We start from the raw sequence: 56,062 nt of genomic DNA, 5'->3' as shown, positions 1-56,062 counted from the left end.
CACGCGACCTCCAGGTCGGCACGCCCGGCAACCTCGACTACAGCCTCAAGGCGGGGGTGGACCACCCGATCGCGCCCAACCCGAACCTGCTCACGGTCAACACCGGATCGGTCAACAGCGTGCCGAGCATGCTCAACGCGCTCAACGACGCCACCGCCCTGGTCTCGTGCAACAACCAGATGCCGAACATCTACGACAACGGCGGCGTGCACCCGGAGCCGAACTGCGTGATGCCCGAGCAGGGTGCGAACACCTACAAGGAGTTCACCGACGGGATGATCGGCCCGTCGGAGACCATCCCGGCCAACAACTCGACGCACAGCAGTTCCTACACGGCCGCGGGCCGGCTGGTCTGCACGAGCTCTTCGCCCTGCAGCCGCTCCTTCACGCTTCCGGGCTTCCCCGGAGAGCAGATCAACGACGACCACTTCACCGACTTCGTGAAGCCGGACCGGGTGAACCTGCTCACCGAGCCGATGTTCTTCAACCTGAGCACCTACCTCACCCCAGGAGTTCCCGCGGTGACGCCCGACAGCGCGTTGCTGCCGGGTCTCTACAGGTCCGCGCGGTTCATGTGGGTGCCGGTCATCTCCAGCCCGGTGGCGCCGAACAGCGCGAACTACTACCCGGTGCTGACCTACCGTCCGATCTTCATCACCCAGGACGCGCCGCACTACCTCGACCAGGTCGACATGGTGCTCGACATCGTCGACGCCTGGGTGAAGGCGCTGCTCGGGATCAGCCCGGACGACGACCACGGACTGCTGATGAACGCGGCCGGCGACACCCTGCGTGCACTGCGCTTCATGACCATCGAGCCGACGGCACTGCCGGCGCCACCCGACAACTACGACGGACCGATGACCGACTACCTCGGGACCGGGCCGAAGGTCGTCCGGCTGGTGCGGTGACCTGACCGACGTCTTCCGCGCCCGCCGGGCCGGCGGCTGAGCTCGGGCCTGGGGCCGTTTCGCGTGTACAGACCCGTTCTGCGGGGCAGGTCTGCACAGGCGAGGCGGTTCCGGGTGCGCCCGGGTCGCGGCCTGCGGAAGCCTCCGGTGCGGAGGTGGTCCGGTGAGCACAGGCAGGCAGAACGGCGCACTCGGTGCGTACGGCGAACGGGTGGCTGCGCGCTACCTCGCCGATCTCGGGATGAGGGTGGTCGACCGCAACTGGCGGTGCGACGCGGGCGAGCTCGATCTCGTGCTCCGCGACGGTGACGCGCTCGTGTTCTGCGAGGTGAAGACGCGCACCGGCACGGCGTACGGGCACCCGCTGGCGGCGGTCGACGCGACCAAGACCGAGCGGCTCGTCCGGCTGGCCGACCGGTGGATGCAGGAGCGGGGCGTGGTCGCCGCCGACGTGAGGTTCGACGTGGTGGCCGTCGTCCGGTCGCTGCGCGGCGCCGCCGAGGTCGAGCACCTGCGAGGACTGGGCTGATGCGGGGGCGCGGCTGATGTGGGCGAGCACGCGCACGGTGTCGTTGCAGGGTGCCGTCGGCCACGTGATCGACGTGCAGGTCGACGTCACCCAGGGGCAGATCGCCACGAACCTCGTCGGGCGGCCGGACGCGTCGATCAACGAGGCCCGCGACCGTTGCCGGGCAGCGATCGAGAACAGCGACTACAGGTGGCCGACCAGCCGGCGGATCACGATCCTCCTCTCGCCGGCCGACCTGCCCAAGCGGGGGCCGCACTTCGACCTCGCGATCGCGGTCGGGGTGCTCGCGGCGAGCGAGGTCCAGTTCCCGGCCGGAGCGCTGGACGGTGTCGTGCTGATCGGGGAGCTCACCCTCGACGGCCGCCTGCGCTGCGTGCCCGGTGTGCTCCCGATGGTGATGTCGGCGTCGGCGAGAGGCATCACGCGCGTGATCGTGCCGGAGCCCCAGGTCGGGGAGGCCGCGCTCGTGCCGGGGATGGAGGCGTACGGCGTGCGCTCGCTGCGCCAGGTCGTCGCGCTGCTCAACGGCGACGAGGAGATCCCGGAGGCGCCGCCGGTCGAGCCGCCGACCGGGCAGCTCCTGCTCAGCTGGCGGGGCGAGGCCCGGCTCGAGGACGTCGACCTGGTCGACGTGCTCGGCATGGAGGACGCGCGCTACGCACTGGAGGTCGCGGCGGTCGGCGGCCACCACATGCTGCTGACCGGCCCGAAGGGTGCCGGCAAGACCACGCTCGCCGAACGACTTCCCACGATCCTGCCCGACCTCAGCCCGGAGGAGTCCCTGGAGCTGACGGCGATCCACTCGCTGTGCGGGGCCCTGCCGGCGACGACGCCTGTGCTGACCCGGCCGCCGTTCCGCGCCCCGCACCACTCCGCGTCCCGTGCCGGCATCCTGGGCGGCGGCAGTGGGCGGGTGCGACCGGGCGAGGTGAGCAAGGCCCATCTCGGTGTGCTCTTCCTCGACGAGTTCCCGCTCCTGCCGAGCGACATCGTCGAAGCGCTCCGCCAGCCGCTCGAGAGCGGCGAGATCACCATCGCCCGCGGTGACGAGGACGCGACCTACCCCGCAGCCGGGATGCTCGTCCTCGCAGCCAACCCATGCCCCTGTGGCGAATTTCATCCGGCCCATCGAGACAACCGGTGCACCTGCAGCGAGGTCAGGAGACGCGAGTACCGCCGCAAGCTCTCAGGGCCCATCGCCGACCGCATCGACATCACCCGCTTCGTGGAGCCGGTCAAGGAGCGCGAGCTTCACGACAAGCTCGCCCAGCCCGAGTCGTCGGCGACCGTGCTCGCACGGGTGACCGCCGCACGGCAGCGTCAGCGCTCGCGCTACGACGGCACGCCGTGGCGGCTCAACGCCCACGTGCCCGGCCCGCTGCTGCGCGAGCGCTGGCCCGTCGATCCGGCGGCCGCGCAGCGGCTCGACAAGGAGGTCTACGCCGGCATGCTGACCCGTCGAGGCGCGACCCGCGTGCACCGCGTCAGTTGGTCGGTCGCCGACCTGCGAGGACTCGACCGGCCGGGTCCGGACGAGGTCGAGGTCGCGCTCCGGCTGCGCTCGGCCCTGCCTCTCGACCTCGCGATGCTCGGAGGGGCGGCGTGACCGCGACCCGGGTCGACCCCGAGCGCGCCGCCCGGGTCGTGCTGAGCCGCGTCGGTGAGCCCGGCGATCCGCGCCTGACCGGCCTGGTCTCCGAGCTGGGGGCCGAGGCCGTCCTCGCAGGGCTGCGCACCCAGGGAGCGCAGGGCGACCTCAAGGACGACCTCGCGGCCCGGCTGGCGCGCGCCGACCCGGACGAGGAGCTCGATCGCGCTGCGCGCCAGGGGATCCGCTTCGTGACCCCGACCGACAGCGAGTGGCCGGTCGCGGTCGACGACCTCGCCCACGCGCCGTGCCTCCACGAGCGTGGCGGGGTCCCGCTGGGCCTGTGGGTCAAGGGCCCCGGTCGGCTGGACGAGCTCACCGGGAGGGCGGTGGCCGTCGTCGGCTCCAGGTCGGCCACGACCTACGGCGGCTCGGTGGCGGGCGACATCGCGGCCACCCTGGGGGAGGCGGGGCACACGGTCGTCTCCGGCGCGGCCTTCGGCATCGACAACGCGGCCCATCGCGGGGCGCTTGCGGTCGACGGGCCGACCGTTGCCGTCCTGGCCTGTGGCGTTGACCGCGCCTACCCGCTCGCCCACAAGCGCCTGCTCGACTACATCGCCGACGTGGGACTCGTGGTGAGCGAGGCGGCTCCCGGGTGCGCTCCGACCAGGATCCGCTTCCTGGCGCGCAACCGGATCATCGCCGCGCTGGCCCAGGGCACCGTCGTGGTCGAGGCAGCGATCCGCAGCGGTGCGCTCAACACGGCGAACTGGGCTGCCGGACTGAGCCGGCTGCTGATGGGGGTGCCCGGGCCGGTGACCAGCGCACCCTCGGCCGGCGTCCACCAGCTGATCCGCGTGCGCGGCGCGCTCCTGGTGACCGACGGACACGACGTGCTCGAGGCAGTCGCCCCCGTCGGAGCGCACACGAAGGGTCACGTGCAGGAAGCGGCGCGGCCACGCGACCTGCTCAGCACGGAGCAGCGCCAGGTCCTCGACGCAGTCCCCGTGCAGCGCGGGGCGCGGTCGGCCCAGATCGCCCACGCCGCGGGACTCGCTCCCCACCGCGTGGAGGCGACGCTCCTCGGCCTCCACAGCGCCGGCTTCGTCGAGCACGCGAGCGGCCGATGGCGCCTCGCGCCTCCCGGCTGATCGCTGCCGCACTTCGTACGCTGGCCGGGTGACCGACCTGCCCGAGGAGCTCCCGGAGGAGTTCGCCGTCGCGCTGGCGGCCTACGAGCGCCATCTGGTCTCCGAGCGTGACCTCACGCCCCACACCGTCCGCGCCTACCTCGGCGACGTGACCGGGATGCTGGCCCACGCCCGGGCGCTCGGGCTGGTCTCTCTCGACGAGCTCGACGTGCGCGCGCTGCGCAGCTGGCTGGCCAACCAGCAGACCCTCGGCAAGGCCCGGACGACGATGGCGCGCAGGGCGACCGCCGTGCGCGTGTTCACGGCCTGGGCCCTGCGGACGGGCCGGGCCGGCGTCGATGCCGGCGCCCAGCTCGGCAGCCCGAAGGCACACCGCCCGCTGCCGTCAGCCCTGGACGTCGCCCAGGCGCGAGCCCTCCTCGACGCGGCCGCTGCCGCAGCCGACGACGGCAGCGCCGTGGGACTGCGGGACGTGGCGATCCTCGAGCTGCTGTACGCGACCGGCATCCGCGTCGGTGAGCTCTGCGGCCTCGACCTCGACGACGTCGACCGGTCGCGCCGGGTGGTCCGGGTCTTCGGCAAGGGCCGCAAGGAGCGCACCGTGCCCTACGGCCTGCCGGCCGATGTGGCCCTGGGCCGCTGGCTCGACGAGGCGCGGCCGCGCCTCGTGGCGCCCGGCGCAGGTGCGGCGCTGTTCCTCGGCGCGCGCGGCGGTCGCGTCGACCAGCGCGCGGTGCGCAGCATGGTGCACCGCCGGCTGGCCGACGTACCGGGTGCTCCGGATCTCGGACCGCACGGCCTGCGGCACACGGCGGCCACCCACCTGCTCGAGGGCGGCGCCGACCTCCGCACGGTCCAGGAGCTGCTCGGGCACGCGTCGCTCGCGACCACTCAGGTCTACACCCACGTCACGGCAGAGCGGCTGCGAAAGGCGTACCAGCTGGCGCACCCCAGGGCATGACCGCGGCGAGCAGGAGGAGCGGGAGCAGCCGCACCGGCGCGTGGCCCAGCAACGAGAGCGGGTCGAGGTAGGTCTCGCCGCGGAGCAGCCCCCAGTGCAGGCAGGTCTGCGGGAAGCAGTGGCTGAGACCTGTCTGCAGGATGCCGATGGGGCCGCCGGTGGGCAGCGTGTCGCCCACCGCGACTGTCGCATCGACCGGCTCGTACGTCGTCCGGGTGGCGCCGTGGGAGACCACGACGACCCCTCGCCCGGCGAGGGTGCCCGCGAACGTGACGGTCCCCGCGAGGGCCGTGCGGACCTCCTGACCCGGTCGACCGAGCAGGTCGACGCCCCGGTGTCCCGCACCCCAGGCCGTGTCCGGCGGGTCGAACCGGCGTACGACCGCCGGGGCCGGGTCGAGCGGCCACACGGCGGGCCCGGTCGCCTCGGCGCGGGCCTCGCCCGGAGCCGCAGCCATCGCCGCGAGGAGCAGGAGGACGAGCAGGAAGGCCTTCATGCGGGCCAGCGTCGGCGCCCGGGACAGCGAGCGCGACGCAGACGTCCACGGCTGTGGACAGCGAGCGCGGCGGCAGGGCTGTGGACGGCGGCGGTCACGGTGGCCACGGCCGTTTCGACACCCCTGCGCCCGACGGCTAGACTGCCTCCAGCAACCCATCCGGGTTGACTTCGCACGCCCGTTTTCCTCCGGCTCCTTCGCGGGAGGGCGACGGTCCTCGGTCCCCCGTTGGAGTGATCCAGCGTCGGGTCGGATCGCGCACGGGCGTCAGGGCAACGAGCACCCGCTCGCTGCAACGAACTGAAAATTTGGTTCGGGCGCTCAGCCGTGCCCGGACCCGAACAGAAGGAAACCAACGGCATGGCCGTCGTCACCATGCGCCAGCTCCTCGAGAGCGGCGTCCACTTCGGGCACCAGACCCGTCGCTGGAACCCCAAGATGAAGCGCTTCATCATGACCGAGCGCAACGGCATCTACATCATCGACCTGCAGCAGTCGCTGTCCTACATCGACACCAGCTACGCGTTCATCAAGGACACCGTGGCCAAGGGCGGCACGATCATGTTCATCGGGACCAAGAAGCAGGCGCAGGAGTCGATCGCCGAGCAGGCCACCCGAGTCGGGATGCCCTACGTCAACCAGCGCTGGCTCGGTGGCATGCTCACCAACTTCCAGACCATGAGCCAGCGGATCAACCGGCTCAAGGAGCTCGACGACGTCGACTTCGAGACCGTCGCAGGCTCGGGCCGCACGAAGAAGGAGCTCCTGCAGATGAAGCGGGAGCACGTCAAGCTCGACAAGACCCTCGGCGGCATCCGCGAGATGGGCCGTACGCCGTCCGCGGTGTGGATCGTCGACACGAACAAGGAGCACCTCGCCGTCGAGGAGGCCCGCAAGCTGCGCATCCCGATCATCGCGATCCTGGACTCCAACTGCGACCCCGACGTGGTCGACTACCCGATCCCGGGCAACGACGACGCGATCCGCGCAGTCGGCCTGCTGACCCGGGTCGTTGCCGACGCCGTCGCCGACGGTCTCATCGCGCGCTCCGGCGCCCGGACCGAGGGTGACGCCAAGGCGATCGGCTCCGACGAGCCGCTGGCCGACTGGGAGCGCGACCTGCTCGAGGGCCAGGCCGACAAGGCGGCCGTCGAGGCGACCGGTGGCGACGTCGCCACCGAGACCACACCCGCTGCTGAGTCGACGGGTGCGGCCGCCGAGGCGCCCGAGGCCGCCGCAGCCGCCGAGGCCGTGACCGAGGCTCCGGCCGTGACCGAGGCTCCGGCAGAGGCCGTGACCGAGGCTCCGGCAGAGGCCGTGACCGAGGCTCCGGCAGAGGCCGTGACCGAGGCCCCGGCAGACGCCGTCGCCGAGGCTCCTGCGGAGGCGGCCGAGACCGCTGCCACGGACACGGCGACCACCGAAGAGACGAAGGAGGACTGAGGCGTGGCGATCACCGCTGCCGACGTCAAGAAGCTCCGCGACCAGACCGCCGCGGGGATGATGGATGCCAAGAAGGCCCTCGAGGAGGCCGACGGCGACTTCGACAAGGCCGTCGAGATCCTCCGGGTGAAGGGCCAGGCGAAGGCCGAGAAGCGCGCCGGCGAGCGCGAGGCCACTGCCGGCCTGGTCGCGGCATCCGGCGGAGCCCTGGTCGAGCTCAAGAGCGAGACCGACTTCGTGGCCAAGAACGAGGACTTCGTCGCCACCGCCCAGCGGATCGCCGACGCCGCCAACGCCGCCAAGGCCGGTGACATCGACACGCTCAAGGCGGTCGCGATCGACGGCAGGACCGTCGGTGACATCGTCGAGAGCCTCGCGATCACCATCGGCGAGAAGATCGAGCTCGGCGAGGTGGCGTACTTCGAGGGTCCCTCCGTCGTCTACCTCCACAAGCGTGCGGCCGACCTGCCGCCCGCGGTCGGCGTCATGGTCGAGTACGACGGCAACGAGGCCGCCGCGCGCGCAGCCGCGATGCAGGTCGCGGCGATGAAGCCGCAGTACCTCACCCGCGACGAGGTCCCCGCCGACGTCGTCGCTGCCGAGAAGGACGTCCTGGAGAAGAAGACGCTCGAGGAGGGCAAGCCCGAGGCCGCGGTCGCGAAGATCGTGGAGGGCCGGCTGGGCGGGTTCTTCAAGGAGATCGTCCTGCTCGAGCAGGAGTCGGTGACCGAGTCGAAGAAGAGCGTCAAGCAGGTCCTCGACGAGGCCGGCACGACGGTCAAGCGCTTCGCGCGCTTCGAGGTCGGTGCCTGACCCGGTCCGGATCCGTTAGGTTTCGACAAACGAGCACGAGGAGGCCGGTCCGATGAGCCCGAGAACGATCATCGGACCGGCCTTCGTGCGCCCGCACGCGCCTGGTCCGGACAGGCTCGGCCAACCGATGGCGGCAGGGGAGACGAGATGACGTACAAGCGGGTGCTCCTCAAGCTGTCCGGCGAGGTGTTCGGCGGCGGCAAGGTCGGCGTCGACCCCGACGTCGTGGCCACGATCGCCCGCGAGATCGCATCGGTGCAGCGTGCCGGCGTCGAGGTCGCGGTCGTCACGGGCGGCGGCAACTTCTTCCGCGGCGCCGAGCTCCAGCAGCGCGGCATGGACCGGGCACGCGCCGACTACATGGGCATGCTCGGCATCGTGATGAACTGCCTGGCGCTCCAGGACTTCCTCGAGAAGGAAGGCATCGAGACCCGCGTCCAGACCGCCATCACCATGGGCCAGGTCGCCGAGCCGTACATCCCGCGTCGCGCGATCCGGCACCTGGAGAAGGGCCGCGTCGTGATCTTCGGTGCCGGCGCGGGCATGCCGTACTTCTCGACCGACACCGTCGCCGCGCAGCGCGCGCTGGAGACCAAGTGCGAGGTCGTGCTGATGGGCAAGAACGGCGTCGACGGCGTCTACAGCGCCGACCCGCACAAGGACCCGCACGCGATCAAGTACGACGAGCTGACCTTCCAGGAGGCGCTCGCCTCCGGGCTCAAGGTCGCCGACGCCACCGCCTTCGCCCTGTGCATGGAGAACGACCTGCCCATGGTCGTATTCGGCATGGAGCCCGAGGGAAACATCCTCAGGGTGGTCCAGGGTGAGAAGATCGGCACCCTGGTGAGCAGCGCACACACCAGCGGAAACAAGGAGAGCCTGTGATCAACGAGACCCTCAACGAGGCCGACCAGAAGATGGACAAGGCCGTCGGCGTCGCGCGTGAGGAGTTCGCCGCGATCCGCGCCGGGCGGGCCAACCCGGCCATGTTCGCCAAGCTCACCGCCGACTACTACGGCACCCAGACCCCGATCCAGCAGCTGGCGTCGTTCACCTCGCAGGAGGCGCGGATCATCCTCGTGGCACCGTTCGACGCGAACGCGATGCCGGCCATCGAGAAGGCGATCCGCGAGTCCGACCTCGGCGTCAACCCGTCCAACGACGGCAAGGTGATCCGCTGCGTGTTCCCCGAGCTCACCGAAGAGCGCCGCAAGGAGTACATCAAGGTCGCCCGCACGAAGGCCGAGGAGGGCCGCGTCGCGGTCCGCAACATCCGCCGGCACGCGAAGCAGGAGCTCGAGCGGCTGGAGAAGGACGGCGAGGTCGGCAAGGACGACGTCACCGGCGCGGAGAAGCGACTGGACTCGACGACCAAGAAGCACACCGACCAGATCGACGAGCTGCTGCGGAACAAGGAAGCGGAGCTCCTCGAGGTCTGAGCCCACGATGACGACCACCGGCGCGACCTCACCCGCACCCGGCAAGGACTACGGCCGCGCAGGCCGCAACCTGCCGGCGGCGGTCGGCTCTGCCGTCGTGCTCCTCGTCGCGATCGCCGGCTCGCTGTTCTTCTTCAAGAGCGCTTTCATGCTCATTGTCGCGGCGGCCGTCGTGGTCGCGATCTGGGAGCTGCACCGGGGTCTTGCGGCCAAGGGGGTGGACATCCCCGAGCAGCCGCTGATGGTCGGCGGTGTGGTGATGGTTGCCGTCGCGTACTTCTGGGGCGCGCCGGCGCTGGTGACCGCCACCGCGGTGACCGCCCTGGTGGTGATGTTGTGGCTGCTGCGTCGCGGGGTGGACGGCTTCGTCCAGAACGCCACCGCGGCCGTGTTCACCCTGATCTACGTCCCCTTCCTGGGCTCGTTCGTCGCGCTGCTGCTCGCGGAGGGCGGGGACTGGACGACGACCGATCACCTCGACGACGGCGTCAAGGGGATCTGCGCCTTCATCCTGCTCACGATCGCCTCGGACATCGGTGGGTACGTCGCCGGGGTCCTGTTCGGCCGGCACCCGATGGCCCCGGTCATCTCACCCAAGAAGTCCTGGGAGGGCTTCGCCGGCTCGGCGGCCGCCTGCGTCGGGGCCGGCGTGGGCCTGATGTACTGGCTCGACGGAGAGTGGTGGGTCGGCGTCGCGCTCGGCCTCATCGCCGTGGTGATGGCGACGCTGGGCGACCTGGTCGAGTCGGTCATGAAGCGTGACCTCGGCATCAAGGACATGAGCCAGATCATCCCGGGCCACGGAGGCCTGATGGACCGGATCGACTCGCTGCTGGCGACGATCGCACCGATCTGGTTGCTGCTGCACTACCTCGTGTTCAACTGAGGTCAGCTCGGCGAGAGCCGCAGCAGCGGTGTGCCCGAGGACAACCGGATCTCGAGCCTGTCGATGTGCTCGGGCTGCACGGGCACCGAGCCGCTGACCGAGGCGGTCTTGCCGGGGCCGACGACCCACGTGGCGAGGTCGTAGGACGTGCCCTTGTCGTCGACCGCGACGAGGTCGTAGGGCCGCGACCACGGGGAGCTGTCGGCGTACCGGCACTCCATGTCGATCTCTGTGCCCCACGGGTGGCGGACGAACGTCGCACGGGCGGTCACCGGGCTGCTCACGACCGCCTTCATCGCGGTCATCGGCGCACCGGCCCCGTCGTTGCCGGAGCGGTCGACCACCACGGCCGTGCCTGCGACCGCGAGGACCACCGCGGCTGCGCCCAACGATGCCACCAGGAGGCGGCGCCGGCGGCTGGACCGGCGTACGGCGCGCAGCAGTCGGGGCACCAGCGTGTCCGGCACCGGCACCGGGTCGGCGAGGTCGTCGGTGGAGACGCGGGCGAGAAGGCCCGGGATGCCGGCCAGCTCGGCGACGGACTGGCGGCAGTCGGGGCAGCCGGCCAGGTGCGCCTCGAAGGCAGGCCGCTCGGAGGCCGGCAGCGCGCCGAGCACGTAGGCGGCGGCCGAGTCGCAGGTGACGCTCATCGGGTCACCCCCCGTTCCTCGAGCGCGAGCCGGAGCGCGCGCATGCCGTAGTGCAGCCGCGACTTCACCGTCCCCGGCGGTACGCCGAGCCGCTCGGCCGCCTCGGCGACGGTCTGGCCGCCGTAGTAGCACTCGACGATCGCGGCGCGGTGGTCCGGGCTGATCGAGCGCAGGGCATCGACGACGAGCCACTGCTGGAGCACGTCGTCGGTCCGGTCGGGGACCGCCTGCTCGAGGTCGACCGGGTCGGTGCTGTCCTCCGGCCGGACCGAGCGTGCGCGCCACGAGTCGATCGAGACGTTGCGAGCGACGGTGAACAGCCATGCGCGGACCCCGTCGGGCTCACGACCCAGCACGCTGGGGTGACGCCACGCCCGGAGCAGCGTCTCCTGGGCGATGTCCTCGGCGCGGGCCGCGTCGCCCCGCGTGAGCCGCAGGCAGAAGCTCCACAGCGCGTCGGCATGTTGCTCGCACGCGGTGCGCATCAGCTGCTCGTCCAGGTCGGGCGAATGGACCACCTCCACATCTGACACCACGCGGAGGTCCTGGGAAAAGTTCAACACCGCTGCCTTCCCCGCAGCCACACCAGAATGCGGGCTTCCCGACCGGAATCGCGTACGGGAAGCGGGCAATTCACTACGCCAGTAGTGAATTGGGCCCCCGCCCCTCCGGATGGGAGAATCACCCGGTCATGTCAGAACCGATCAAGACCCTCCCCCTCGTGTTCGAGGAGCCCAAGGGCCGCGGCAAGCCACCCCGGCACCTCGCGGACCTGACGCCGGCCGAGCGCAAGGCGCGGCTCGAGGAGCTGGGCCTGCCGGGGTTCCGCGCGAAGCAGCTCTCGACCCACTACTTCTCACGGCTGGTCGACGACCCGGCCGAGATGACCGACCTGCCCGCCGGCCAGCGCGACGAGCTCGTCGCCGGCCTTCTTCCCGACCTGATGACGCCTCTGCGCACGCTCGAGGCGGACAGGGGCACGACCCGCAAGACGCTGTGGAGGCTCTTCGACGGAGCACTGGTCGAGTCGGTGCTGATGCGCTACCCCGGCCGGACCACGATGTGCGTCTCCAGCCAGGCCGGCTGCGGGATGGCCTGCCCGTTCTGCGCGACCGGGCAGGGCGGGCTGCAGCGCAACATGTCCACCGCCGAGATCGTCGAGCAGGTGGTCGCGGGCGCGCGTGCGCTGGCCCGCGGCGAGGTCCCCGGCGGCCCGGGGCGCGTGTCGAACGTGGTCTTCATGGGCATGGGCGAGCCGATGGCCAACTACAACGCCGTCATGGGCGCCGTACGCCGCCTCACCGACCGGACGCCGGACGGGCTCGGCATGTCCGCCCGCGGGATCACGGTGAGCACGGTCGGCCTCGTCCCGCGGATGAGGCAGCTCGCCGACGAGGGCATCCCCGTGACGCTGGCGCTCTCCCTGCACGCCCCGGACGACGAGCTGCGCAACGAGCTGGTCCCGATCAACACCCGGTTCTCGGTCGCCGAGACCGTGGAGGCGGCGTGGGACTACGCCCGCCGTACCAAGCGCCGGGTCTCCATCGAGTACGCGATGATGCGCGGGATCAATGACCAGGCCTGGCGTGCCGACCTGCTCGCGGACGTGCTCCACGGCTTCGGCCCGCAGGACGACTCCCGTTGGGGCTGGGTCCACGTGAACCTGATCCCGCTCAACCCGACGCCCGGCTCGAAGTGGACCGCGTCGGACCCGCGCGACGAGAAGGAGTTCGTCCGCCGCCTCGAGGCGAAGGGCGTGCCGACCACCGTCCGGGACACGCGCGGACGCGAGATCGACGGTGCCTGCGGTCAGCTGGCCGCCGTCGAGGCCTGAGCGTCCTACCGGATCAGCCGACGGCGACGCCCTGCGGCACGGCCGAGGTGACCGGAGCCGGATGGGCGCCGCGCAGCTCGGGAGGCGTCGCGAGGAGCAGCTCGGTGTTGCGCGCCAGCACCGGACCCGAGCGCGGGGCGATGTTGGCCTGCGGGTCGTTGACCGAGAGCTCGCGGGACAGCCCGGCCAGGTTGACCGGGTTGGAGAGCACGCCGGCGTAGTCGGCCGGACCCGCGTGGTCGATGACCGTCGTGAAGATCGAGTAGGTGCCGTCGCCGTTGTCGACCACCTCGATCAGTCGCCCCTGCTGGGGGAAGTCGATGTGCGAGGCGGTGTTGATCTCCCAGAAGCCGCCGCTGCCGTCCGCGCGCGCGTGCGGCGTGATCTGGTTGCGGTGGGTGTGGCCGTTGACCCACGCGATCACCCGTGGCTGCGAGAGCAGGAAGCTGGTGACGTCCGGACCGAGGACCCGCGGGCTCGCGTCGAGGCCGGTGAGCACCAGCGGGTTGCCCATCGTGTCGGACGTGTGGTGGCTGAAGACGATCACGGCCTTGCCCGCGGCCGACGAGACGGTGGTCTGGAGCCAGGCGAACTGCGCCTGGTCCAGGGAGCCGTCGGCGTACCCGTTCGGGTTGACCGAGTCCATCACGACGAAGCGGAACGGCCCCCGGTCGAAGGTGTAGTACGCCGTGCCGTTCTGCCGGTTCGCGTCGGTGTAGCCGTGTCCGACCGGCGTGCCCGTCGTGTCGAAGTGCTCGGCGATGATCTGCGCGCGGCTGATCACCCTGCGGGCGGGGTCGCCGGGGACGATCCGTGCGAGCGGGGAGAGCAGGAGGTTGTCGATGATCCCGTCGAGGTCCTGCCGCTCGAGGGCGTTGATCACGTCAGACTGGCTCAGCCCGAGTGGGCTGCTCATCACCTTCAGGTTGCCGGTGGCGAGCGCTCCGAGCTGGGTGCTGTTGGCCGGGAAGTTGCCCTGCATGAGGCCGTCGTGGTTGCCGAAGCAGGTGAACCACGGCATCTTCACCCCGACCGCGTCGAACGGCGCCCGGGCAGCGTCCAGCAGGGCCGGGATGCGCGGGAAGCCGTGCTGCGCGCGGTAGATGTCGTCCTGCTTGAGCAGCGGCGTGCCGCCCGGGTGCCAGTAGTGCGTGTCGTAGTAGAGGATGTTGCCGTCCATCACGCCGTCGTAGCGCGAGTACGCACCGCTGTCCGGCCTGATGCCGGCCTTGCCGTCGAGGATGTCGATGTTCCAGCGGACCTCGTTGCGCTGGCAGTTGTCGGAGTTGTCCCCCGTTTCGATGAGGAACGCGAGCGGGAGATCGGTGACCGGACCGGTCTCGGCGGCGTTCACGGTGCGCACCATCGCGTCCATCACCTGGGTGCTGAGCATCTCCTGCGGCCGGTACGCCGCGTCGAGGAGCCCGGGGTTCAGGCTCAGGTCGTTGGGGTCCTCGAACCGGTCGAGCCACTCCACGCGCGCCGGCGACTGGTGGTCGACGACGTGCACGTCGCTGAGCTGGGCGAAGGCCAGCAGCGGCCGTCGCGAGGTCACCCGTCCCGGTGCCGCGGGAATCCCGAGGTCGGTGCGGACCAGGTGCGGCTCACCGGGCAGGCGGACGATCTTCGTGTAGCCCTTGGCGTCGGGCGCGCCCCGGCCGTAGGTGCCGGCGAGGGTCGTCGCGGCGGCGCTCGTCGTGCCGGCGACGGCCGACTCCGCGAGCGAGGAGTAGAGGGGGGCGGCGGCCGCGGCGCCGGTGAGGGCTGCGGCCGAGCGCAGCAGTCCGCGTCTGGAGAGCTCCATGCCTGCCCAACGAGGGGCCGTGACGTCGGTCACGCCCGGTCTGGACCGCGGACGCGCCGACAGGGAAGGATGCGCCCCGTGGCCGACGGAGACCAGCTCGACCCCCAGCAGATCGTCGAGATGCTCGAGACCCACCTCCTGGGCAGCGTGCCGACGCTCACCGGGCCGGAGGTGGCCGACGCGGTGGGGATCAGCATGGAGGTCGCCCGGCAGCGGTGGCGTTCGCTGGGCTTCACCGCGGTCGACGACGACGAGGTCGCGTTCACCGAGGCCGACCTCGAGGCGATGCGCCTGACCCAGAGGCTCCACGACCTGGGCATGGTCGACCAGGAGGACGAGGCGGCCCTGATCCGCACGCTCGGGCGAAGCTTCGCCCGGCTCGCCGAGTGGCAGCTCGGCCTCCTCGGCCGGGCGCTCGACCCGACCAGCCTGGCGAAGGACGACCTGGCCGCGGTGATCGCCGAGGTCACCCCGGTGATCGAGCAGGTGCAGAGCTACATCTGGCGCCGGCACGTGCTCAGCGCCGCGTCGCGTCTCCTGCTCGCTCCGCCGTCCGACGCCGAGGGCGCGGTGAGCACCGGCATCGGGTTCGCCGACATCGTCGGCTACACGCGGCAGACGCGGTCACTCAGGCAGGAGGAGCTCGCGCGGCTGGTCGACGTGTTCGAGGCCAGGGCGCTGGCGATCATCACCGCGCACGACGGGCGGATCATCAAGACGATCGGCGACGAGATCCTGTTCGCCGCCGATCGGCCCGAGGATGCGGCGTACATCGCGCTGGAGCTGGTCGAGGAGCACCTCCGCGACGAGGACTTCCCGCAGCTGCGGGCGGGCGTCGCCTGGGGACCCGTGCTGAACCGGCTCGGCGACGTGTTCGGCCCGACGGTGAACATCGCGGCGCGGCTCACCTCGGTCGCCCGTCCGGGCAGGGTGCTCGCCGACAAGGAGCTGGCCGAGGCGCTGCACGACCACGAGGACTTCAGGCTGCGCCGGATGCGGCGTACGTCGGTCAAGGGCTACCGCCGGCTCGAGCCGTGGAAGCTGCGTCGCCCCGACGACCAGGACCTACCGCCGGCCACCGCCGTCCTCGAGGAGGACGGGCAGCACCTCGGCAGGGTCGTCGACCAGATGGAGTCGCGGGCCGAACGCGCGGCCCTCGCCGAGGACGTCGAGGAGCTGCCAGACCGGTAGCCGTGCCGTCCAGTGGTCACGGCCCACCAGCACCATCGGCGCGACCAGGGCCGGCTCGCCGTAGTAGTTCGCGCACGCGGCCTGGAAGATCTCCTGCACGGTGCCGGCGGCCCCGGGCAGGAAGACGATCCCGGCGCGGCACAGCCGCACGAGCATGTCCTCGCGCAGGGCGTTGTGGAAGTACTTCGCGACCGCCGCGGCGAAGACGTTCGGCGGCTCGTGGCCGTAGAACCAGGTCGGGATCCCCAGCGAGACAGTGCCGTCGGGCCACTGCTCCCGCACGCTGAACGCGGCGCGGGCCCAGGCGGTCACGTCAGGGGCGAAGTCGGGCACGGCCGCGACCGCAGAGACCGCCGCGACGAGCTCCTCCCCGGTCGCCGAGGCGAGCCAGGCGCCGAGGTTCGCCGCCTCCATCGCGCCGGGACCACCGCCGCTGAGCACGGTGAACCGTGAGCCGAGGTCCTGCCCGAGGCGGGCCGCGGCCAGGTACGCCGGGGAGTCCCGTGGCACGGCGTGGCCGCCCATCACCCCGACGAGCCGGCGGCCCGCGGCGAACTCCTCGACGGCGTCGTCGATCGCGTGGTCGTGCAGGGCCATCGCGAGGCTGCGGTCGAGCGACCGCGGGCTCACTGACCACGCGTAGGTCACGGCGTCGAGCGTCGCGGCATATCCGTCCTCCAGGCCGCGGTACAGCTCGGCGGGGGTGTAGAGCGCGCCGCGGTAGGGATCGAACGGCAGGTCGGGGACGGACGGGAACACCAGCGCACCGCGCGCCCGGATGTCCGCCTCACTGCGCGGGGTGAACCGGCAGCCGAGGAACACCGCGCGACTGACCTCGAGCCGGGCGAGCACGTCGGCGCGGCCCGAGAGGTCGACCGACTGCAGGTGCACGCCGGCCAGCGAGGTCGTGCCGTGGCTCACCAGCTCGTCGAGCTCCGCCAGGGTCTCGATCTCGGTGGGGCGCACGGGATCGAAGATACGGATCCACGGGCCGCCGCGCTCACCAGGCGCTCCCGATCAGGTCCGCGAACAACGAGTGCTCGTCGACGTCGAGCCCTCGGCGCACGAACCAGCTGCAGACGTTGTGGCAGTCACGCTCGAGGAAGTCGGCACCGAGCGGGTTGGCCACCAGGTCGACGACCTGCGGCAGGTCGATGACCACGATCCGCTCGCCCGCGGCGAGGATGTTGTACGGCGAGAGGTCGCCGTGCGCGAGCCCGTGCACGGCGAGCGCCGTCATTGCGTCCCTGACCTGGTCGAACCAGCTCCGGAGCAGCTCCGGGCTCGGTCGCGTGTTGGCGAGGCGTGGCGCCGCCTCGCCGTCGACGGTCACCAGCTCCATGAGGATCTCGGTGCCGTCGATCTGGACCGGGTAGGGGACCGGCACGCCGGCCTCGTGGCAGCGTTTCAGCGACTCCCACTCGGCCCAGGCCCACTGCGCCGCGGCTGCCCTGCGGCCGAACGCGGTCTTGCCCGCGACCGCCCTCGCCTCGCGCGAGTCGCGGGTCCGGCGGCCCTGGGTGTAGCCGGCGTTGCGATGGAAGTTGCGGTGCTCGGGAGCCCGGTAGCGCTTCGCGGCGAGCACGCACGACCCGGGCGCTTGGCGCCCGGGCGCAGCCTCGAACCCGGGCGGGACGGCACGCTCGAGCACGAAGACCTCGGCCTCCTTGCCGGTCTTGAGCACGCCGAGCTCGGTGTCGATGGCCGCCCGGTCGGTGACCAGCCAGTCGGGCGTGGGCCTCGGGCCGCGCATGAGCGGCTCGACGTCCCAGTAGGTGGAGTAGCGCTGGCCGTCGGGGAGGTCGTCGAGCGGCCGGAAGTCGCAGACGAAGCCGGGGTCGAGCGGTGGGTCCAGCTCAGCGCTGGCGTGGGACCTGTCGGTGTTCAACGTGGTTGCTCCGGAAGTGTGAGAGGTGGTGGGCGGGCACGCCCGTGACAGTGATGGACATGTCACGCCTCCTCTGCTTCCGGAGCCCGCACGCCGGGCTCGACCACGACAGAGCATCCTCGCGGATCGCCGCCGCTGCAAAGGGTTTACGGGTGCAGCAGGCCCGCGAGCTCCTCGACGCCGTCGACCAGGCGAGTGCCGGGCCTCGCCCACGAGGCGTTCGCGTCCACCGCCACGACCCGCACCGCGGTCGGCAGCAGCCCGGAGCGCTGCAGCTCGTCGGCCTGCGCAGCCGCGCCGGCGCGGTCGTAGCCGCAGGGGGCGACCACGACCACTTCCGGCCGAGCGGCGTGCACGTCGTCCCAGGTGACCCGCCGTGACTTCTCACCCGGCGTACCGAGCACCGGGTCGCCGCCGGCGAGCGCGATCATCTCGGGGATCCAGTGCCCCGGTGCGTACGGCGGGTCGGTCCACTCCAGCAGCAGCACCCGCGGGCGCTCGAGTCCGGCGACGCGTGCGGCCACGGCCGCGAGCCGGTCGCGCTGGCCGGCGACCAGCGCGCGAGCCTCGTCGACCCGCCCGGTGGCGGCGCCGAGCGCCTCGATGGACGCGAACACCTCCTCCAGCGTGTGCGGGTCGATGGTCAGCACGTCCGCCGTGCAACCGAGGTGCGCCAGGGCGTCGTCGACGACCGAGACGTCGATTGCGCAGACGGCACACAGGTCCTGGGTCACGACCAGGTCGGCGTCCAGACCGGCCAGCGCGCCCTCGTCCAGCCGGTAGAGGTCCTCGCCGCGGGCCACGGCTGCCGCCACGAACGCGTCGATCTCGGCCGGCGTCAGGTCCTCGGGCATCGTCGAGGTGGAGACGATCGGCCGGGACCGTGCCGCGGGCGGGTGGTCGCACTCGAACGTCACGCCGACGACCTCCTCGCCGGCGCCGATCGCGAAGAGGATCTCGGTGGTGGAGGGGAGCAGGCTGACGACGCGCACACCGCGACCCTAAGGTGGACCGGAGGCGGCACGAGTGGAGGAGAGCGGATGACTGGGAGCACCGAGCTTCGGCCCGAGGAGCGGAAGGTCCTCGAGGCGGTCCCGAAGCAGCTGTTGATCGGCGGGGAGTGGCGCGACGCGAGCGGCGGCGCCACGTTCGCGGTGGAGGACCCCGCGACCGGGGCCACCCTCTGCGAGGTCGCCGACGCGACCCCGCAGGACGCCCTCGCTGCCCTCGACAGTGCGGTTGCCGCGCAGGCGGCGTGGGCGGCGACCCCGCCCAACGAGCGCTCGGAGATCCTTCATCGCGCCTTCGTGGCGCTCGGCGAGCAGGCCGACGAGCTCGCCCTCCTGATGACCCTCGAGATGGGCAAGGCGGTCGCTGAGTCGAAGGGCGAGATCGCGTACGCCGCGGAGTTCTTCCGCTGGTTCTCCGGGGAGGCGCTGCGCATCGACGGCTACTACAAGACGGCCGGCAACGGGCAGAGCCGCGTGCTGGTGATGCGCCAGCCGGTCGGTCCCTGCTTCTTCATCACGCCCTGGAACTTCCCGAACGCCATGGGCACGCGCAAGATCGGCCCGGCGATCGCGGCGGGCTGCACCATGGTGGTCAAGCCGGCCCACCAGACGCCGCTCTCGATGCTCGCGCTGGCGAAGGTCCTCGAGGAGTGCGGGCTGCCGCCCGGCGTGCTCAACGTGGTCACCTCGACGAGCTCGGGTGACGTGTCCGCGCCGATCATCGCCGACCCGCGGCTGCGCAAGCTCAGCTTCACCGGCTCGACCGAGGTGGGCCGCAAGCTGATCGCCCAGGCCGCCGACCAGGTGCTCAAGGTGTCGATGGAGCTCGGCGGCAACGCGCCGTTCCTCGTCTTCGAGGACGCCGACCTCGATGCCGCCGTCGACGGCGCGATGCTGGCGAAGATGCGCAACGTCGGCGAGGCGTGCACCTCGGCCAACCGGTTCCACGTCCACGAGTCGGTCGCCGAGGAGTTCGGCCGGCGGCTGGCCGAGCGGATGGGTGCGCTGAAGGTCGGCCGTGGGACCGACGAGGGCATCGACGTGGGCCCCCTGATCGACGACAAGCAGCAGGCGAAGGTCGCCGAGCTCGTCGACGACGCCGTGAGCAAGGGCGCCACCTGCGTCACCGGCGGGCGACGGCCGGACGGAGCGGGTTACTTCTACGAGCCGACCGTGCTGACGGGGGTCACCGCGGACGCCCGGGTGCTCAGCGAGGAGATCTTCGGGCCGGTCGCGCCGATCGCCACCTTCGCCACCGACGACGAGGCGATCGCCGCCGCGAACAAGACCGAGTTCGGCCTGGTGTCCTACGTCTTCACCCGTGACCTCAACCGCGCGTTCCGCGTCTGCGAGGCGCTCGAGACCGGGATGATCGGCCTCAACCAGGGACTGGTGTCCAACGCGGGCGCGCCGTTCGGTGGCGTCAAGCAGTCGGGCACCGGTCGTGAGGGCGGCAACGAGGGGATCGCGGAGTACCTCGAGACCAAGTACGTCGCCGTGAGCCTCTGAGCCGACACCGTGCCAGGTACGAGCAAGGTGTCCGATGAGCCCGTCGCACTCGTCGACGAGAGCGGGCGCGTGGTCGGCAGCGCGCCACGCTCCGTCGTACGCCGGGACAACCTGCGTCACGCCGCGACGGCGGTCCTCGTCCGCGACCCGGCCCGGCGGATCTACCTGCACCGGCGCACCGACACCAAGGACTGGGCGCCCGGTCACTGGGACGCCGCAGCCGGGGGAGTGATCGCGGTGGGCGAGGAGCCGCACGAGTCGGCTTTGCGTGAGGTCGCCGAGGAGCTCGGGATCACGGGTGCCGTGCTGACCGCGCTCGGGGACCACCTGTACGAGGACGAGACCACGCGCTGCTTCGAGCACGCCTACGAGACGGTCTGGGACGGGCCGGTCGTGCACCAGCCCGAGGAGGTCGCGGAGGGTCGATGGGTGACGCTCGCCGAGCTGGCGACGCTGCTCGCCGACCCCGAGTTCGCGTTCGTGCCGGACACCCGCCAGCTGCTGGGCCAGCTGGCCGCTCGGGCTGTGGGCGAAATTCACTACGGGCGTAGTGAAACTGGTGCTTCCCGTACGAGATCCCGTACGGGAAGCGGCCAATTCACTACGCCAGTAGTGAATTTCCCGGACTACGCGGAGCTCCTCCTCCCGCGAGGATGACCCTTTCGGGTCTGGCGGGTCCCCCGGCATCGTCCTAGCGTCGGGATCGAGGGGGACCAAGTGAGGTTCGGCATGGAAGCAACGGTGAACAAGCAGGCTGCAGTCAACGGGTACGCGGCGTTCGGCGCCATGGACCCCGAAGGTGCGATGAAGGACATCTCGGACTCCATCGAGTGGGTGGTCGGCGGGGACAACGCCCTGACCGGCACCTATCGGGGCAAGGAGGAGGTCGGCGGCTTCTGGATGAAGCTCGTCGAGAAGGGCTTCAAGAACACCCCGAAGGAGTTCATCGCCGAGGGCAACAGGGTCGTGGTGCTCTGCCACAACGAGCTCGACGGCAACGAGGCGGATTCCGCGGACGTGCTCAGCTACGACGACGACGGAAAGCTCATCCGGTTCGAGACCTTCGGCGGAGAAGCGCAGCTGGACCGCGCGTACCCGCGCTGAGTCGCGAGCGTCGGGGGGTGGCGGGGGCGCCACCCTCCGATCACGGGTCGGGGAACGGCAGCATCGCGGCGAGGGTCGGCATCTGCCGGCGGCCGATCTCGTACGTCGCGCCGTGCGCACACTCGAGCGACGTGTCCGCGGTGCGCACCACCATCCGGGCGACCGAGGAGTGCACGACGCGGTGGTGCCCTCCGGTCGGGTCGCTGTAGGTCCAGCCGGCCAGGGTGCTGACCGGCGCGTCGACGTCGAGGTCGAGCCCGCTCACCCGCACCCGGCAGCCGTCCTCGCGGTCGGCGACCTTGACCGGCCGGCCGAGTCCGCCCAGGCGGGTCCGCCGTCCTCCGCGCTCGAGCACCCCGTTGGCGATCCACGGCGTCGTCACGGGGCCGAGCCGGAGCCTCCCGAGCACCACGTCCACGAGCCAGTCGGGGCCGGCGCCGCGCAGCCAGATCCACCGCTCGGCGTGCTCGCTGCCCCAGTTGTGCCCGACCATGCCGGTCCACCCGTCCAGGTCGATCTCCCGGCCGTCGACGCGCACCTGCCCGGCGTACCGGAGGCGGGGGCGGAGGCTCACCGACTTCGTGCGGGGCAGCGGTGCGCCGTACAGGAACGGCACGGGCAGGTGCGGGAACGGCGGATCGTCACCCTCCCAGGTGATCTCCCAGTCGGGCGCGGTCGCGCCGGTGGGCGACAGCACGGCGTCGCCCACCCGGATCAAGGGACCGACGGCCAGGTCCGGCGTGGACCGCTTGTCGGCATGCGGCCCGTCGAGGTCGAACCACGTGCGCCACACGGAGCCGACGGGCTCTCGGCCGGGCGCCTTCCACACCGTGTGCCGCAGCCACAGGGCGCGGGGCGCGTCCGGGTCGTGGGCGGTGAGGTAGTAGCTCTCGTAGAACGCGTCCCGCAGGCCGGCGTGCGGGAATCGCGCGGCGGCGAGGTCCATGCCGCTCATGCTGCCACGGCTGGGAGGATGGTCCGGTGAGCAGACGCGACGTCGTGATCCTGGGCTCCACCGGTTCGATCGGCACCCAGGCGCTGGACGTCGTGCGCGCCAACCCGGACCGGTTCCGGGTGGTCGGGCTGACTGCGGGTGGTTCGCAGCCGGAGCTGTACGACGCCCAGGTCGCCGAGTTCTCCCCGAAGATCAGCGGTCTCGGCGAGGACGCCTCGGTCGAGGCCGCGTCGATGCGCGCCGACGTGGTGCTCAACGGCATCACCGGAGCGGTGGGCCTGCGGCCGACGATCGCGGCCCTCGAGGCCGGCAACACGCTCGCGCTGGCCAACAAGGAGTCCCTGATCATCGGCGGCAGCGTGGTCACCTCCCGCGCGGCTCCGGGCCAGATCGTCCCGGTCGACAGCGAGCACAGCGCGCTGGCGCAGTGCCTGCGCGGCGGTCGCGCCGAGGAGGTACGCCGCCTCGTGCTCACGGCGAGCGGCGGCCCGTTCCGGGGCCGGAGCCGGGAGGACCTTGCCGAGGTCACCCCCCAGGACGCGCTCGCACATCCCACCTGGGACATGGGCCCGGTGGTGACGATCAACTCGGCGACGCTGGTCAACAAGGGTCTCGAGGTGATCGAGGCCCACCTCCTCTTCGGCATCCCGATGGACGACATCGAGGTCGTCGTGCACCCGACGTCGGTGGTGCACTCGATGGTGGAGTTCGCAGACGGGTCGACGCTCGCCCAGGCGTCCCCGCCCACGATGCTGATCCCGATCGCGCTCGGACTCGCGTGGCCCGACCGGGTGCCGGGCACCGCGCCGGCCGTCGACTGGACCCGCTCGCAGGTGTGGGAGTTCTTCCCGCTCGACGACGAGGCGTTCCCCGCGGTGCGGCTCGCCCGTGAGGCGGGTGCCCGCGGCCGCACCGCGCCCGCGGCGTACAACGCTGCCAACGAGGTCTGCGTGCAGGCCTTCCGCGAAGGGCGGCTCGGGTTCACCGGCATCGTCGACACGGTCGCAGCCGTCCTCGAGCTGCACCGCGTCAACCGCCACGACGTAGGCTCGACGCCGACAGACCTCACTCTCGACGACGTCCTGGCCGCCGACGCCTGGGCCCGCGAGGAGACGACCCGCCTCCTGGAGACCGCCCGATGACCGACGCCCTCATGTACGTCGCCGGCGTCGTGCTGTTCACGGTCGGCGTCGCCGCCTCGATCGGCCTGCACGAGGTCGGGCACCTGGTCCCCGGCAAGCTCTACGACGTCAAGATCACCCAGTACTTCATCGGGTTCGGTCGCACGGTCTGGTCGCGGCGCCGGGGTGAGACCGAGTACGGCCTCAAGGCGATCCCGCTCGGCGGCTACGTGAAGCTCGTCGGGATGCTGCCGCCGGCTCCCGATCAGGACCCGGAGAAGGCCCGCACCAGCAACACCGGCATCTTCGCCCAGCTGGTCAGCGACGCCCGCTCCGCGGAGTACGAGCACGTGGACCCCGCAGACCACGACCGGCTGTTCTACCGGCTCCCGTGGTGGAAGCGCGTGGTGATCATGGGCTCCGGGGTGACGATCAACCTGGTGCTCGCGTTCCTGCTCTTCGCGCTCGTCTTCATGGGCTACGGCACCCACGAGCCGACGACGACGGTCAGCACGGTCTCCCAGTGCGTGAAGGTCGTGCGGGTCGACCAGCCCGCGGGGACCTGCTCGTCGAAGGACCCGGCGACTCCCGCCCTGACAGCGGGGTTGAAGCCCGGCGACCGGGTCGTGTCGTTCAACGGCGTGGCGATCACCTCCTACGACCAGCTGCAGCGGCTGATCCGCGCCAACGAGGCCGGGCAGGCCGCGATCGGCGTCGACCGAGGGGGCCAGACCCTGACCCTTCGCACAAACACGGCGATCAACGGGCTCCCGTCGCTCGATGACCCGACCAAGACCGTCAACGGCGGGTTCCTCGGCATCAGGCCGACCCTCCACCGCGAGCACCAGGACCTCGGCTACGTGACGAGCTTCATGGTCGACGGCACCTGGGAGACGCTCAAGTCGATCGGGGCGATGCCGCACAAGGTCTACCACGTCACCCGGGCCGCACTCGGCCTGGAGAAGCGCGACGCGAACAGCCCGATGAGCGTCGTCGGCGCGGGCCGCGTCGCCGGCGAGTTCGCCTCCGACGACACGAGCTCCGTGGCGGACCGGTTCTTCTCGGTGATCCTGCTGCTGGCAGGCCTCAACCTCTTCCTGGGCCTGGTCAACCTGGTGCCGCTGCCGCCCTTCGACGGCGCCGGCATCGCGACCACGCTCTACGAGGCGGCCCGGCGAGGCGCCGCCCGGATCTTCGGGCGGCCGGACCCGGGGGCGGTCGACGCCGCCAAGCTGCTGCCGGTGACCTACGTCGTCGCGGGGCTGCTGCTGCTGATGACCGTGATCCTCGTGTACGCCGACATCGTGGCGCCCGTGCAGATCTCCTGACGGACGCTGCGGCGCCGCGAACTAGGATCGAGCCCATGACATCGGTCTCCCTCGGCATGCCGGCTGCCCCGCCGCCCGTCCTCGCGCCCCGCCGCCAGACGCGGCAGATCCGCGTGGGCAAGGTCGGCGTCGGCAGCGAGTCGCCGGTGTCGGTGCAGTCGATGACCACGACGCTGACCTCCGACGTCAACGCGACCCTCCAGCAGATCGCCGAGCTGACCGCGACCGGGTGCGACATCGTCCGGGTCGCGTGCCCGTCCCAGGACGACGCCGATGCGCTGCCGGAGATCGCGAGGCACTCGCAGATCCCGGTGATCGCCGACATCCACTTCCAGCCGCGCTACGTGTTCGCGGCGATCGAGGCCGGCTGCGCCGCCGTACGGGTCAACCCGGGCAACATCAAGAAGTTCGACGACCAGATCAAGGAGATCGCGGCAGCTGCCAAGGACCACGGCACGTCGATCCGGATCGGCGTCAACGCCGGCTCGCTGGACCCGCGACTGCTCCAGAAGCACGGCAAGGCCACCCCCGAGGCGCTCGTGGAGTCGGCCGTGTGGGAGGCGTCACTGTTCGAGGAGCACGACTTCCACGACTTCAAGATCTCGGTGAAGCACAACGACCCGGTGGTGATGGTGCGGGCCTACGAGCTGCTGGCCGAGGCGGGTGACTGGCCGCTGCACCTCGGCGTCACCGAGGCAGGCCCGGCGTTCCAGGGCACGATCAAGTCGGCGACCGCCTTCGGAGCGCTGCTCTCGCGGGGCATCGGCGACACCATCCGCGTCTCCCTGTCGGCTCCGCCGGTCGAGGAGGTCAAGGTCGGCATCCAGATCCTGCAGTCGCTCAACCTGCGGCCGCGCAAGCTCGAGATCGTCTCCTGCCCGTCGTGCGGGCGCGCGCAGGTCGACGTCTACACCCTCGCCGAGCGGGTGACCGCGGGTCTCGAGGGCATGGAGGTCCCGCTGCGGGTAGCGGTGATGGGCTGCGTCGTGAACGGTCCCGGCGAGGCGCGCGAGGCCGACCTCGGGGTGGCGTCGGGCAACGGCAAGGGCCAGATCTTCGTCAAGGGCGAGGTGATCAAGACGGTGCCGGAGTCGGAGATCGTGGAGACGCTGATCGAGGAGGCCCTGCGGCTCGCCGAGGGGATGGAGCCCGTCGAGGGTGCGTCGGCGGACGTGACGGTCTCGTAGCCGACCGGCGGTCGAGCCTGTCGAAACCCCTCGCTAGCCCGCCGGAGTCGTCGCGTCGGTCGGAGCGGTCGACGGCGACTGTGCCTGTCCCTCGGCCAGCCCCTCCTGGAAGCGGATCCCCGCGACCAGCACCTGCAGGGCGTCCTCGCACTGGCGCCAGTGCGGGCTGTCCTGGGCGAGGAAGTCCAGGTCCTGCATCGTCGTGGTGAGTGCCTCGACGTCGGTGAGGTCGACCGACTTCGTCTGCTCCCAACCGGGCTGCAGCTCCTGGTCGGCGATCTGGGCGTTGTCGCTCAGCGTCTGCATCGCCTGCTTCACCGCGGCCTTGGTCGGGGGCCGGACGAGCTTGTGGTTCGCGTCCCGGACCGCTGCGGGCAGCGGGTCGCTGAGGTAGAGGTCGACGGCGGCGCGCACCTGGTCGAGCTGGTAGGTCATGTCGTACGGCCGCAGCTTCTCGCTGAACTGGCGCAGCGAGGTGATCGCCTTGAGCTGCGTCTCGACGAGCTGCTGGCAGTTCTTCGCCGTGGTCGTGTGCTTGTAGTAGTCCACGGTGGCGATCACGGTGTTCCAGCGGTCGGGCAGCGCGGACGGGTTCTTGTCCTGGTCGAGCCCCAGGACGCTGTCGCCGACTTCAGCCCACTGGGCACGACAGTCCTTGACCGCAGCGGCACCCTTGGTCGCCGAATCGGGCTTCGCGCCCTGCCCACAGCCCAGCACGCCGAGCGCCAGCACACTCGCCACGCAGACCCGCACGGCCGTGCGGGCCCACGTGCGCTGATGGAGCATGGGGCAACCGTATCGGTCTGTACAGTCCCCATGTGCTCGCATCGCAGGGTCGGTCCGGGGAGCGGCCGCAGGGTCGGTCGGACGGCGTACGCGTGCTCGGACCGGCCGATCTGCCCGCCGCTCTGGAGGTGCTGGCCGATGACCCGGTGGCCAACGTCTTCGTCGAGTACCGCAGCCGGATGACGCAGCTGGATCCCCGGTGGCTGGGCGGCCAGATGTGGGGGTACGTCGTCGACGGCGAGCTCCGCTCGCTGTGCCACGTCGGCGCCAACCTCGTCCCGGTCGCGGGCACCGCCGAGTCCTGTGCCGCGTTCGCCGATCGGGCCACGAGGCAGCGTCGGCTGAGCTCCACCATCGTGGGTCCTCGTGACGCCGTCGAGCTGCTCTGGACCGACCTGGCCGACGAGTGGGGGACCCCCCGTGAGGTCCGGTGGGACCAGCCGCACCTGGAGATCTCCTCGGCGCCGCTCGTGAAGCCCGATCCCGCGGTCCGCCGGACGAGTCCGGACGAGATCGACGTGCTGTACCCGGCCTGTGTCGCGATGTACCAGGAGGAGGTCGGGGTCTCGCCCGAGGCGGACGGCGGCCGGAACCTCTACCGTGCGCGCGTCGCGCAGCTGGTGAACCGCGGGTGGTCGTTCTCGCGGATCGAGGACGGGCGGGTCCTCTTCAAGGCCGAGATCGCCTGCGCCACCCCTGCGGCCTGCCAGATCCAGGGCGTCTGGGTCGATCCCGACCGGCGCGGCGAGGGACTGTGCACGCAGGGGATGGCGGCCGTGGTCGACGTGGCCCTCCGCGAGATCGCCCCGACGGTCGCGCTCTACGTCAACGGCCACAACGTCGCCGCCCGCACAGCGTACGAGCGGGTCGGCTTCCGGCAGTCGGGCACCTTCTCGACGATCATGTTCTGACCCGAGCGGGCAGAGAAGCTGGTCCCCGGTACGCCGAGCGGGCACAAAAGCTGCGCCGCAGTACGCCGAGCGGGCAGAAAAGCTCTGCCGCAGTACGCCGAGCGGGCAGAGAAGCTGCCCGTCGTGCCTCGCCTAGTCAGCCGTGGTGGCTCCTCCCAGCTCCGCGCAGCAGCGTTTCTGCCCGCTCGGCGGGCCGCGCGGCAGCGTTTCTGCCCGCTCGGCGGGCCGCGCGGCAGCGTTTCTGCCCGCTCGGCGGGCCGCGCAGCAGCGTTTCTGCCCGCTCGGCGGGCCGCGCGGCAGCGTTTCTGCCCGCTCGGCGGGCCGCGCAGCAGCGTTTCTGCCCGCTCGGCGGTTCTAGACTCCCGGCATGTCCGCACCCCTGCGCCGGGACGCGAAGATCGTGATCGGCGCCTTCCTCGTCTCCGGCACGGTGCACCTGGTCAAGCCCGAGGTGTACGAGCCGCTGATGCCCGCCCGGGTCCCCGCACACCGTGAGGTGATCCTCGCGTCCGGTGTCGCAGAGCTGCTCTGCGCGGTCGGGATGCTGCTCCCGCCGACGCGCCGGCTGGCCGGCCTGGCCGGAGCGGCGCTGCTCGTGGGCGTGTTCCCCGGCAACGTGAAGATGGCCCTGGACGCCCAGCGCGGCCGGAACGTGCCGTTCAAGGCGGCCGCGTGGGCCCGGCTTCCGCTGCAGCTGCCGCTGGTACGCGGCGCCTGGCGTGCCGGCAGGGCCTGACCGCCCCAAACCCGGTCGTTCCGGATGAGTCGGCGCAGATAGCCTCTGCTCATGATCGCACCCCACGAAACCACTGGCTCCGCTCGCGCTTCCGCGGGGACCCCGCGGATCATGCGGATGTCGACCTTGTTCGTGCGGACCCTGCGAGAGGACCCGGCGGACGCGGAGGTGCCGAGCCACCGGCTGCTCGTGCGGGCCGGCTACATCCGCCGGGCCGCTCCCGGCATCTACACCTGGCTCCCGCTCGGTCTGCGGGTGCTGCGCAACGTCGAGCGGATCATCCGTGAGGAGATGGACGCGATCGGCGCCCAGGAGCTGTCGTTCCCAGCCCTCCTGCCCCGAGAGCCCTACGAGGCCAGCAACCGCTGGACGACGTACGGCAACGGCATCTTCCGTCTCCAGGACCGCAAGGGCGGCGACTACCTGCTCGGCCCGACGCACGAGGAGATGTTCACCCTCGCGGTGAAGGACATGTACTCCTCCTACAAGGACCTGCCGGTCTGGCTCTACCAGATCCAGACGAAGTACCGCGACGAGGCGCGTCCCCGCGCAGGCGTGCTGCGCGGCCGCGAGTTCATCATGAAGGACTCCTACTCCTTCGACACCACCGACGAGGGCCTCGACCGGTCGTACGCCGCGCACCGCGCGGCGTACATCAAGACCTTCGACCGGCTCGGCTTCGACTACGCCATCGTCAAGGCCACGAGCGGCGCGATGGGCGGCTCGAAGTCCGAGGAGTTCCTCGCCAGGGCCGAGGTCGGCGAGGACACCTACGTGCGGTGCACGAACTGCGACTACGCCGCCAACATCGAGGCCGTCACGGTCCGCGCGCCGGCACCCGTGGCGTACGACGACGCCCCGGCCGCGCACGCCGAGCAGACGCCGGACACCCTGACGATCGACACGCTGGTCGACCACCTCAACGAGAAGTTCCCCCGCGACGACCGGCCCTGGACAGCCGGCGACACGCTCAAGAACGTCCTGGTCGTGCTCAAGCACCCCGACGGCACCCGCGAGCCGCTCGCGATCGGCGTCCCCGGCGACCGTGAAGTCGACCAGAGGCGCCTGGAGGGCCAGCTCGAGCCGATCGAGGTCGAGCCGATGGACGACGCCGAGCTGCGCAAGCACCCCGCCCTGGTCAGGGGCTACATCGGTCCGGGAGCCCTGGGGGAGGGGTCGGCGTCGAAGATCCGGTACGTCGTCGACCCGCGCGTCTCCGAGGGCACCCGGTGGGTGACCGGCGCCGACGTCCCGGGCAGCCACGTGATCGACCTCGTCGTGGGTCGTGACTTCACGCCGGACGGCACCATCGAGGCCGCCGACGTGCGTGACGGGGACGCCTGCCCGAACTGCGAGGACGGCACGCTGGAGTCTGCCCGCGGCATCGAGATGGGGCACATCTTCCAGCTCGGCCGCTGGTTCGCCGAGGCGCTCGACCTGAAGGTCCTCGACGAGAACGGCAAGCTCGTCACCGTGACGATGGGGTCCTACGGGATCGGCGTCTCCCGGGCCGTCGCTGCGATCGCGGAGGGCAACAACGACGAGCTCGGCCTGGTCTGGCCCCGCGAGATCTCACCCGCCGACGTGCACATCGTCGCGACCGGCAAGGACGGCGCCGTGTTCGCCGCCGCCGCCGAGATCGCCGACGAGCTGGCCGCGCGCGGCCTCACGGTCCTGTACGACGACCGCGAGAAGGTCAGCCCAGGGGTCAAGTTCAAGGACGCCGAGCTCATCGGCGTGCCGACGATCGTGACCGTGGGGCGGGGACTGGCTGAGGGGACCATCGAGGTCAAGGACCGCCGGTCGGGCGAGCGCACCGAGGTGCCGTTCCTCCAGGCCGTCAACCACCTCGTGCACCTCGCCCACGGCTGAGGCTGAACCTGCTGCGGCTCACGCGTCGATGATCAGTGCGGCGATGAGCCGGTGCAGCGCGGCCCGGACCTCCTCGGTCGCAAGGGCCGGATCGTCTGCTCGTGCCGCGTAGAGCACGGCCTCCTCGAGCGCTCCGATCAGCAGGTGGGCGACCGGAGCCACGGGCTGCTCTGCCATCACGCCCGCGGCGATGGCGCCCTCGACGGCACTCTCGACCAACCCGACGCCGTACCGGTGGCCGATCTCGCGCCAGCGTTCCCAGCCCAGGGCCGCGGGCGCCTCGATGAGCACCAGCCGCTGCACCGAGGGCTCCGCGCTGGCGGCGAGCCAGGCGTCGACCCCGACGTGCAGCGCCCGGGCCATGTCCTGGGCTTCGACGACGAAGACCTCGGCGCCGATGCGCGCGGCGATCTCGGCCTCGACCTGCTCGAAGACCGCCGCGAACAGCTCGAGCTTGCCGTCGAACTGGTGGTAGAGCGCCCCACGGGTGACGCCCGCCGCGCGCGCGATCTCGTCGGTCCCGACGTCGGCGAACCCGCGCTCCGCGAACAGGATGCGTGCGGCGTCGACCAGGGCGGCGCGGGTTGCCGCCGTGCGCTGCGCCTGCGTCCGGGGGGCCTGGGTCCCCGGGGGCCGATTCCGCTTGCTTTCCATACAACCTGTCCGTAAGTTACGTACATCTTGTACGCAACCCTAGACCGGAGGCCGGGATGAGCACGACGCGCAACGCCGCAGCACAGCAGATCGAGCTGGACGGCGGCACCATCCACTACCGCGAGTCCGGGCCGGTCGACGGTCGTGCGGTCGTGTTCGTGCACGGCTTCCTCGTCGACCACGGGCTGTGGAGCGACGTACCGGAGCGGCTGGCGGAGCAGGGCTTCCACACCTTCGCCCCGACCTGGCCGATCGGCTCGCACCCGACCCCGATGAAGGCCGACGCGGAGCTCTCGCCCCGCCACGTCGCCCGGATCGTGCTCGACTTCCTCGCCCGGCTCGACCTGCACGACGTGGTGCTGGTCGGCAACGACACCGGCGGAGCGATCTGCCAGTTCCTGCTCGACGAGGACGCCTCCCGGATCGGGCGGCTCGTGCTGACCAACTGCGACGCCTTCGAGACGTTCCCGCCGTTCCCCTTCAACCTGCTCTTCCGGCTGGGCCGCCACCCGCTCGCTGCGGGAGCGGTCATGCAGGGTGTGCGGGCCGGCTGGCTTCGCAACGGGCCCCTCGGCTTCGGACCTCTGGTCGCCCGATCGCTCACGGCCGACGAGAGCGAGGACTGGGTGCGCCCCTACCTCGACCAGCCGGCGGTACGCCGGGACACGGCCCGGTTCCTCCGCGGTTGGCGACCGGGCGACCTCGCCGACGTCGGCACGCGGCTCGGCCGGTTCGAGCGGCCGGTGCTGCTGGCATGGGCTCCTGAGGACCGGTTCTTCCGGATCGCGCTGGCCCATCGCCTTGCCGAGACCTTTCCCGACAGCCGGCTCGTCGAGATCCCCGGCGCGCGCACGTTCGTCGCGCTGGACCAGCCTGCCGCCCTGACCCGGCACATCGCCGAGTTCGCGCAGTCCTGACCGGCGGTCCGAGGGCTCGAAACCGGATCGCGCCGGCACCGGCGCGATGAGAGGGTCGGCCCATGAACGAGCGCATCGAGGCCGTGATCTTCGACTGGGGCGGCACCCTCACGGCGTGGCACGACATCGACTTCCACGCCGAGTCGCTTGCGCTCGCGGAGGCGGTGCTGCACACGCCGGGTGCGTCCGGCTCGACGACCGCGGACGACCGCCGGGCCCACGCGTCGCGGCTGCACCGGGCCGGCGCCACGGTCTGGGGCTGGAGCCGTGACCACCAGCGCAGCGCGACCCTCGAGGACCTGTTCGCGGAGGCGGGGCTCGACCACGACCCGGAGCTGCTCAGCGCCTACTACGAGTTCTGGGAGCCGCACACGCTCACCGACCCGCAGGTCGGGCCGATGTGGAGGCGCCTGAAGGAGGACGGGATCAAGGTCGGGGTGCTGTCCAACACGATCTGGCCGCGTAGGTGGCACGAGGGCTTCTTCCGCCGGGACGGCGTCCTGGACCTGGTCGACGGTGACGTGTACACGAGTGAGATCCCCTGGACCAAGCCCGCGCCGCACGCGTTCGAGGCGGCGATGGCGGCGGTGGGCGCCTCCGACCCGGCTCGGTGCGTGTACGTCGGGGACCGGCTCTTCGACGACATCTTCGGGGCGCACAACGCCGGGATGAAGGCGATCCACGTCCCGCACAGCGTGATCCCCGCAGAGCAGGTCGGACACACCGAGGGGGAGCCGGACGCGGTGGCCCACACGCTCGCGGAGATCCCCTCAATTGTTGCCGGGATGTGCAGTGCATGAACCGGAAGCGGGCTCATCCTTCCGTTTCGGAACGTCTCGGGTCAGGATTCAGGAGTCCCGGGGAACATCTCGGGGGTTCCTCGGAACTCCAGTTGACGGACGGCTGAGTCGTCGAGAGCGACAAGGGCCCATCGGCGTTCTGCGCCGGCGGTGCTCTCGACGAGTTGGCCGTAGGTCCTGGCGATGCGGCGCTCCACCTGGAGCGCCGCATCGTTCAATTCTGCGGTCGTCGTGAGCGACGCGGGCAGGTCGTAGGACACCTCGGCAGCGACGGGGTCGGCCCCTGCCGCCGCAATGACGACCGTGAGCTGGTCCCTGCGCCTGCGGTGCACGCGGAAGGCGTCGAGGAGCCGCGCGTAGAGGGCCGGCTGGCGCGACTGCGACGCCTGGGCGCCGAACACGCCGAGGAGGTAGATCGCGGCGTGCTCGCCGGCGAGCGTCGCCTGCTGCGCCTGGAGAGGAGTCATCGGACCAGCTCCCGCAGCTGCTGGGACAGCGCGGCGGCCATCGACCCGAGCAATCGGGCGAAGGGCCCGCTCTGGGCGCGCAGGGCCAGGCCGACCAGCTCGTCGTGCAGGCCGCGCTCGGTGGTGGTGAGCTGGGTGAGCGCGGCGGCCGGTGTCGCCGGGACGGCGTACGGCGTGCCGGTGGCTGGTGTGGTGTCCACGCCGGACGGCACCGCGTCGACCACCTTGGCCAGGTGGGTCCGGTGGGCGTCGAGCAGCCCGGCGAGTCGGGCGGCGAGACCCGCGTGCTGCGCGCCGGTCGCGGTGACAGCGGACTGCGCCGCCCGGATCAGCGTCACCGCCTGGACCGCGATCGCGACGTCGGGCGCGAGGTCATGCACCGCCCGGGCCGCCGGAGTCGCCTCGTCGCTGAGCGGGTTGTTCAGCGCGCAGCCCGTGAGGCCCAGTCCGCCGGCGAGCCCGATGCCGAGCCCGAGCGCGCGGCGGCTCAGCCGGGCCTGGGTGGCCGGACGTGTCTGGGGGGTCATCACCGCGCATCGTAACGAGGCGTGCCCTAGTGTTGTGGAACCACAACAACACAGCAGGAGGTCGCCATGAGTGTCCCGAGCACGCCGGACATCGTCGACCGTCTTGCTGGGTTGCTCGCCGAGCCGATCGAGGCGCTCGGCCTCGACCTCGAGGCGGTCGACCTCTCCAAGGCCGGCAAGCGCTCGGTGCTGCGGGTCGCCGTGGACAAGGACGGCGGTGTGGACATGGACGACATCGCGGCGGCGACCGCAGAGGTGTCGCGCGTCCTCGACGACTCCGACGTGATGGGTGGCTGCTCCTACACGCTCGAGGTGTCCTCGCCCGGCGTCGACCGGCCCCTGTCCCTGCCGCGGCACTGGCGCCGCAACACCACCAGGCTGGTCAAGGTGACGCTCGCCGACGGCGCGGAGGTCACCGGCCGGATCGTGGTGGCCGACGAGGCCGGCGCCGACCTCGACGTCGACGGCACGACGCGCAGGATCGGCTTCGACGAGGTGGCGAAGGCCAAGGTCCAGATCGAGTTCAAGAGGCCCGCGAACGGGTCGCAGGACGAGGAGAGCTGAGCAGTGGACATCGACATGAGCATCCTGCGGATGCTCGAGCGCGAGAAGGAGATCTCGTTCGACGTGCTCGTCGAGGCGATCGAGCAGGCGCTGCTGACGGCGTACCACAAGACGCCCGGCGCCCTCGAGAACGCCCGGGTGCAGCTGGACCGCAAGAGCGGCCACGTCGTCGTGTTCGCCCGCGAGGCCAACGACGAGGGCGAGCCGGAGGGCGAGGAGTTCGACGACACCCCGGCCGACTTCGGCAGGATCGCGGCGACGACGGCGAAGCAGATCATGCTGCAGCGACTGCGCGACGCCGAGGACGAGATGAGGTACGGCGAGTTCTCCGGCAAGGAGGGCGACATCATCTCGGGCCTGATCCAGCAGGGCCGCGACCCGAACGACGTGATGGTCGACCTCGGGAAGATCGAGGCGCTGCTTCCCGCCGGCGAGCAGGTGCCCGGCGAGGACTATTCGCACGGGACCCGGATCAAGTGCCTGGTGGTCAGCGTCCGCAAGGGCATGCGCGGCCCGCAGGTGATGCTCTCGCGCACCCACCCGAACCTGGTCAAGAAGCTCTTCGCGCTGGAGGTCCCCGAGATCGCGGACGGGACCGTCGAGATCACCGCCATCGCGCGCGAGGCCGGCCACCGCACGAAGATCGCGGTGAAGTCCAACGTGCCCGGCGTGAACGCGAAGGGGTCCTGCATCGGCCCGATGGGCCAGCGCGTCCGTGCGGTCATGAACGAGCTGCACGGGGAGAAGATCGACATCATCGACTCCTCCGAGGACCCCGGGGAGATGGTCGGCAACGCCCTGAGCCCGGCCCGCGTGTCCAGCGTCGAGATCGTCGACCTGGCAGCCCGGTCGGCCCGGGTCGTCGTACCGGACTACCAGCTGTCCCTGGCGATCGGCAAGGAGGGCCAGAACGCCCGCCTCGCCGCGCGGCTGACCGGGTGGCGCATCGACATCCGCTCCGACGAGGAGGCTCCCGGCACCGCCCGGGAGGCACGGACGCCGCGGGACGACGCCACACAGGAATGACCCTTCCGGGTTCGGCGTTGGGGCCCGGACGGGCTAGACTCGCCGCTGGTGACTCCACGTGACAACCCTGCCGGTCCGGTCCGGACCTGCATCGGGTGTCGCAGACGGGCCGCCAAGCGTGAGTTGCTGCGAGTCGTCGCAGGACCGGTCGCGCACGGACAGGAGACCTCCTGGGCCGTCGTACCCGATCCGGGTGGCACCGCACCGGGACGTGGAGCGCACCTGCACCCCACCCTCGAGTGCTTCGAGCTCGCCGAGCGCAAACGTGCCTTCGCCAGGGCCCTGCGGCATGATGCCGGGGGGCGCAACGGCAGGGGAGCGTTGGGCCTGGCAGTCCTGAGGCAGTATCTCCACGAGTCAGTGACCGAGTAATCCGAGAAGGAACTGGAGCATCAGCTCATGAGCCTGCGATGAGACCCTTCGCAATCGGTACAGCGCGATGAGCGTGCACATCAACTAGCGGTCCGCACGCCCGGTCACCCGGGCTCGGACCAGGAGGAACAGCGTGGCCAAGGTCCGAGTCCATGAACTCGCAAAGAAGTACGACGTCTCCAGCAAGGAAGTCCTGGGGATGCTCAGCGAACTCGGTGAGTTCGTCAAGGCAGCCAGCTCGACGGTGGAGCCCCCCGTCGTCAAGCGCTTCGAAGACAAGTACGGCTCCGAGCTGAGCGCCAAGGCGGAAGCCACCGCTGCCAAGAAGGCGGCGAAGAAGGCACCCGCCAAGAAGGCGGCCGCACCGGCCGCAGAGGCCGAGGCCGAGCAGGCTGCACCGTCCGTCCCCGAGGCGGCCCCGGTGGTCGAGTCCGCCCGCGGCGCCGAGGTCGACGACGAGCCGGCTGCAGCCGCGAAGGCTGCGCCCCGTCCCGGCCCGCGCGTCGTGAAGCCCGAGGTCGCCGAGGAGCCGGCAGCGCCCGAGGCGCCCGAGCCGCCCGCCGAGGAGCCGCCCGCGGCTGCCGCGTCGGCTGCTCCCGCACCGGCCGCCCCGCGCCCCGGCGCACGTCCCGGCGCCCCACGGCCTGGCAACAACCCGTTCTCGTCGACCCAGGGCATGGGCCGGCGCCCGGCCCCGCCGGCCGCTCGCGACGGAGCGGCGCCCGCCGCTCCCGCCGGACGTCCCGGCATGCCGCGGCCGAACCCGGCGATGATGCCCAAGTCTCCTGCCGCCTTCGGCGGCGGACCGGGCGGCGCTCGCCCGCGTCCCGGTGGTCCTGGTGCCGGTGGTCCGGGTCGCGGCGGCCCGGGTGCCGGTGCTCCCGGCCGCGGTGGCCCCGGCGCCCGTCCCGGCGCCGGTGCTCCCGGACGGGGTGGCTTCGGTGCTCCGGGCGGTGCTCCCGGCGGCGGTGGCCCCGGTGGCGGCCGTCCTGGCGGTGGTCGTCCCGGCCAGCGCGGCAGCACCCAGGGTGCGTTCGGTCGCCCCGGCGGTCCGTCGCGTCGTGGGCGCAAGTCCAAGCGCGCGCGTCGCCAGGAGTTCGAGCAGATGGAGGCGCCGACGATCGGCGGCATCCGCGTCCGCAAGGGCAACGGCGAGACCGTTCGCCTGGCCCGCGGTGCATCGCTGACCGACTTCGCCGAGAAGGTGGGCGTCGACCCGGCATCGCTCGTGCAGATGCTCTTCTCGCTCGGCGAGATGGTCACGGCGACCGAGTCGGTCAACGACGCGACCCTGGAGCTGCTCGGTGAGGAGCTCAACTACGTCGTCGAGGTCGTCTCCCCCGAGGACGAGGACCGCGAGCTGCTGGAGTCCTTCGACCTGGAGTTCGGCTCCGACGAGGGCGTCGAGGGCGACCTGGTGGCCCGGCCGCCGGTCGTCACCGTGATGGGTCACGTCGACCACGGAAAGACCAAGTTGCTGGACGCGCTGCGCGACGCTAACGTCGTGGAGAAGGAGGCCGGTGGGATCACCCAGCACATCGGCGCCTACCAGGTCCACGCGGAGGTCGACGGCCAGGACCGGCGGATCACCTTCATCGACACCCCCGGTCACGAGGCGTTCACCGCCATGCGTGCCCGCGGCTCGAAGTCCTCCGACATCGCGGTCCTCGTGGTCGCGGCGGACGACGGCGTGATGCCGCAGACGGTCGAGGCGCTCAACCACGCCAAGGCCGCAGGCGTGCCGATCGTGGTCGCGGTCAACAAGATCGACAAGCCGGACGCGGACCCGACCAAGGTGCGCGGCCAGCTGACCGAGTACGGCCTGGTCCCCGAGGAGTACGGCGGCGACGCGATGTTCGTCGATGTGTCCGCCAAGGCGAACCTGAACCTCGACAAGCTGCTCGAGGCGATCGTCCTGACCGCCGACGCCTCGCTCGACCTGCGGGCCAACCCCGACCAGGACGCCCAGGGCCTCGTGGTCGAGGCGCACCTGGACCGCGGTCGTGGCCCGGTGGCGACGATCCTGGTCCAGCGCGGCACCCTGCGCGTCGGCGACTCGATCGTCGCCGGTCCGGCCCACGGTCGCGTGCGGGCGCTGCTCGACGAGTACGGCGAGAACCTCGAGGTCGCGGAGCCGTCCCGTCCGGCGATGGTGCTCGGTCTCTCCGGCGTACCCGGAGCGGGCCAGAACTTCATCGTGGTCGAGGACGACAGGATGGCGCGCCAGATCGCGGAGAAGCGTGAGGCCCGGGAGCGTGCGGCCATGCAGGCCAAGCGCCGCGTGCGTCGCAGCCTGGAAGACTTCATGGCGTCGATGGAGAAGGGCGAGAGCCAGGAGCTCAACCTGATCCTGAAGGGCGACGTGTCCGGTTCGGTCGAGGCCCTCGAGGACTCGCTGGCCCAGATCGACGTCGGCGACGAGGTCTCCCTGCGGGTCATCGACCGCGGTGTCGGTGCGATCACGGAGACCAACGTCGACCTCGCTGCGGCTTCCGACGCGATCATCATCGGCTTCAACGTCCGACCCCAGGGCAAGGCGACGGAGCTGGCGGAGCGCGAGGGCGTCGAGATCCGGTACTACTCGGTGATCTACAACGCCATCGAGGAGATCGAGGCAGCGCTCAAGGGCATGCTCAAGCCGGAGTACGAGGAGAACGTCCTCGGCCAGGCCGAGATCCGGGCGATCTTCCGGTCCTCCAAGATCGGCAACATCGCCGGCTGCATGGTCACCGGCGGCGTGATCAGGCGCAACGCCAAGGTGCGGGTGATCCGGGACGGCGCAGTGGTCGTCGAGAGTGCCGACCTGGCGTCGCTGAAGCGCGAGAAGGACGACGCCGCCGAGGTCCGCGAGGGCTTCGAGTGCGGTCTGGTCGTCAAGGGCTTCAACGACATCAAGGAGGGCGACATCGTCGAGGCCTTCGAGATGCGGGAGATCCCGAGGTCCTGAGAGTCCCCGGGCGGCGGCGAATTCACTACTTCCGTAGTGAATTCGCCGCTCCCCGTATCCAATTCCGTGACGGAAGCGGAGGTTTCACTACTGAAGTAGTGAATTTCACCGCGGAGTAGAGAGCAACCATGAGCAGCCCACGCGTCCGCAAGATCGCCGACCGGATCAAGGTGATCGTCGCGGAGATGCTCGAGCGGCGGGTCAAGGATCCCCGGCTCGGGTTCGTCACCGTGACCGACGTCCGGGTCTCGGGCGACACCCAGCAGGCGTCGATCTTCTACACCGTCTTCGCCCTGGACCAGGAGCAGAGCTCCGAGGACCTCGCGGCCACCGCGGCCGCGCTCGAGTCGGCGAAGGGGCTGATCCGCTCCGAGGTCGGCAAGCAGCTCGGGATGCGGCACGTGCCGAATCTCGAGTTCATCCACGACGCCCTCCCCGAGAGCGCGCGGCACATCGACGACCTGCTCGAGCAGGCGCGCGAGGCGGACGCGGCGGTGGCGGCCTCCGCGAGCGGTGCGGTGTACGCCGGCGAGCCGGACCCGTACAAGAAGCCCCGCGTCGAGGACGAGCTCGACGACGTCGTCGACGAGGACGAGTGAGCCCGGACGAGCTCGACCACCGCGGCGTTACCGGTCGGCCACCGGCCGGCCTGGTCGTCGCCGACAAGCCGGCGGGGATGACCTCGCACGACGTGGTGGCGCGGGTGCGCCGCCTCGCCTGCACCCGCAAGGTCGGCCATGCCGGCACGCTCGACCCGATGGCGACCGGCGTGCTCGTGATCGGGATCGACCGGGCCACCCGCATGCTCGGCCACCTCACCCTGACCGAGAAGTCCTACGAGGCCACGGTCCGCCTCGGCGCGAGCACGACGACCGACGACGCCGAGGGCGACGTGGTCGCCCACACGTCTGCCGCCGCGGTCGACGAGGAATCGGTGCGGGCAGCGCTGGGCGACTTCGAGGGCCCGATCATGCAGGTGCCCTCGACGGTGTCGGCCATCAAGGTCGGCGGGAAGCGCGCCTATGCGCTCGTGCGCACCGGCGAGGAGGTCGAGCTCGCCGCCAGGCCGGTCACGGTCCACGCGATCGAGTTGGGCGAGTTCAGCCGGGAGGGCGAGTTCCTCGACTTCCGGCTGCGGATCCGGTGCTCGAGCGGGACCTACATCCGGGCCATCGCGCGCGACGTCGGTGCCGCCCTGGGTGTGGGTGGCCACCTGACGGCGCTGCGCCGCACGGCGGTCGGGCCCTTCTCGCTGGACCTCGCGTCCGGCGACCTCGACGAGCTGCGGGTCATCCCGATCGCGGACGCCGCTCGTGCGGCATTCCCCGCCGTCGACCTGTCCGGCGAGCACGCCGACGACGTCCGGTACGGCCGCAAGCTGGACCTTCGCCTCGGTGGCGAGGGTCCCCATGCGCTGTTCGCGCCCGACGGTGAGTTCCTCGCGCTCTACGAGCAGGACGGCGACCTCGCGCGCGCGGTCGCCGTGTTCGTCTGAGGTCGCCATGACCGATCCGATCCACCACCTCGCGCTCGCGAGCGACTGGGAGGCCGCCAAGGTCGCCGGCGCGTACGCCGTGTCGACGCTCGGCCGGACACTGGCCGAGGAGGGGTTCATCCATGCCTCGCGCGCGGACCAGTGGCGCGCAGTGAGGGAGCGGTTCTACTCCGGCGTCGACGAGCCGCTGGTCCTGCTCGTCATCGACCCCGACCGCCTGGCCGCCGAGGTCCGCGAGGAGGCGGTGCCGGGTCTCGACGAGACCTTCCCGCACGTCTACGGCCCGATCGACCTCGACGCGGTCGTCGAGGCGCGTGAGCTGGGCACCGAGCCTGCCCAGTAGTCTCGGCGCGTGCGCGTGTGGCATTCCCTGGACGAGGTGCCGGCCGATCTCGGCCGCACCGTCGTCGTGATCGGCAACTTCGACGGCGTCCACCTCGGCCACCAGCACGTGATCGCCCGAGCCCGCGAGGTCGCCGACGACGACGGGCTGCGCGTGGTCGCGGTGACGTTCGACCCGCACCCGATGTCGGTGCTGCGGCCCGACCACGCGCCGATGACGCTCACCGACCTCGCCCGCCGCTGCGAGCTGCTGGCCGCGGCCGGGGCCGACGACGTGTTCGTGGTCAGGTTCTCCCGCGACATCGCTCAGTGGACCCCCGAGGAGTTCGTCGAGCGCATCCTCGTCGACGGGCTGCACGCCCGGCACGTGGTCGTCGGCGCCAACTTCCGCTTCGGCAACCGCGCGGCCGGCGACGTCGGCACGCTGACGCGTGAAGGACGTGACCGCGACTTCGTGGTCGACGGGGTCGCGCTCGACGGCGGCCCGCAGGTGTGGTCCTCGACGTACGTGCGCACCTGCCTGACCACAGGCGACGTCGAGGGGGCAGCGGAGGCGCTGGGCCGGCCCTACTCGGTGACCGGCGAGGTGGTCGAGGGGGATCGCCGTGGCCGCGAGCTGGGTTTCCCGACGGCGAACGTGCCGGTCCGCGACCTGGCCGTGCCGGCCGACGGCGTGTACGCCGGCTGGCTGCGCGTCCTCGACGAGCCGCAGCCGGGCGCCGGGTCGGAGCCGATGCCCGCCGCGATCTCGATCGGCACGAACCCGACCTTCGACGGCGTCCGGGAGCGGCGGGTCGAGGCCTATGTGCTCGACCGGACCGACCTCGAGCTCTACGGCCGGCGGGTCGAGATCTCGTTCGTCTCCCGGATCCGCGGCATGGTCAAGTTCGAGGGCGTCGACGCGCTCGTCGCGACCATGCACGACGACGTCGCGCGCACCCGCACCCTGCTCGCCGGCTGAACACTCAGGCGCGGAGCCAGGCGAGCACTGCGCGGACCCGGCGGTTGTCGTCGATGTCGACGGGCAGGTCGAGCTTGGTGAAGATGTTGTTGCTGTGCTTGGCGACGGCCTTCTCGGAGACGAACAGGGCGCTCGCGATCGCCGCGTTGGAGCGGCCCTCGGCCATCAGCCCGAGCACCTCGCGCTCCCGGGCGGTGAGCCGGTCGAGCGGCTCCTCCTGGCGGCGCGCCATGATCGAGGCGATCACCTCCGGGTCGATCACGGTGCCGCCGGCGATGACCCGGCGGACACCGTCGACGAAGTCGGCGACGTCGGAGACGCGGTCCTTGAGCAGGTAGCCGATCGCGCCCTCGCCGCTGGCGAGCAGCTCGCGGGCGTAGAGGTGCTCGACGTACTGGGAGAGGACCATCACCGGGAAGCCCGGCCTCCTGGCCCGGGAGTCGACGGCGGCGCGCAGCCCCTCGTCGGTGAACGACGGCTTGATCCGGACGTCGAGCACGGCGGCCTCGGCCGCCGGGTCCGCGAGCGCCGCGTCGAGCTCGGGGGCGTTGTCGACAGCCGCCAGGATGGTGAAGCCGTGCGCCTCGAGGATCCGGATCAGGCCGTCCCGGAGGAGGGCGTGGTCCTCGGCGAGGACAAGTCGCACGGCACCTCCAGCGTGATCAGGGTGGGTCCCCGGTCGGGACTCGACACCCTCATCGTGCCGTCAAACGCCGACAGCCGCCGCATCACCCCGCGCATGCCGGTCCCGCGCTCGGGATCCGCGCCCCCGCGACCGTCGTCGCCGACGACCGCCGTGAGCACGCCGTCGGCGTGCCGGAGCTCGACCCAGGCGTGCTTGGCCCCCGAGTGCTTGCCCGTGTTGGCCAGGCACTCGGCGATCGCGAAGTACATGGCGGACTCCACCGGCGCCGCCGGCCGGCCGTCGAGGTGGTGCTCGACGGAGACGGGGACCGCCATGTCCAGTGCCAGCGCCTCGACGGCACCGCTGAGCCCGCGATCGGCGAGCACCGGCGGATGGATCCCTCGTACGACGGACCGCAGGTCGCCCAGCGCTGCCCCGGTCGTGGACCGCGCCTCGGAGACCAGCTTGCGCGCCTGCTCGGGGTCGCTCGCGAAGAGGTCCTCCGCGAGCCCGAGGCTCATGCTGGCCGCGACCAGCCGTGCCTGGGCGCCGTCGTGCAGGTCGCGCTCGATCCGGCGCAGCTCGGTGGCCGAGTGGTCGATCGACTCGGCGCGGGACTCGGTCAGCACCTGGACCCGCTGCTCGAGTCGCTCGGTGTGCCCGTAGGTGAGGAAGAACAGGTCGAGGCGTGCCCGGGCGCGCATGACCGCCTCCGCGCCGTACCACCACAGCCCTCCGGTCACGATGACGAGCAGGAGCAGCACGGTGAGCAGGGACAGCGCGAACCCGAGCGTGATCGACGCGAGGGCCCAGCCCAGGTCTCGCCAGGTCATCGGGTCACGTGCCCAGGTCGTGACCCGGGCGACCAGGTGGGCTCCCTGCGCGGGCTGCCGGTACTCCGAGGGCACCGGGATCCCGAGGGTGCGGCCGGCGAAGCGCCGGTGCCGATCGGCGATCCATCGCATCGCGGGCACGGTCAGCGCGAGGACGCCGAGCCCGATCCAGGCGATCGCGACCACGCCGCCGACGACGGTGAACACGAAGAGCAGCAGCGTCGGGATCGCGAGCAGCACCTCGGCGAGCGCGTAGCCGGTGAGCCGGAGGCGTCCGGGCGGCGGCGGCACGGCGAGGGAGGTCATCTCCCCATTCTGGCCGAGCGAGCCGGTCCGCACGGTGGACCTGGGTCCACCTTCGAAGTGGATCTGGTGCCCCTGACCCCGCTGTCCCGCGCCACGAGGCTGGACGCAGATCCCCTGTCAGGTGCGGGAACGAGAAGACAAGGAGCAGCTCATGTCCACCAGGAACCCCCTCTCGGGGATACCACTCCGGGCCGCGCGCTGGAGCGCCAACCATCCCGGTCGAGCCATCGGCATGTGGTTCGCCTTCGTGCTGGTGGCGGTCGGCCTGGCCGTCGCCGTACCGACGGTGCAGACCGACGACGCCGACTACGCCACCGGTGAGTCCGGGCGTGCGGACCAGATCGTGCGCGACGCCGGGATGGACCCGCTGCCGAGCGAGGACGTCCTCATCACCGCTCGTGGCGCAGGTGCCCTCGACAGGTCGGCGGCCCAGACGATCGCAGCCGGCATCGCCACCTCGATGCGCACGCTCCCGCACGTGGTCGAGGTGGCCGACCCGCAGTGGAGCCCCAGCGGCAAGGCACTCATGGTCGACATCCAGCTCTCCCGTGACACCGACGACGTCAGTGCGCTGCAGAAGGTCACCGACCAGGCCCAGAAGACGCACCCCGAGCTGCAGATCCGGCAGGCCGGTGACGTGAGCATCGACAGCGGCATCAACGACCGCGTCGGTGAGGACCTGTCGTCCGCGGAGGGGATCAGCCTCCCAGTGACGCTGATCCTCATGCTGCTCGCGTTCGGAGCGCTGATCGCGGCCGGCATCCCGGTGCTGATCGCGGCCAGCAGCGTGGCCGCGACCATCGGCGTCACCGCGCCCCTGTCGCACCTCGTGCACGCCGAGAGCACGGTGAGCAGCATGATCGTGCTGATCGGCATGGCGGTCGGTGTCGACTACTCGCTGTTCTACCTCAAGCGCGAGCGCGAGGAGCGTGAGCGAGGCAGCGGGACCGTCGACGCGGTCGAGATCGCGGCCCGTACGTCGGGCCACTCGATCGTGGTCTCCGGCCTCGCCGTGATCGCCTCGATGACCGGCCTCTACGTCGTCGGCGGCGCCACCTTCAACTCGCTGGCGACCGGGTCGATCCTGGTCGTCGCGATCGCGGTGCTCGGGTCGATCACCGTCCTGCCCGCGCTGCTCTCGAGGCTCGGCCACTGGGTCGACCGGCCGCGGCTCCCGCTGCTGTGGCGGGTCAACCGCCGGATCGGGCGCGGGGGCATCAGCCGCCACGTCGTCGGCCCGGTCGTGCGGCACCCGAAGGCGGCTCTCGTGGCCGGTGGCGTCCTGGTCGTCGCCATGGCAGCACCTGCACTCGGCATGAAGATCCACCAGGGGAACCTCGACACCTTGCCGGCCGACATCCCGCAGGTGCAGACCTTCCGGACGATGGACGCCGAGTTCCCGTCGCAGGGCGCGAAGCTCGCGGTCGTGGTCAAGGCGCCGGCGGGCAGCCAGGCAGAGGTCCGGCGCGCCCTTCTCGGGCTCGACAGGTCCGCCATCGCGAGCCCCGACTTCGTCGGCGGACTGCCCGAGCCGATCGAGGTCTCCGCCGATCACACCGTCACCGTGCTGCACCTCCTGACCCGGTACGACGAGTCCGACTCACGTGTCGGCGGTGCCGTGGACCGGCTGCGGGACGACCTCGTCCCACCGGCGCTCGAGGGCGTGGACCGGGCCGGCGTCGAGCACGCGGTGGGCGGCAGTGTCGCCGCCGACCACGACTACGACCAGCACCTGCGCACCTACCTGCCGATCGTGATCGGGTTCGTGCTGCTGCTCACCATGCTGATGATGGGGCTGGCGTTCCGCAGCGTGACGCTGGGGCTGGTCTCCGCGGTCCTGAACCTCGGCTCGGTCGGGGTGGCGTTCGGTCTGCTGACGCTGGTGTTCCAGCACGGCTGGTTCGAGGGTGCGCTCGACTTCTCCTCGCCCGGGTTCGTGATCGACTGGCTGCCGATGTTCATCCTGGTGGTCCTGGTCGGGCTGTCGATGGACTACCAGGTCTTCGTGCTCAGTCGGGTGCGCGAGCACCTGCGCAACGGGCTCCCGTCGCGGCTGGCCGTCGAGCGCGGCGTCACCGACACGGCCGGCGTGGTGACCAGCGCGGCCGCCGTGATGGTCTCGGTGTTCGCGATCTTCGCGACCCTGAGCATGCTGGAGATGAAGATGATGGGCGTCGGCCTGTCCGCCGCGATCCTGCTCGACGCCACCGTCATCCGGCTGGTGCTCCTGCCGGCCATCCTCACCCTGCTCGGCGAGCGCGCCTGGGGCCGCGGTGTCCGGCGACCGGCGGGGGAGCAGGTGGTGGAGAGCGACCCGGCGTACCAGCTGGTCTGAGCCAGTGACCGGACAGCGGGCCCCTCGGACCAGAGGGGCCCGCTGCCATGCCCGGGTTGACCCTTAACTAATAAGCGCGCATACTAAATCCATGACCAACCTCGCCTCTGCCACCGTCACCTCGACCGCTTCGCCCGCCGCGTTCTTCGCCGAGTGGGCCGACATGGCCCGCTGGCCGGAATGGAACCTCGACACCGAGTGGGTCCGTCTCGACGGCCCGTTCGTCGAAGGAGCCACCGGCGCGCTGAAGCCCAAGGGCGGCCCCAAGGTCGCCTTCGTCGTCGCCCGCCTCGTCGACGGCAAGGAGTTCACCGACGTGTCCAGCCTGGTCGGCGCGAAGCTCACGTTCCGCCACCTCGTCGACGCGGTCCCAGGAAGCACCACCGTCTCCGTCGAGGCGACGCTCACCGGCCCGCTGGCGCCGGTCTGGCGGCTGATCCTCGGCAAAGGTGTGCGCGAGTCGATGCTGCCGGATCTCGAGCGGCTCGCCCGCCGAGCCGAAGAGGCCGAGCAGACCGCGCCGGAGGGACCCGTGGGCGCCGGCGCATGAGCCGGCTGCGGACCCGCTTCGAGGACGCCGACGAGAGTGCCGGCCTCCTGCTCTGGCAGGTCACCAACCGCTGGCAGGCCTCGCAGCGGGCGGTCCTGAAGCCGTTCGGGCTGACCCACGTGCAGTTCGTGCTGCTGGCGTCACTCGCCTGGCTGTCCAGCGACGACCCCGCCGCCCCGCCGGTCAGCCAGCGGGTGCTCGCCGACCATGCCGCGACCGACCCGATGATGACCTCGCAGGTCGTCCGAGCCCTCGAGGGGAAGGGCTGGCTCACCCGCGAGCCGCATCCCGGCGACGGCCGGGCGTTCGCCCTGAGGATCTCCGCGGTGGGCGTCGCGCTCGTGCAGCAGGCGGTGAAGGCCGTCGAGCAGTGCGACGAGGACTTCTTCGACGCGCTCGGGTCAGGAGCAGAGGCGTTTCGGCTGGCGCTGCGGACCCTGCGCGAGGCTTCGACAGGCTCAACCACCGGCCGGTGACGCAGCCACCGTCACGGGTACGCCGCTCAGGGCGGCGTTGCCGGACAGGTCGAGCCGCTCGGGGTCGGTGAGGTCGTTGATCGAGACGCCGACCACCTTCGAGGCCTGGCCGAGCCGGGTCCCGTCGACCTGGTGGCCGTAGCCGTGGGGGAGCGAGACCACCCCGGGCATCATGTCGTCGGCGGCCGCCACCTCGACGGTCACCGAGCCCACCCGCGAGCTGACCGCGACGAGCGACCCGTCGGCGAGGCCGCGCGCGGCGAGGTCGTCGGGGTGCATCAGGAGCTGGTGGCGGGTACGGCCCCTGGTGAGCCGCTCGGTGTTGTGCATCCAGGAGTTGTTCGTCATCTGGTGGCGCCGGCCGATCAGCACCAGGCCGTCCCTCGGTGCTTGGGAGAGCTCCGCCATGCTCGCGCGCAGGCGGACGAGGTCGTCGGTGATCACCGGCGGCGCGAGCGGGATGCGCTTGTCCCTGGTCTGCAGCCGGCCGGGCAGCGTCGGGCGCAGCGGCCCGAGGTCGACGCCCTCGGGATGCTTGCGCAGCTCGCTGATCGTCGTGCGCCCACCGGTGCGCAGCAGCATCCCGATCAGGAATGTCGGGCTGAGCGACTGCACCACTCGCTCCCGCAGCCTCGCCGCCAGCGGCGGCTTGCGGTCCAGGCGTGCCTGGATCCGCAGGGTGAGGTCGCGGAAGATTTCCCAGTCGTGGCGCGCGCCCTTCGGCCTGGGCAGCGGCGCCGGCGTGAACCGCGCGGTGTTCCGCACCGCGAGGCCGTGGAAGACGATGTCGTAGTGGTCGCGCTCGAGCGCCGTCGTCGGGGGCAGGATCACGTCGGCGTGCCGGGTGGTCTCGTTGAGGTAGATGTCGACCGCCGCCATGAAGTCGAGCTTGTCGAAGGCCTCGCCCAACCGCTTGCCGTCCGGGGTCGACAGCACCGGGTTGCCGGCGATGGTGAGGACCGCCCGGATCTGCCCTTCGCCCGGCGTCTCGATCTCCTCGGCGAACACGCTGACCGGCAGCTCCCCGCCGTACTCGGGTGCGTTGCGGACCCGGCTCCGGTACTTGTCGAAGTGTCCGCGCCCGACCAGGCCGCGCTTGACGAAGTCGACGGCGGGCTCGGTGAAGAGCATCCCGCCCTCGCGGTCGAGGTTGCCGGAGAGGATGTTGAGGCAGTTCAGCGCCCACTGGCACACCGAGCCGAAGCCCTGCGTCGACAGCCCGATCCGTCCGTACGCCGCGGCACCGTCGGCTGCGGCGTACTCGTGGGTGATCCGGCGGATGTCGACCGCGGTGACCCCGCTCACCGTCTCGGCGTGCTCGGGGGTGAAGTCGGCGACCAGCTCGCGGACGCGGTCGACCCCGTCGACGTAGGCAGCGGTACGGGTCAGCCCGTCGGCGAAGAGCACGTGCACCATCGCCAGCAGCACCACCGCGTCGGTGCCGGGGCGCACGAAGAAGTGCTCGTCGGCGACCTTCGCGGTCTCGGTGCGGCGCGGGTCGAAGACCACCATCCGTCCGCCGCGCCTCTTCAGCTCGCGCAGCCGGTTGGGGAAGTCGGGAACGGTCATCAGCGAGCCGTTGGAGGCCATCGGGTTGGCCCCGAAGACCAGGAAGTACGACGTGCGGTCGATGTCGCTGATCGGGATCATCAGCTGGTGGCCGAACATCTCCGAGGCCACGAACTGGTGCGGGATCTGGTCGACCGACGACGCGCTGAACCGGTTGCGGCTGCGGAACGCCTTCACGAGCCGCACACCGTGGGTCGCCGACCCCAGCGAGTGCGCGTTCGGGTTGCCCAGGTAGATGCCGAGCGCGTCCGTGCCGTGCTCGTTGATCGTCCTGGCGATGTTCGTCGCGACCAGGTCGAGCGCGTCGTCCCACGTCGTCTCCACCCACTCGGCCTCGCCGGTGCCGGAGCCCGTGGAGACCTTCTTCATCGGCACGCGGAGCCGGTCAGGATCGGCGTGGATGTCGGCGAGTGCGACCCCCTTGGGGCAGATGTGGCCCCGCGACAGGGGATCGGCGTCGTTGCCACGGATGGCCGTGACGCGGTCGCCCTGCGGACCCGACTCGATGGTCAGCTCCAGCCCGCAGATCGCCTCGCACAGGTTGCACACACCGAGCGTCGTCGTCATGCGGCCGATCGTTCCATGCTGCTCCGACACGCCGGTGTGTCGTGCGTAGTACTGCGCATTCCGTAGTACCGTGCACCGCATGGACACCACCCAGCTCCTCAAGGGAGTGCTCGACCTCGCCGTGCTGGCGGTGGTCGACGGCGAGGACGGTTACGGCTACGACATCGTCCGCCGGCTCCGCGACGGCGGCCTGTCCGACGTCGGCGACGCGTCGGTCTACGGCACGCTGCGCCGGCTCTACTCGGGCGGAGCGCTCACCTCGTACGTCGTGCCGTCGGAGTCAGGACCGCACCGCAAGTACTACGGCATCACCCCGACCGGTCGCGCGCAGCTCAAGCAGCAGCGTGACGACTGGACGGTCTTCGCAAGCACGGTCACCGGCCTGCTGAAGCGCACACGAGAGGGAGCCACCGCATGAACACCATCACCGTCACGCCTGAGGTGCAGGCCTTCCTGACCAAGGTGCGTGCGCAGCTCGCCGATCTCGACCCCGAGGAGCAGCGGGAGATCCTCGACGGGCTCGAGGCCGACCTCACCGACCTGGTCGCGGAGCACGGCGGGGAGGCGCTCGGCGATCCGGTTGCCTACGCGCGTGAGCTCCGTGCTGCCGCGGGCCTGGCTCCGGAGATGGGCCCGTCGCGACGCCAGGTCGACCTGTCGGCGGGCGTGCATTCCTTCCTCGACGACGCGCACCGGCGGTTCGACCGGTTGGCGGGGGCGCTGCCCGGCGACGGGTCCGCCGTGCTCGCGTCGATGCAGCCTGCGTGGTGGGTGCTCCGCGGGTGGATAGCCGTCGAGCTCACGGCGTACTTCTTCGGTGAGTGGTCACTGCAGGTCGTGCCCGGATCGAACGTCCCGGGGGCAATCGTCATCATCGCTGCAGTTGTCCTCAGCGTGCAGCTCGGCCGTGGTCGGCTCTGGCCCGGCGAGCGCTGGCGCACGGGTGCGGGCCTGCGCACGCTTCTCCTGGGCCTGAACGTCTTCGCCGTCCTGATGGTCCCGGTGGTGCTCAGCGGCCTCGGCCACACCCGCACCGACGGGTCGGGGCGCTCCTACGAGCTCGGCTTCCAGCAGGGGGCTCGCTCGATCCGCGATGCCGCCGCGCACGCCGGCGTCACCGTCAACGGTCGCCCGGTGAGCAACATCTTCCCGTACGACGGACACGGTCGCCCGCTGGTCGGGGTGCAGCTGTTCGACCAGGACGGCCAGCCGATCAACGTCGCCGGCAAGTCCGAGTACCTCGACGACCCGAACGAAGACCGGCCGCTCGTCTTCTACCCCTGGACGAACGGCAGCACCCAGCTGCTGAACGTGTTCCCGATCCCGACCCGCCTCCAGGACAGCAACAAGCCGTCTGCGACGGCCTTCACCGAGGCCGTCCCGCCGGCAATCAGGCCGTTCCCGATGGCCCAGGTCCCGGGGGTCTCGCTGCCGGGCATCAAGACCGGCCGGCAGCCGACGGCGGTGCCCCCGGCGAGCTGAGTCGAACGTGGAGGATCCAGGTCACCACGTGGCCCGGATCCTCCACGATCGACGATTTCTGCTCCGCGGGACCCGCTGATAGCCTTGGGCGTTGCCGTCGAACGGCCGCGGATCAAGAGTGCCCGGGTGGATGTGCCCCGGCGCGCCGCGCAGCGAACATGGAAGGGAGCTCACGTGTCCATCGGTACCGACGCGGAGACCAAGAAGCAGATCATCGCCGAGTACGCCACCGCCGAGGGCGACACCGGCTCCCCCGAGGTGCAGATCGCGTTGCTGTCGCACCGCATCTCGCACCTGACCGAGCACCTGAAGGAGCACAAGCACGACCACCACAGCCGTCGTGGCCTGCTGCTCCTGGTCGGCCAGCGCCGGCGGCTGCTCAACTACCTCGAGAAGACCGACATCGAGCGCTACCGCTCGATCGTGCAGCGCCTCGGCCTGCGTCGATGACTCTCGCACGGCGACTCGCCTCACGGTGGGTCGCCGTGTTGCATTGACCGAGTACCACCCTGATCACAACTGACCTGACCACAACTGAAGAGAACAACCACCCACAGGAGCGGCCCGCGAACGCCGGCCTTTGGTAGTGGCCTCCGGGGTTTCGACAGGCTCAACCACCGTCGACTCCCGTGGGCCTCGATCGAAGACCGGCCCCCATACAGGGCAGGCGCCCCCCAATACTGGCAACAGCACTGCGGGCTCGCGGTTCGCTCCGCGAAGTAGAGAGATACGACCCTTTGAACAATTCATCTGACGGACCCGTCGTCTCCGCCGTAGAGACCGTTCTCGACAACGGCAAGTTCGGCACCCGCACCGTCAAGTTCGAGACCGGGCTCCTCGCCCGGCAGGCCGCCGGTTCGGTGACCGCCTACCTCGACGACGACACCATGCTGCTCTCGGCGACCACCGCCGGCAAGCAGCCCAAGGAACAGTTCGACTTCTTCCCCCTGACGATCGACGTCGAGGAGCGGATGTACGCCGCGGGTCGCATTCCCGGCTCGTTCTTCCGCAGCGAAGGCCGCCCCGGCGAGGACGCGATCCTCACCTGCCGGCTCATCGACCGGCCGCTGCGCCCGACCTTCAAGAAGGGCCTGCGCAACGAGGTCCAGGTCGTCATCACCGTCCTCGCGCTCAACCCCGACGCCCCGTACGACGTGCTCGCGATCAACGCGGCGTCCGCGTCCACCCAGCTCTCCGGCCTGCCGTTCAGCGGCCCGGTCGGTGGCACCCGCGTCGCCCTGATCGACGGCCAGTGGGTCGCGTTCCCGACCCACAGCCAGCTCGAGGAGGCCGTGTTCGACATGGTCGTCGCGGGCCGGGTCACCGACACCGGTGACGTCGCGATCATGATGGTCGAGGCCGAGGCGACCGAGACGACCTGGGACCTGGTGCAGAACCAGGGCAAGCAGGCGCCGACGGAGGAGGTCGTCGCCGGCGGTCTCGAGGCGGCCAAGCCGTTCATCAAGCAGCTGTGCGAGGCGCAGGCCGAGCTGGCCAAGCAGGCCGCGAAGCCGGTCGAGGAGTTCCCGATCTTCCTCGACTACGAGGACGACGCGTACGCCGCCGTCGAGGCTGCCGTGAAGGACGAGACGGCTGCCGCGCTGACCATCGCCGGCAAGCACGAGCGCGAGGACAAGCTCGACGCCATCAAGGCGGGCCTGCTCGAGAAGCTCGCCGGCCAGTTCGAGGGTCGTGAGAAGGAGATCGGCGCCGCGTTCCGCTCGCTGAACAAGTCGCTGGTCCGCCAGCGGGTGCTCCGCGACAAGGTCCGTATCGACGGCCGTGGGCTCACCGACATCCGGACGCTGTCCGCCGAGGTCGCGGTGCTGCCGCGGGTGCACGGCTCGGCGCTGTTCGAGCGTGGCGAGACCCAGATCCTGGGCGTCACCACCCTCGACATGCTGACCATGGAGCAGAAGCTCGACACCCTCTCCCCGGAGACGTCGCGCCGCTACATGCACAAGTACGTCTTCCCGCCGTTCTCCACCGGTGAGACCGGACGCGTCGGCTCGCCGAAGCGTCGCGAGGTCGGCCACGGTGCGCTCGCGCGCCGCGCGCTGCTGCCGGTGCTGCCCACGCGCGAGGAGTTCCCGTACGCCATCCGCCAGCTCTCCGAGGCGATGGGCTCCAACGGCTCCACCTCGATGGGCTCGGTCTGCGCGTCGACCCTGTCGCTGCTCCAGGCCGGTGTGCCGCTTCGTGCGCCTGTCGCGGGCATCGCGATGGGTCTGATCACCGACGAGGTCGACGGCGAGATGCGCTACGTCGCGCTCACCGACATCCTCGGTGCCGAGGACGCGTTCGGCGACATGGACTTCAAGGTCGCCGGCACCCGGGAGTTCGTCACGGCGCTGCAGCTGGACACCAAGCTCGACGGCATCCCCGCCGACGTGCTGGCCGGTGCCCTGACCCAGGCCCGCGACGCCCGACTGGCGATCCTCGACGTGATGGCCGAGGCGATCGACACTCCCGAGGAGATGTCGCTGTATGCGCCGCGGATCATCACGGTGAAGATCCCGATCGACAAGATCGGCGAGGTCATCGGCCCCAAGGGCAAGGTGATCAACCAGATCCAGGACGACACCGGCGCCAAGCTCTCCATCGAGGACGACGGCACGATCTACATCGGTGCGACCAACGGAGAGGCCGCCGAAGCCGCTCGGCAGGCGGTCAACCAGATCGCCAACCCGACGATGCCCGAGGTCGGCGAGCGCTACCTCGGCACGGTGGTCAAGACGACGAACTTCGGTGCGTTCGTCTCGCTGATGCCCGGCAAGGACGGCCTGCTGCACATCAGCAAGCTGCGTGCCCTCGCCGGCGGCAAGCGGGTCGACAACGTCGAGGACGTCGTCTCCGTGGGCCAGAAGATCCAGGTCGCGATCGGCGAGATCGACGACCGCGGCAAGCTGTCGCTGGTGCCGGTCGTGGACGACGAGGGCGCGGGCGACGCGGCTCCGGAGTCCGACGAGTCGGCTCACGAGTCGGCCCCAGAGTCGGCTGAGTGACCCTCGCCGCTGAGCAGAAGCCCGGCACGACCCGCACCCTCATCGAAGGCGTCCGACGGACCGTCCTTCGGGGAGGACTGCGGGTCGTGTCCGAGCACGTCCCCGGTGTCCGCTCCGCGGCCATCGGGGTCTTCGTCGGTGTCGGGTCGCGTGACGAGTCGCCGGCGCTGAACGGTGCGTCGCACTTCCTCGAGCACCTGCTGTTCAAGGGCACCGACAGCCGCTCGGCGATGGACATCTCGTCCGCGCTCGACGCGGTCGGCGGGGAGTTCAACGCCTACACGGCGCGCGAGTACACCTGCTACCACGCCCGCGTGCTCGACGAGGACCTCCCGATGGCCGTCGACGTGCTCGGCGAGATGATGACCGCTTCGCGGATCGACTCGGCCGACGTCGAGGCGGAGCGCGAGGTGATTCTCGACGAGATCGCGATGCACGACGACGATCCCGACGATGTGGTCCACAACCTCTTCGCCGCGAAGGCCTGGGACGGCACCCCGCTGGCCCGGCCGATCGCCGGCAGCGCCGGGTCGATCCAGGCGCTCACTCGCGCGCAGGTCAACCGCTACTACCGCTCCCGGTACGTCGCCCCGGCGATGACCGTGGCGGTCGCTGGCAACGTCGTCCACCGTGACGTCGTACGCCTGGTGCAGAAGGCGTTCTCCCGTCGTGGCTTCCTCGACGACGACGCCGCGCGGGCGCTGCCGCCACGGCTCGCCGCGCGCCCCCGCGCGACGAAGTCCGGCGACGTGCGCACCAGCCGTGCGTTCGAGCAGGTCAACCAGGTGCTCGGCATGCGAGGGATGACCCGCTCCGACGACCGGCGCTACGCGCTCGGCGTGCTGAACGCGGCGTTCGGCGGCGGATCCTCGTCGCGGCTCTTCCAGGAGGTGCGGGAGCGCCGCGGCCTGGCGTACTCGGTCTACTCCTTCGCGACCAGCTACTCCGACGCGGGCATGGTCGGCGTCTCGGTCGGCTCGCTGCCCGGCAAGTCCGACGAGGTGCTCGAGGTGGTGCGGGCGGAGCTCGGACGCATCGTCGACTCGGGCCTGACCCAGGACGAGCTGGATCGCGGCCGCGGGCAGATGCGTGGTGGTCTGGTGCTGAGCCTGGAGGACACCGGCTCGCGGATGACCCGACTGGGCGAGGTCGAACTGTTCCAGGACCGGCTTCTCTCCCTGGACGAGGTGCTGGTCCGGCTCGACGCAGTCACGCTGGACGACGTCAACAGCCTCGCCGCCGACCTGTTCAGCCGCCCCGAGACGCTGGCAGTCGTGGGACCGGCCAGCCGCTAGGCCGCAACCTTGCCGATGCTCACCAGCCGTGGCGCATCCACAGTCCGCACGCCTGGGTGGATCCGCGCTGGGCTCCTCGGCATGGCGGCGGCGGTGGCGCCGGGTCCTCTTCCCGCGACAGGTCGGCGCGCTGCAGGCCGTTGAGGAAGATCTCGCAGTCGCAGAATCCGCCCATCGAGCCCAGCCTGCGTTCGAGCCCGGATGCCCGAGGCGCACGAACGTCTCGGTAGTGGCGAGCGAATCGCAGCGTGCAGTCGCAGCCGAACTCCTCCAGCATCCGCGCCACGAAGCATGCCAGGCACTCGCGGGGCCGCGGGGCAGTGGCGCGGTCGGCGAGGGCACGGACGATCGCCTCGGCCTCCTGGTCGATCCCGAGATCGGGCATGGTTCCTCCTCTACTACGTACGGCGTCGGTACCGCACGTCTCCGTCGGGCAGGTGGTCGGTGACGTAGGCGCCGTCGTGGGCGCGATGGTGATGAAAGCTGCACAGGCAGATGCCGTTCGCGAGGTCGGTCGCGCCCCCACCGGCCCACGGATCCTTGTGGTGCGCCTCGGTCCAGGCTGCCGGGACGTCGCATCCTTCGGCTCGACAGCGTCGGTCGCGGATCCGCAGCGCCTTGCGCTGCCCCCGGCTGAACAGCCGGCTGGTCCGGCCGAGGTCGAGCACCTCGCTCTCGGAGCCCAGCACGGCCGGGACCAGGGCGGCGCCGCAGGCGAGCCGGCGGGCTTCGGACGCGCTGAGCCGATCGACGTCGTGGCCGACGATCGTCCCGGCGGCAAGCCCGGCCCGGAGGTCGTCGAGGCCGATGGTGACGATCATGGTGGTGGCGTCACCACCATGGGCCGGCAGGCGCGCCGGGTCGAGGAGCTCGAGCAGCGTCACGAACGCCTGGCCGCGCTGCACCCGCGCGGGCCCGCGGGACTCCGAGGAGGATGCGGGGGGTTCGCTGCCGGCTGCGGTCTGGTGACGAGGACTCGTGAACGCGTCGAGATAGGTGGCCAGCCGATTGGCGGCCGCGTCCGGCATCGTCGCGGTCACGCGCGTGAGGCCGTCGCCCAGACGGGCGAAGGTGAGGCTCGTGGACTCGTGGGCCCGACGCTCCTCGTCGTGGAGCTTGCGTGCCTCGTGCGCGTCGGCGGTCTCGGGGTCGATCGCCTCGAGGAGCTTGCGGCCCAGGATCCGCAGATCCTTCGGCGGCCAGTCCGCGGCCAATGTCACGAGCTGTGCCTCGACGGCGTCGACCAGCGTCGGGTCGAGGTCGTCGGGCAGGTCGGTGAGGACCTCGACGCAGGCCCGAGCCTGCGGCAGGTTGAGCGCGCCGCCGACGAGGCCGGCCTCGAGGCGTCCCCAGCGGTCGGCAAGGGCCGTCGCGAGCTGGCCGTCCCGGCGTACCGGCCCGCGATCGAGGTGCGTTTCGTGGGCCAGCCACGACGCGGCATCACGGGCACCGTGCGCGGCCGCGACGTCGTCGGCGCAGCCCAGCACGCGAAGTCTCAGGCCGGCGACCTCCGACTCGAGGCGCGCCAGCTCCCGCAGCGCGTGTGCCTTCTCCTCGGTCCTCATCAGGTCCGGGTGCGACGCGGCGGTGGCGTCGACCGCGAGGGCGATCTGGTCCACACCCCGCAAGAACGGGTGCACGAACGCGCCCGGAACCATCGGGTCGGCCGACATCGCGGCACCTCCTCGCACACGTTGACCTGGATCGGTCGCACCTGTGACGGGCAGCGTGCCTGTGCGGAGGCGGCGAGGGACTCGCCCGCCGAGGCCTGAGCCGTCTGTATCACCTCGACGTACGGCAATCGTACACCAGTTCGGTTGTGAAGGCAACCGGTGTGCCAT

55 protein-coding genes and 1 pseudogene (1 of these 56 cut by a window edge) are annotated in these 56,062 nt (G+C 71.1%); 39 read left to right on the top strand and 17 right to left on the bottom strand.

Annotated elements, in window-relative coordinates:
* The 5 genes from ACVW00_RS13240 to ACVW00_RS13220 form a co-directional block, all read left to right on the top strand.
* Positions 1-911, top strand: partial view of a hypothetical protein gene (locus tag ACVW00_RS13240; protein WP_457111366.1) — the final stretch only. 1,030 nt of this gene lie to the left of the window's left edge; 911 of the gene's 1,941 nt are visible here — the last part of the coding sequence; the start codon falls outside the window, past its left edge; the stop codon is at positions 909-911.
* Positions 912-1,074: 163 nt separating this feature from the next.
* Positions 1,075-1,440 carry a YraN family protein gene (locus ACVW00_RS13235; RefSeq protein ID WP_457111365.1) on the top strand — a complete coding sequence of 122 codons (366 nt, stop codon included), beginning with the start codon at positions 1,075-1,077 and terminating at the stop codon, positions 1,438-1,440.
* A gap of 16 nt (positions 1,441-1,456) precedes the next feature.
* Complete coding sequence (locus tag ACVW00_RS13230) at positions 1,457-3,046, top strand: YifB family Mg chelatase-like AAA ATPase (RefSeq protein ID WP_457111364.1); 1,590 nt, start codon at positions 1,457-1,459, stop codon at positions 3,044-3,046.
* Entirely contained in the window at positions 3,043-4,182 is a 1,140-nt protein-coding gene (gene dprA, locus ACVW00_RS13225; protein WP_457111363.1) for a DNA-processing protein DprA, read from the top strand. Before ACVW00_RS13230 ends, dprA begins: the two co-directional genes overlap by 4 nt.
* Before the next feature lie 28 nt (positions 4,183-4,210).
* Positions 4,211-5,143 carry a tyrosine recombinase XerC gene (locus ACVW00_RS13220; protein WP_457111362.1) on the top strand — a complete coding sequence of 311 codons (933 nt, stop codon included), beginning with the start codon at positions 4,211-4,213 and terminating at the stop codon, positions 5,141-5,143.
* Here the strand turns inward: ACVW00_RS13220 and ACVW00_RS13215 are convergent.
* Complete coding sequence (locus ACVW00_RS13215) at positions 5,091-5,639, bottom strand: murein hydrolase activator EnvC family protein (RefSeq protein ID WP_457111361.1); 549 nt, start codon at positions 5,637-5,639, stop codon at positions 5,091-5,093. The two genes, ACVW00_RS13220 and ACVW00_RS13215, sit on opposite strands and share 53 nt — an antisense overlap.
* A gap of 360 nt (positions 5,640-5,999) precedes the next feature.
* On the opposite strand from ACVW00_RS13215, the gene rpsB reads away from it, so the two are divergent.
* The 5 genes from rpsB (at position 6,000) to ACVW00_RS13190 (ending at position 10,220) form a co-directional block, all read left to right on the top strand.
* The gene (rpsB, locus tag ACVW00_RS13210) at positions 6,000-7,082 is read left to right on the top strand and encodes a 30S ribosomal protein S2 (RefSeq protein ID WP_457111360.1); all 1,083 of its coding nucleotides are present in this window, start codon (positions 6,000-6,002) and stop codon (positions 7,080-7,082) included.
* Positions 7,083-7,085: 3 nt separating this feature from the next.
* Positions 7,086-7,895 (top strand): translation elongation factor Ts, encoded by an 810-nt coding sequence (gene tsf / locus ACVW00_RS13205; RefSeq protein ID WP_457111359.1) that lies wholly within the window; start codon positions 7,086-7,088, stop codon positions 7,893-7,895.
* A 147-nt stretch (positions 7,896-8,042) separates the two neighbouring features.
* The gene (pyrH, locus tag ACVW00_RS13200) at positions 8,043-8,780 is read left to right on the top strand and encodes a UMP kinase (RefSeq protein ID WP_457111358.1); all 738 of its coding nucleotides are present in this window, start codon (positions 8,043-8,045) and stop codon (positions 8,778-8,780) included.
* On the top strand, positions 8,780-9,334 hold the full coding sequence (frr, locus tag ACVW00_RS13195) for a ribosome recycling factor (protein ID WP_457113112.1): 555 nt from the start codon (positions 8,780-8,782) through the stop codon (positions 9,332-9,334). The genes pyrH and frr overlap by 1 nt, the downstream gene beginning before the upstream one ends.
* A gap of 7 nt (positions 9,335-9,341) precedes the next feature.
* Complete coding sequence (locus ACVW00_RS13190; protein WP_457111357.1) at positions 9,342-10,220, top strand: phosphatidate cytidylyltransferase; 879 nt, start codon at positions 9,342-9,344, stop codon at positions 10,218-10,220.
* 2 nt (positions 10,221-10,222) lie between these two features.
* Here the strand turns inward: ACVW00_RS13190 and ACVW00_RS13185 are convergent, their stop codons facing one another.
* Complete coding sequence (locus ACVW00_RS13185) at positions 10,223-10,870, bottom strand: anti-sigma factor family protein (protein ID WP_457111356.1); 648 nt, start codon at positions 10,868-10,870, stop codon at positions 10,223-10,225.
* Positions 10,867-11,406, bottom strand: coding sequence for a sigma-70 family RNA polymerase sigma factor (locus ACVW00_RS13180; protein ID WP_457111355.1), 540 nt, complete (start codon positions 11,404-11,406; stop codon positions 10,867-10,869). The genes ACVW00_RS13185 and ACVW00_RS13180 overlap by 4 nt, the downstream gene beginning before the upstream one ends.
* A 155-nt stretch (positions 11,407-11,561) precedes the next feature.
* Between ACVW00_RS13180 and rlmN the strand changes: the two genes are divergently transcribed.
* Complete coding sequence (gene rlmN, locus ACVW00_RS13175) at positions 11,562-12,704, top strand: 23S rRNA (adenine(2503)-C(2))-methyltransferase RlmN (RefSeq protein WP_457111354.1); 1,143 nt, start codon at positions 11,562-11,564, stop codon at positions 12,702-12,704.
* Positions 12,705-12,717: 13 nt separating this feature from the next.
* On the opposite strand, the gene ACVW00_RS13170 is transcribed toward rlmN, so the two are convergent.
* Positions 12,718-14,508, bottom strand: coding sequence for a TIGR03767 family metallophosphoesterase (locus tag ACVW00_RS13170; protein WP_457111353.1), 1,791 nt, complete (start codon positions 14,506-14,508; stop codon positions 12,718-12,720).
* A 69-nt stretch (positions 14,509-14,577) separates the two neighbouring features.
* Here ACVW00_RS13170 and ACVW00_RS13165 point away from each other — a divergent pair.
* Positions 14,578-15,534: pseudogene (locus ACVW00_RS13165) on the top strand (adenylate/guanylate cyclase domain-containing protein); the annotation flags it as partial.
* Positions 15,535-15,573: 39 nt separating this feature from the next.
* Here ACVW00_RS13165 and ACVW00_RS13160 read toward each other — a convergent pair.
* The 3 genes from ACVW00_RS13160 to ACVW00_RS13150 all read right to left on the bottom strand — a co-directional run bounded on the left by ACVW00_RS13160 (position 15,574) and on the right by ACVW00_RS13150 (position 18,579).
* Positions 15,574-16,665 carry an LOG family protein gene (locus ACVW00_RS13160; protein ID WP_457111352.1) on the bottom strand — a complete coding sequence of 364 codons (1,092 nt, stop codon included), beginning with the start codon at positions 16,663-16,665 and terminating at the stop codon, positions 15,574-15,576.
* 34 nt (positions 16,666-16,699) lie between these two features.
* Complete coding sequence (locus ACVW00_RS13155) at positions 16,700-17,587, bottom strand: serine protein kinase RIO (RefSeq protein ID WP_457111351.1); 888 nt, start codon at positions 17,585-17,587, stop codon at positions 16,700-16,702.
* Positions 17,588-17,733: 146 nt separating this feature from the next.
* Positions 17,734-18,579, bottom strand: a complete 846-nt coding sequence (locus ACVW00_RS13150; RefSeq protein ID WP_457111350.1) for a cobalamin-binding protein — start codon at positions 18,577-18,579, stop codon at positions 17,734-17,736.
* Between the two features lie 48 nt (positions 18,580-18,627).
* Here ACVW00_RS13150 and ACVW00_RS13145 point away from each other — a divergent pair, with 48 nt between their 5' ends.
* The 3 genes from ACVW00_RS13145 to ACVW00_RS13135 are packed head-to-tail and all read left to right on the top strand — an operon-like array spanning position 18,628 to position 21,210.
* Positions 18,628-20,106 carry an NAD-dependent succinate-semialdehyde dehydrogenase gene (locus ACVW00_RS13145; RefSeq protein WP_457111349.1) on the top strand — a complete coding sequence of 493 codons (1,479 nt, stop codon included), beginning with the start codon at positions 18,628-18,630 and terminating at the stop codon, positions 20,104-20,106.
* A gap of 27 nt (positions 20,107-20,133) precedes the next feature.
* Complete coding sequence (locus tag ACVW00_RS13140) at positions 20,134-20,763, top strand: NUDIX hydrolase (protein ID WP_457111348.1); 630 nt, start codon at positions 20,134-20,136, stop codon at positions 20,761-20,763.
* Positions 20,764-20,823: 60 nt separating this feature from the next.
* Positions 20,824-21,210, top strand: coding sequence for a nuclear transport factor 2 family protein (locus tag ACVW00_RS13135; protein WP_457111347.1), 387 nt, complete (start codon positions 20,824-20,826; stop codon positions 21,208-21,210).
* A 40-nt stretch (positions 21,211-21,250) separates the two neighbouring features.
* Here ACVW00_RS13135 and ACVW00_RS13130 read toward each other — a convergent pair whose 3' ends face one another.
* Positions 21,251-22,156: a hypothetical protein gene (locus ACVW00_RS13130; protein ID WP_457111346.1), complete on the bottom strand. Its 906-nt coding sequence runs from the start codon at positions 22,154-22,156 to the stop codon at positions 21,251-21,253.
* 35 nt (positions 22,157-22,191) lie between these two features.
* Here ACVW00_RS13130 and ACVW00_RS13125 point away from each other — a divergent pair, with 35 nt between their 5' ends.
* Genes ACVW00_RS13125 through ispG form a run of 3 tightly spaced genes read left to right on the top strand, consistent with a single transcriptional unit; the run spans position 22,192 to position 25,801 of the window.
* Entirely contained in the window at positions 22,192-23,307 is a 1,116-nt protein-coding gene (locus ACVW00_RS13125; RefSeq protein ID WP_457111345.1) for a 1-deoxy-D-xylulose-5-phosphate reductoisomerase, read from the top strand.
* Entirely contained in the window at positions 23,304-24,614 is a 1,311-nt protein-coding gene (locus ACVW00_RS13120) for a M50 family metallopeptidase (RefSeq protein WP_457111344.1), read from the top strand. The genes ACVW00_RS13125 and ACVW00_RS13120 overlap by 4 nt, the downstream gene beginning before the upstream one ends.
* A gap of 35 nt (positions 24,615-24,649) precedes the next feature.
* Positions 24,650-25,801 (top strand): flavodoxin-dependent (E)-4-hydroxy-3-methylbut-2-enyl-diphosphate synthase, encoded by a 1,152-nt coding sequence (gene ispG, locus ACVW00_RS13115; protein WP_457111343.1) that lies wholly within the window; start codon positions 24,650-24,652, stop codon positions 25,799-25,801.
* 33 nt (positions 25,802-25,834) lie between these two features.
* Here the strand turns inward: ispG and ACVW00_RS13110 are convergent, their stop codons facing one another.
* Positions 25,835-26,587 (bottom strand): hypothetical protein, encoded by a 753-nt coding sequence (locus ACVW00_RS13110; RefSeq protein WP_457111342.1) that lies wholly within the window; start codon positions 26,585-26,587, stop codon positions 25,835-25,837.
* Positions 26,588-26,619: 32 nt separating this feature from the next.
* Here ACVW00_RS13110 and ACVW00_RS13105 point away from each other — a divergent pair, with 32 nt between their 5' ends.
* The 3 genes from ACVW00_RS13105 (at position 26,620) to ACVW00_RS13095 (ending at position 30,106) form a co-directional block, all read left to right on the top strand.
* The gene (locus ACVW00_RS13105; RefSeq protein ID WP_457111341.1) at positions 26,620-27,498 is read left to right on the top strand and encodes a GNAT family N-acetyltransferase; all 879 of its coding nucleotides are present in this window, start codon (positions 26,620-26,622) and stop codon (positions 27,496-27,498) included.
* Between the two features lie 367 nt (positions 27,499-27,865).
* Positions 27,866-28,234: a DoxX family protein gene (locus ACVW00_RS13100; RefSeq protein ID WP_457111340.1), complete on the top strand. Its 369-nt coding sequence runs from the start codon at positions 27,866-27,868 to the stop codon at positions 28,232-28,234.
* A gap of 117 nt (positions 28,235-28,351) precedes the next feature.
* Positions 28,352-30,106: a proline--tRNA ligase gene (locus ACVW00_RS13095; protein WP_457113111.1), complete on the top strand. Its 1,755-nt coding sequence runs from the start codon at positions 28,352-28,354 to the stop codon at positions 30,104-30,106.
* An 18-nt stretch (positions 30,107-30,124) separates the two neighbouring features.
* On the opposite strand, the gene ACVW00_RS13090 is transcribed toward ACVW00_RS13095, so the two are convergent.
* Complete coding sequence (locus ACVW00_RS13090) at positions 30,125-30,760, bottom strand: TetR/AcrR family transcriptional regulator (protein WP_457111339.1); 636 nt, start codon at positions 30,758-30,760, stop codon at positions 30,125-30,127.
* 56 nt (positions 30,761-30,816) lie between these two features.
* Here ACVW00_RS13090 and ACVW00_RS13085 point away from each other — a divergent pair, with 56 nt between their 5' ends.
* Positions 30,817-31,677, top strand: a complete 861-nt coding sequence (locus tag ACVW00_RS13085; protein ID WP_457111338.1) for an alpha/beta fold hydrolase — start codon at positions 30,817-30,819, stop codon at positions 31,675-31,677.
* 62 nt (positions 31,678-31,739) lie between these two features.
* Positions 31,740-32,477, top strand: coding sequence for an HAD family hydrolase (locus ACVW00_RS13080; RefSeq protein ID WP_457111337.1), 738 nt, complete (start codon positions 31,740-31,742; stop codon positions 32,475-32,477).
* Between the two features lie 41 nt (positions 32,478-32,518).
* Here the strand turns inward: ACVW00_RS13080 and ACVW00_RS13075 are convergent, their stop codons facing one another.
* Positions 32,519-32,944, bottom strand: coding sequence for a ferritin-like domain-containing protein (locus ACVW00_RS13075; protein WP_457111336.1), 426 nt, complete (start codon positions 32,942-32,944; stop codon positions 32,519-32,521).
* Positions 32,941-33,471: a hypothetical protein gene (locus ACVW00_RS13070; RefSeq protein WP_457111335.1), complete on the bottom strand. Its 531-nt coding sequence runs from the start codon at positions 33,469-33,471 to the stop codon at positions 32,941-32,943. The genes ACVW00_RS13075 and ACVW00_RS13070 overlap by 4 nt, the downstream gene beginning before the upstream one ends.
* 66 nt (positions 33,472-33,537) lie before the next feature.
* Between ACVW00_RS13070 and rimP the strand changes: the two genes are divergently transcribed.
* The 8 genes from rimP to ACVW00_RS13030 all read left to right on the top strand — a co-directional run bounded on the left by rimP (position 33,538) and on the right by ACVW00_RS13030 (position 41,178).
* Positions 33,538-34,035, top strand: coding sequence for a ribosome maturation factor RimP (gene rimP, locus ACVW00_RS13065; protein ID WP_457111334.1), 498 nt, complete (start codon positions 33,538-33,540; stop codon positions 34,033-34,035).
* Between the two features lie 3 nt (positions 34,036-34,038).
* Entirely contained in the window at positions 34,039-35,061 is a 1,023-nt protein-coding gene (gene nusA / locus ACVW00_RS13060; RefSeq protein ID WP_457111333.1) for a transcription termination factor NusA, read from the top strand.
* Positions 35,062-35,109: 48 nt separating this feature from the next.
* Positions 35,110-35,433 carry a YlxR family protein gene (locus ACVW00_RS13055; protein ID WP_457111332.1) on the top strand — a complete coding sequence of 108 codons (324 nt, stop codon included), beginning with the start codon at positions 35,110-35,112 and terminating at the stop codon, positions 35,431-35,433.
* A gap of 133 nt (positions 35,434-35,566) precedes the next feature.
* The gene (gene infB / locus ACVW00_RS13050) at positions 35,567-38,380 is read left to right on the top strand and encodes a translation initiation factor IF-2 (RefSeq protein ID WP_457111331.1); all 2,814 of its coding nucleotides are present in this window, start codon (positions 35,567-35,569) and stop codon (positions 38,378-38,380) included.
* A gap of 128 nt (positions 38,381-38,508) precedes the next feature.
* On the top strand, positions 38,509-38,979 hold the full coding sequence (rbfA, locus tag ACVW00_RS13045; RefSeq protein WP_457111330.1) for a 30S ribosome-binding factor RbfA: 471 nt from the start codon (positions 38,509-38,511) through the stop codon (positions 38,977-38,979).
* Positions 38,976-39,875, top strand: a complete 900-nt coding sequence (gene truB, locus ACVW00_RS13040; RefSeq protein WP_457111329.1) for a tRNA pseudouridine(55) synthase TruB — start codon at positions 38,976-38,978, stop codon at positions 39,873-39,875. Before rbfA ends, truB begins: the two co-directional genes overlap by 4 nt.
* A 7-nt stretch (positions 39,876-39,882) precedes the next feature.
* Positions 39,883-40,218 carry a DUF952 domain-containing protein gene (locus tag ACVW00_RS13035; RefSeq protein ID WP_457111328.1) on the top strand — a complete coding sequence of 112 codons (336 nt, stop codon included), beginning with the start codon at positions 39,883-39,885 and terminating at the stop codon, positions 40,216-40,218.
* A 9-nt stretch (positions 40,219-40,227) separates the two neighbouring features.
* Entirely contained in the window at positions 40,228-41,178 is a 951-nt protein-coding gene (locus ACVW00_RS13030; RefSeq protein ID WP_457111327.1) for a bifunctional riboflavin kinase/FAD synthetase, read from the top strand.
* A gap of 4 nt (positions 41,179-41,182) precedes the next feature.
* Here ACVW00_RS13030 and ACVW00_RS13025 read toward each other — a convergent pair whose 3' ends face one another.
* Positions 41,183-41,824 carry a LuxR C-terminal-related transcriptional regulator gene (locus ACVW00_RS13025; protein ID WP_457111326.1) on the bottom strand — a complete coding sequence of 214 codons (642 nt, stop codon included), beginning with the start codon at positions 41,822-41,824 and terminating at the stop codon, positions 41,183-41,185.
* Complete coding sequence (locus tag ACVW00_RS13020) at positions 41,776-42,942, bottom strand: sensor histidine kinase (RefSeq protein ID WP_457111325.1); 1,167 nt, start codon at positions 42,940-42,942, stop codon at positions 41,776-41,778. Before ACVW00_RS13020 ends, ACVW00_RS13025 begins: the two co-directional genes overlap by 49 nt.
* 151 nt (positions 42,943-43,093) lie before the next feature.
* Between ACVW00_RS13020 and ACVW00_RS13015 the strand changes: the two genes are divergently transcribed.
* The 3 genes from ACVW00_RS13015 (at position 43,094) to ACVW00_RS13005 (ending at position 46,303) form a co-directional block, all read left to right on the top strand.
* Entirely contained in the window at positions 43,094-45,277 is a 2,184-nt protein-coding gene (locus ACVW00_RS13015) for an MMPL family transporter (protein WP_457111324.1), read from the top strand.
* 91 nt (positions 45,278-45,368) lie between these two features.
* Complete coding sequence (locus tag ACVW00_RS13010; RefSeq protein WP_457111323.1) at positions 45,369-45,827, top strand: hypothetical protein; 459 nt, start codon at positions 45,369-45,371, stop codon at positions 45,825-45,827.
* Positions 45,824-46,303, top strand: coding sequence for a MarR family winged helix-turn-helix transcriptional regulator (locus tag ACVW00_RS13005; protein WP_457111322.1), 480 nt, complete (start codon positions 45,824-45,826; stop codon positions 46,301-46,303). Before ACVW00_RS13010 ends, ACVW00_RS13005 begins: the two co-directional genes overlap by 4 nt.
* Here the strand turns inward: ACVW00_RS13005 and ACVW00_RS13000 are convergent.
* Positions 46,286-48,439 carry a molybdopterin-dependent oxidoreductase gene (locus ACVW00_RS13000; protein ID WP_457111321.1) on the bottom strand — a complete coding sequence of 718 codons (2,154 nt, stop codon included), beginning with the start codon at positions 48,437-48,439 and terminating at the stop codon, positions 46,286-46,288. The genes ACVW00_RS13005 and ACVW00_RS13000 overlap by 18 nt on opposite strands.
* Positions 48,440-48,518: 79 nt before the next feature.
* Between ACVW00_RS13000 and ACVW00_RS12995 the strand changes: the two genes are divergently transcribed.
* The 5 genes from ACVW00_RS12995 to ACVW00_RS12975 all read left to right on the top strand — a co-directional run bounded on the left by ACVW00_RS12995 (position 48,519) and on the right by ACVW00_RS12975 (position 54,221).
* Complete coding sequence (locus tag ACVW00_RS12995) at positions 48,519-48,857, top strand: PadR family transcriptional regulator (RefSeq protein WP_457111320.1); 339 nt, start codon at positions 48,519-48,521, stop codon at positions 48,855-48,857.
* Positions 48,854-49,921: an HAAS signaling domain-containing protein gene (locus ACVW00_RS12990; protein WP_457111319.1), complete on the top strand. Its 1,068-nt coding sequence runs from the start codon at positions 48,854-48,856 to the stop codon at positions 49,919-49,921. Before ACVW00_RS12995 ends, ACVW00_RS12990 begins: the two co-directional genes overlap by 4 nt.
* Before the next feature lie 174 nt (positions 49,922-50,095).
* Positions 50,096-50,371, top strand: a complete 276-nt coding sequence (rpsO, locus tag ACVW00_RS12985; RefSeq protein WP_457111318.1) for a 30S ribosomal protein S15 — start codon at positions 50,096-50,098, stop codon at positions 50,369-50,371.
* Positions 50,372-50,658: 287 nt separating this feature from the next.
* Entirely contained in the window at positions 50,659-52,926 is a 2,268-nt protein-coding gene (locus tag ACVW00_RS12980; RefSeq protein ID WP_457111317.1) for a polyribonucleotide nucleotidyltransferase, read from the top strand.
* Positions 52,923-54,221 (top strand): M16 family metallopeptidase, encoded by a 1,299-nt coding sequence (locus ACVW00_RS12975; RefSeq protein WP_457111316.1) that lies wholly within the window; start codon positions 52,923-52,925, stop codon positions 54,219-54,221. Before ACVW00_RS12980 ends, ACVW00_RS12975 begins: the two co-directional genes overlap by 4 nt.
* 19 nt (positions 54,222-54,240) lie before the next feature.
* Here ACVW00_RS12975 and ACVW00_RS12970 read toward each other — a convergent pair whose 3' ends face one another.
* Together ACVW00_RS12970 and ACVW00_RS12965 are read right to left on the bottom strand one after the other, a co-directional pair.
* Positions 54,241-54,606, bottom strand: a complete 366-nt coding sequence (locus ACVW00_RS12970; RefSeq protein ID WP_457111315.1) for a DUF2695 domain-containing protein — start codon at positions 54,604-54,606, stop codon at positions 54,241-54,243.
* Between the two features lie 13 nt (positions 54,607-54,619).
* Entirely contained in the window at positions 54,620-55,894 is a 1,275-nt protein-coding gene (locus ACVW00_RS12965) for a DUF222 domain-containing protein (RefSeq protein WP_457111314.1), read from the bottom strand.
* Between the last annotated feature and the right edge of the window lie 168 nt (positions 55,895-56,062).

Source organism: Marmoricola sp. URHA0025 HA25 (assembly GCF_054059435.1).
Note: the sequence above shows the minus strand (reverse complement) of the source record. Positions and strands in the feature narration are given on the sequence as shown.

What these genes read in the sequence shown, in the direction of transcription:
- ACVW00_RS13230 (WP_457111364.1), top strand. Translation starts at nt 1,457, where the DNA reads ATGTGGGCGAGCACGCGCACGGTGTCGTTGCAGGGTGCCGTCGGCCAC.
- ACVW00_RS13215 (WP_457111361.1), bottom strand. Translation starts at nt 5,639, where the DNA reads ATGAAGGCCTTCCTGCTCGTCCTCCTGCTCCTCGCGGCGATGGCTGCG.
- rpsB (WP_457111360.1), top strand. Translation starts at nt 6,000, where the DNA reads ATGGCCGTCGTCACCATGCGCCAGCTCCTCGAGAGCGGCGTCCACTTC.
- pyrH (WP_457111358.1), top strand. Translation starts at nt 8,043, where the DNA reads ATGACGTACAAGCGGGTGCTCCTCAAGCTGTCCGGCGAGGTGTTCGGC.
- ACVW00_RS13190 (WP_457111357.1), top strand. Translation starts at nt 9,342, where the DNA reads ATGACGACCACCGGCGCGACCTCACCCGCACCCGGCAAGGACTACGGC.
- ACVW00_RS13185 (WP_457111356.1), bottom strand. Translation starts at nt 10,870, where the DNA reads ATGAGCGTCACCTGCGACTCGGCCGCCGCCTACGTGCTCGGCGCGCTG.
- rlmN (WP_457111354.1), top strand. Translation starts at nt 11,562, where the DNA reads ATGTCAGAACCGATCAAGACCCTCCCCCTCGTGTTCGAGGAGCCCAAG.
- ACVW00_RS13170 (WP_457111353.1), bottom strand. Translation starts at nt 14,508, where the DNA reads ATGGAGCTCTCCAGACGCGGACTGCTGCGCTCGGCCGCAGCCCTCACC.
- ACVW00_RS13145 (WP_457111349.1), top strand. Translation starts at nt 18,628, where the DNA reads ATGACTGGGAGCACCGAGCTTCGGCCCGAGGAGCGGAAGGTCCTCGAG.
- ACVW00_RS13130 (WP_457111346.1), bottom strand. Translation starts at nt 22,156, where the DNA reads ATGGACCTCGCCGCCGCGCGATTCCCGCACGCCGGCCTGCGGGACGCG.
- ACVW00_RS13120 (WP_457111344.1), top strand. Translation starts at nt 23,304, where the DNA reads ATGACCGACGCCCTCATGTACGTCGCCGGCGTCGTGCTGTTCACGGTC.
- ispG (WP_457111343.1), top strand. Translation starts at nt 24,650, where the DNA reads ATGACATCGGTCTCCCTCGGCATGCCGGCTGCCCCGCCGCCCGTCCTC.
- ACVW00_RS13110 (WP_457111342.1), bottom strand. Translation starts at nt 26,587, where the DNA reads ATGCTCCATCAGCGCACGTGGGCCCGCACGGCCGTGCGGGTCTGCGTG.
- ACVW00_RS13100 (WP_457111340.1), top strand. Translation starts at nt 27,866, where the DNA reads ATGTCCGCACCCCTGCGCCGGGACGCGAAGATCGTGATCGGCGCCTTC.
- ACVW00_RS13095 (WP_457113111.1), top strand. Translation starts at nt 28,352, where the DNA reads ATGTCGACCTTGTTCGTGCGGACCCTGCGAGAGGACCCGGCGGACGCG.
- ACVW00_RS13090 (WP_457111339.1), bottom strand. Translation starts at nt 30,760, where the DNA reads ATGGAAAGCAAGCGGAATCGGCCCCCGGGGACCCAGGCCCCCCGGACG.
- ACVW00_RS13085 (WP_457111338.1), top strand. Translation starts at nt 30,817, where the DNA reads ATGAGCACGACGCGCAACGCCGCAGCACAGCAGATCGAGCTGGACGGC.
- ACVW00_RS13080 (WP_457111337.1), top strand. Translation starts at nt 31,740, where the DNA reads ATGAACGAGCGCATCGAGGCCGTGATCTTCGACTGGGGCGGCACCCTC.
- ACVW00_RS13075 (WP_457111336.1), bottom strand. Translation starts at nt 32,944, where the DNA reads ATGACTCCTCTCCAGGCGCAGCAGGCGACGCTCGCCGGCGAGCACGCC.
- ACVW00_RS13070 (WP_457111335.1), bottom strand. Translation starts at nt 33,471, where the DNA reads ATGACCCCCCAGACACGTCCGGCCACCCAGGCCCGGCTGAGCCGCCGC.
- rimP (WP_457111334.1), top strand. Translation starts at nt 33,538, where the DNA reads ATGAGTGTCCCGAGCACGCCGGACATCGTCGACCGTCTTGCTGGGTTG.
- rbfA (WP_457111330.1), top strand. Translation starts at nt 38,509, where the DNA reads ATGAGCAGCCCACGCGTCCGCAAGATCGCCGACCGGATCAAGGTGATC.
- ACVW00_RS13035 (WP_457111328.1), top strand. Translation starts at nt 39,883, where the DNA reads ATGACCGATCCGATCCACCACCTCGCGCTCGCGAGCGACTGGGAGGCC.
- ACVW00_RS13020 (WP_457111325.1), bottom strand. Translation starts at nt 42,942, where the DNA reads ATGACCTCCCTCGCCGTGCCGCCGCCGCCCGGACGCCTCCGGCTCACC.
- ACVW00_RS13015 (WP_457111324.1), top strand. Translation starts at nt 43,094, where the DNA reads ATGTCCACCAGGAACCCCCTCTCGGGGATACCACTCCGGGCCGCGCGC.
- ACVW00_RS13010 (WP_457111323.1), top strand. Translation starts at nt 45,369, where the DNA reads ATGACCAACCTCGCCTCTGCCACCGTCACCTCGACCGCTTCGCCCGCC.
- ACVW00_RS13005 (WP_457111322.1), top strand. Translation starts at nt 45,824, where the DNA reads ATGAGCCGGCTGCGGACCCGCTTCGAGGACGCCGACGAGAGTGCCGGC.
- ACVW00_RS13000 (WP_457111321.1), bottom strand. Translation starts at nt 48,439, where the DNA reads ATGACGACGACGCTCGGTGTGTGCAACCTGTGCGAGGCGATCTGCGGG.
- ACVW00_RS12995 (WP_457111320.1), top strand. Translation starts at nt 48,519, where the DNA reads ATGGACACCACCCAGCTCCTCAAGGGAGTGCTCGACCTCGCCGTGCTG.
- ACVW00_RS12990 (WP_457111319.1), top strand. Translation starts at nt 48,854, where the DNA reads ATGAACACCATCACCGTCACGCCTGAGGTGCAGGCCTTCCTGACCAAG.
- ACVW00_RS12970 (WP_457111315.1), bottom strand. Translation starts at nt 54,606, where the DNA reads ATGCCCGATCTCGGGATCGACCAGGAGGCCGAGGCGATCGTCCGTGCC.
- ACVW00_RS12965 (WP_457111314.1), bottom strand. Translation starts at nt 55,894, where the DNA reads ATGTCGGCCGACCCGATGGTTCCGGGCGCGTTCGTGCACCCGTTCTTG.